The organism is Streptomyces sp. YIM 130001, assembly GCF_003574445.1.
In the GTDB taxonomy this organism is placed as follows: domain Bacteria; phylum Actinomycetota; class Actinomycetes; order Streptomycetales; family Streptomycetaceae; genus Streptomyces.
Map to the genome: position 1 here is coordinate 132,262 of NZ_KZ984551.1, position 56,745 is coordinate 189,006.

At 71.0% G+C, this 56,745-nt stretch carries 49 protein-coding genes, 7 tRNA genes and 1 pseudogene; 21 read left to right on the plus strand and 36 right to left on the minus strand.

Translation table 11 applies throughout. From position 1 onward, the window contains the following. The first annotated feature begins 197 nt into the window (after positions 1-197). The 4 genes from DSC45_RS08350 to DSC45_RS08365 are packed head-to-tail and all read left to right on the plus strand — an operon-like array spanning position 198 to position 3,800. A complete protein-coding gene (locus tag DSC45_RS08350) occupies positions 198-1,127 on the plus strand; it encodes an ABC transporter ATP-binding protein (protein ID WP_119289199.1) in 930 nt (309 codons plus the stop codon). Then, positions 1,124-1,966 (plus strand): ABC transporter permease, encoded by an 843-nt coding sequence (locus tag DSC45_RS08355; RefSeq protein WP_119288673.1) that lies wholly within the window; start codon positions 1,124-1,126, stop codon positions 1,964-1,966. Before DSC45_RS08350 ends, DSC45_RS08355 begins: the two co-directional genes overlap by 4 nt. Then, positions 1,963-3,183 carry a sensor histidine kinase gene (locus DSC45_RS08360; RefSeq protein ID WP_119288675.1) on the plus strand — a complete coding sequence of 407 codons (1,221 nt, stop codon included), beginning with the start codon at positions 1,963-1,965 and terminating at the stop codon, positions 3,181-3,183. Before DSC45_RS08355 ends, DSC45_RS08360 begins: the two co-directional genes overlap by 4 nt. Beyond that, a complete protein-coding gene (locus DSC45_RS08365; RefSeq protein ID WP_119288677.1) occupies positions 3,180-3,800 on the plus strand; it encodes a response regulator in 621 nt (206 codons plus the stop codon). Before DSC45_RS08360 ends, DSC45_RS08365 begins: the two co-directional genes overlap by 4 nt. Before the next feature lie 55 nt (positions 3,801-3,855). On the opposite strand, the gene hisS is transcribed toward DSC45_RS08365, so the two are convergent. Both hisS and DSC45_RS08375 read right to left on the minus strand, forming a co-directional pair. Further along, the gene (gene hisS, locus DSC45_RS08370; RefSeq protein ID WP_119288678.1) at positions 3,856-5,118 is read right to left on the minus strand and encodes a histidine--tRNA ligase; all 1,263 of its coding nucleotides are present in this window, start codon (positions 5,116-5,118) and stop codon (positions 3,856-3,858) included. Positions 5,119-5,131: 13 nt separating this feature from the next. After that, complete coding sequence (locus DSC45_RS08375) at positions 5,132-5,839, minus strand: MBL fold metallo-hydrolase (protein ID WP_119288680.1); 708 nt, start codon at positions 5,837-5,839, stop codon at positions 5,132-5,134. Positions 5,840-6,002: 163 nt separating this feature from the next. On the opposite strand from DSC45_RS08375, the gene DSC45_RS08380 reads away from it, so the two are divergent. Continuing rightward, complete coding sequence (locus DSC45_RS08380) at positions 6,003-6,767, plus strand: peptidylprolyl isomerase (protein WP_119288682.1); 765 nt, start codon at positions 6,003-6,005, stop codon at positions 6,765-6,767. Between the two features lie 148 nt (positions 6,768-6,915). Continuing rightward, the gene (locus DSC45_RS08385; RefSeq protein ID WP_119288683.1) at positions 6,916-8,145 is read left to right on the plus strand and encodes a DUF349 domain-containing protein; all 1,230 of its coding nucleotides are present in this window, start codon (positions 6,916-6,918) and stop codon (positions 8,143-8,145) included. Positions 8,146-8,225: 80 nt separating this feature from the next. On the opposite strand, the gene DSC45_RS08390 is transcribed toward DSC45_RS08385, so the two are convergent. The 15 genes from DSC45_RS08390 to pgsA form a co-directional block, all read right to left on the minus strand. Further along, a complete protein-coding gene (locus tag DSC45_RS08390) occupies positions 8,226-10,724 on the minus strand; it encodes a RelA/SpoT family protein (protein ID WP_119288685.1) in 2,499 nt (832 codons plus the stop codon). Between the two features lie 200 nt (positions 10,725-10,924). Then, the gene (locus DSC45_RS08395; RefSeq protein ID WP_119288686.1) at positions 10,925-11,464 is read right to left on the minus strand and encodes an adenine phosphoribosyltransferase; all 540 of its coding nucleotides are present in this window, start codon (positions 11,462-11,464) and stop codon (positions 10,925-10,927) included. Next, positions 11,461-12,606 carry a protein translocase subunit SecF gene (secF, locus tag DSC45_RS08400; RefSeq protein ID WP_119288688.1) on the minus strand — a complete coding sequence of 382 codons (1,146 nt, stop codon included), beginning with the start codon at positions 12,604-12,606 and terminating at the stop codon, positions 11,461-11,463. Before secF ends, DSC45_RS08395 begins: the two co-directional genes overlap by 4 nt. A 1-nt stretch (position 12,607) precedes the next feature. Beyond that, complete coding sequence (gene secD, locus DSC45_RS08405) at positions 12,608-14,359, minus strand: protein translocase subunit SecD (RefSeq protein WP_119288690.1); 1,752 nt, start codon at positions 14,357-14,359, stop codon at positions 12,608-12,610. 187 nt (positions 14,360-14,546) lie between these two features. Then, a complete protein-coding gene (gene yajC / locus DSC45_RS08410) occupies positions 14,547-15,008 on the minus strand; it encodes a preprotein translocase subunit YajC (protein WP_119288691.1) in 462 nt (153 codons plus the stop codon). 167 nt (positions 15,009-15,175) lie between these two features. Further along, positions 15,176-16,261, minus strand: a complete 1,086-nt coding sequence (gene ruvB, locus DSC45_RS08415) for a Holliday junction branch migration DNA helicase RuvB (protein ID WP_119288693.1) — start codon at positions 16,259-16,261, stop codon at positions 15,176-15,178. Between the two features lie 61 nt (positions 16,262-16,322). Beyond that, complete coding sequence (gene ruvA / locus DSC45_RS08420) at positions 16,323-16,934, minus strand: Holliday junction branch migration protein RuvA (protein WP_119288695.1); 612 nt, start codon at positions 16,932-16,934, stop codon at positions 16,323-16,325. Then, positions 16,931-17,485 carry a crossover junction endodeoxyribonuclease RuvC gene (ruvC, locus tag DSC45_RS08425; RefSeq protein ID WP_119288697.1) on the minus strand — a complete coding sequence of 185 codons (555 nt, stop codon included), beginning with the start codon at positions 17,483-17,485 and terminating at the stop codon, positions 16,931-16,933. Before ruvC ends, ruvA begins: the two co-directional genes overlap by 4 nt. Positions 17,486-17,652: 167 nt before the next feature. Then, positions 17,653-18,405 (minus strand): YebC/PmpR family DNA-binding transcriptional regulator, encoded by a 753-nt coding sequence (locus DSC45_RS08430; RefSeq protein ID WP_119288698.1) that lies wholly within the window; start codon positions 18,403-18,405, stop codon positions 17,653-17,655. A 76-nt stretch (positions 18,406-18,481) separates the two neighbouring features. Next, positions 18,482-19,114 carry a pyridoxal 5'-phosphate synthase glutaminase subunit PdxT gene (gene pdxT, locus DSC45_RS08435; RefSeq protein ID WP_119289201.1) on the minus strand — a complete coding sequence of 211 codons (633 nt, stop codon included), beginning with the start codon at positions 19,112-19,114 and terminating at the stop codon, positions 18,482-18,484. Next, positions 19,114-20,040 (minus strand): pyridoxal 5'-phosphate synthase lyase subunit PdxS, encoded by a 927-nt coding sequence (gene pdxS, locus DSC45_RS08440; protein ID WP_119288700.1) that lies wholly within the window; start codon positions 20,038-20,040, stop codon positions 19,114-19,116. The genes pdxT and pdxS overlap by 1 nt, the downstream gene beginning before the upstream one ends. A 130-nt stretch (positions 20,041-20,170) precedes the next feature. Further along, on the minus strand, positions 20,171-20,734 hold the full coding sequence (locus tag DSC45_RS08445) for a LemA family protein (protein ID WP_119288702.1): 564 nt from the start codon (positions 20,732-20,734) through the stop codon (positions 20,171-20,173). 78 nt (positions 20,735-20,812) lie between these two features. Continuing rightward, positions 20,813-22,024, minus strand: coding sequence for a glycosyltransferase family 4 protein (locus tag DSC45_RS08450; protein ID WP_119288704.1), 1,212 nt, complete (start codon positions 22,022-22,024; stop codon positions 20,813-20,815). Further along, entirely contained in the window at positions 22,021-23,043 is a 1,023-nt protein-coding gene (locus DSC45_RS08455; protein ID WP_119288706.1) for a phosphatidylinositol mannoside acyltransferase, read from the minus strand. The genes DSC45_RS08450 and DSC45_RS08455 overlap by 4 nt, the downstream gene beginning before the upstream one ends. Next, positions 23,040-23,696, minus strand: coding sequence for a phosphatidylinositol phosphate synthase (pgsA, locus tag DSC45_RS08460; RefSeq protein WP_119288708.1), 657 nt, complete (start codon positions 23,694-23,696; stop codon positions 23,040-23,042). Before pgsA ends, DSC45_RS08455 begins: the two co-directional genes overlap by 4 nt. A 312-nt stretch (positions 23,697-24,008) precedes the next feature. Between pgsA and DSC45_RS08465 the strand changes: the two genes are divergently transcribed. Together DSC45_RS08465 and DSC45_RS08470 are read left to right on the plus strand one after the other, a co-directional pair. Further along, positions 24,009-26,207: an elongation factor G-like protein EF-G2 gene (locus DSC45_RS08465; RefSeq protein ID WP_119288710.1), complete on the plus strand. Its 2,199-nt coding sequence runs from the start codon at positions 24,009-24,011 to the stop codon at positions 26,205-26,207. A 217-nt stretch (positions 26,208-26,424) separates the two neighbouring features. After that, positions 26,425-28,089 (plus strand): hypothetical protein, encoded by a 1,665-nt coding sequence (locus DSC45_RS08470; RefSeq protein ID WP_119288712.1) that lies wholly within the window; start codon positions 26,425-26,427, stop codon positions 28,087-28,089. Between the two features lie 30 nt (positions 28,090-28,119). Here DSC45_RS08470 and DSC45_RS08475 read toward each other — a convergent pair whose 3' ends face one another. Together DSC45_RS08475 and thrS are read right to left on the minus strand one after the other, a co-directional pair. Then, on the minus strand, positions 28,120-28,680 hold the full coding sequence (locus DSC45_RS08475) for an HIT family protein (RefSeq protein WP_119288713.1): 561 nt from the start codon (positions 28,678-28,680) through the stop codon (positions 28,120-28,122). Between the two features lie 101 nt (positions 28,681-28,781). Further along, positions 28,782-30,758, minus strand: a complete 1,977-nt coding sequence (gene thrS / locus DSC45_RS08485; protein WP_119288715.1) for a threonine--tRNA ligase — start codon at positions 30,756-30,758, stop codon at positions 28,782-28,784. Positions 30,759-31,233: 475 nt separating this feature from the next. Here thrS and DSC45_RS08490 point away from each other — a divergent pair, with 475 nt between their 5' ends. Next, positions 31,234-31,959, plus strand: coding sequence for an exonuclease domain-containing protein (locus tag DSC45_RS08490; RefSeq protein WP_119288717.1), 726 nt, complete (start codon positions 31,234-31,236; stop codon positions 31,957-31,959). 97 nt (positions 31,960-32,056) lie between these two features. On the opposite strand, the gene DSC45_RS08495 is transcribed toward DSC45_RS08490, so the two are convergent. After that, positions 32,057-32,128 (minus strand) — tRNA-Val (locus DSC45_RS08495). 96 nt (positions 32,129-32,224) lie between these two features. Beyond that, the gene (locus DSC45_RS08500; protein ID WP_119288718.1) at positions 32,225-32,671 is read right to left on the minus strand and encodes an SRPBCC family protein; all 447 of its coding nucleotides are present in this window, start codon (positions 32,669-32,671) and stop codon (positions 32,225-32,227) included. Between the two features lie 131 nt (positions 32,672-32,802). Between DSC45_RS08500 and DSC45_RS08505 the strand changes: the two genes are divergently transcribed. Then, entirely contained in the window at positions 32,803-35,328 is a 2,526-nt protein-coding gene (locus DSC45_RS08505) for an SCO7613 C-terminal domain-containing membrane protein (protein WP_119288720.1), read from the plus strand. Between the two features lie 85 nt (positions 35,329-35,413). On the opposite strand, the gene DSC45_RS08510 is transcribed toward DSC45_RS08505, so the two are convergent. Both DSC45_RS08510 and DSC45_RS08515 read right to left on the minus strand, forming a co-directional pair. Then, positions 35,414-35,485: transfer RNA gene (locus tag DSC45_RS08510), tRNA-Val, on the minus strand. A 67-nt stretch (positions 35,486-35,552) separates the two neighbouring features. Beyond that, positions 35,553-35,996, minus strand: coding sequence for a TIGR02611 family protein (locus DSC45_RS08515; RefSeq protein WP_119288722.1), 444 nt, complete (start codon positions 35,994-35,996; stop codon positions 35,553-35,555). A 191-nt stretch (positions 35,997-36,187) separates the two neighbouring features. Between DSC45_RS08515 and DSC45_RS08520 the strand changes: the two genes are divergently transcribed. After that, the gene (locus DSC45_RS08520; protein WP_003959770.1) at positions 36,188-36,601 is read left to right on the plus strand and encodes an SsgA family sporulation/cell division regulator; all 414 of its coding nucleotides are present in this window, start codon (positions 36,188-36,190) and stop codon (positions 36,599-36,601) included. A gap of 202 nt (positions 36,602-36,803) precedes the next feature. Further along, complete coding sequence (locus DSC45_RS08525) at positions 36,804-37,361, plus strand: CGNR zinc finger domain-containing protein (RefSeq protein WP_119288724.1); 558 nt, start codon at positions 36,804-36,806, stop codon at positions 37,359-37,361. A 15-nt stretch (positions 37,362-37,376) separates the two neighbouring features. Here the strand turns inward: DSC45_RS08525 and DSC45_RS35670 are convergent, their stop codons facing one another. Further along, the gene (locus tag DSC45_RS35670; protein WP_162929170.1) at positions 37,377-37,529 is read right to left on the minus strand and encodes a hypothetical protein; all 153 of its coding nucleotides are present in this window, start codon (positions 37,527-37,529) and stop codon (positions 37,377-37,379) included. Positions 37,530-37,731: 202 nt separating this feature from the next. After that, positions 37,732-38,184 (minus strand): hypothetical protein, encoded by a 453-nt coding sequence (locus DSC45_RS08530; RefSeq protein WP_119288726.1) that lies wholly within the window; start codon positions 38,182-38,184, stop codon positions 37,732-37,734. A gap of 188 nt (positions 38,185-38,372) precedes the next feature. On the opposite strand from DSC45_RS08530, the gene DSC45_RS08535 reads away from it, so the two are divergent. Further along, the gene (locus DSC45_RS08535) at positions 38,373-38,894 is read left to right on the plus strand and encodes a DsbA family protein (protein ID WP_119288728.1); all 522 of its coding nucleotides are present in this window, start codon (positions 38,373-38,375) and stop codon (positions 38,892-38,894) included. A gap of 81 nt (positions 38,895-38,975) precedes the next feature. Here DSC45_RS08535 and DSC45_RS08540 read toward each other — a convergent pair whose 3' ends face one another. Genes DSC45_RS08540 through DSC45_RS08550 form a run of 3 tightly spaced genes read right to left on the minus strand, consistent with a single transcriptional unit; the run spans position 38,976 to position 41,718 of the window. Further along, on the minus strand, positions 38,976-39,806 hold the full coding sequence (locus DSC45_RS08540; RefSeq protein WP_119288730.1) for a GNAT family N-acetyltransferase: 831 nt from the start codon (positions 39,804-39,806) through the stop codon (positions 38,976-38,978). Positions 39,807-39,847: 41 nt separating this feature from the next. Further along, complete coding sequence (locus tag DSC45_RS08545; RefSeq protein WP_119288731.1) at positions 39,848-40,669, minus strand: aminotransferase class IV; 822 nt, start codon at positions 40,667-40,669, stop codon at positions 39,848-39,850. Then, positions 40,666-41,718, minus strand: coding sequence for a chorismate-binding protein (locus DSC45_RS08550; protein WP_119288733.1), 1,053 nt, complete (start codon positions 41,716-41,718; stop codon positions 40,666-40,668). The genes DSC45_RS08545 and DSC45_RS08550 overlap by 4 nt, the downstream gene beginning before the upstream one ends. 433 nt (positions 41,719-42,151) lie before the next feature. Here DSC45_RS08550 and DSC45_RS08555 point away from each other — a divergent pair, with 433 nt between their 5' ends. The 7 genes from DSC45_RS08555 to DSC45_RS08590 all read left to right on the plus strand — a co-directional run bounded on the left by DSC45_RS08555 (position 42,152) and on the right by DSC45_RS08590 (position 44,478). Then, a complete protein-coding gene (locus DSC45_RS08555) occupies positions 42,152-42,724 on the plus strand; it encodes a hypothetical protein (protein ID WP_162929171.1) in 573 nt (190 codons plus the stop codon). A 206-nt stretch (positions 42,725-42,930) separates the two neighbouring features. Beyond that, on the plus strand, positions 42,931-43,269 hold the full coding sequence (locus DSC45_RS08560) for a hypothetical protein (RefSeq protein WP_119288737.1): 339 nt from the start codon (positions 42,931-42,933) through the stop codon (positions 43,267-43,269). A 753-nt stretch (positions 43,270-44,022) separates the two neighbouring features. Next, a tRNA-Gly gene (locus DSC45_RS08570) sits at positions 44,023-44,095 on the plus strand. A 35-nt stretch (positions 44,096-44,130) separates the two neighbouring features. Then, positions 44,131-44,204: transfer RNA gene (locus DSC45_RS08575), tRNA-Cys, on the plus strand. Between the two features lies 1 nt (position 44,205). Further along, positions 44,206-44,280: transfer RNA gene (locus tag DSC45_RS08580), tRNA-Val, on the plus strand. Positions 44,281-44,301: 21 nt separating this feature from the next. Further along, a tRNA-Val gene (locus DSC45_RS08585) sits at positions 44,302-44,373 on the plus strand. Positions 44,374-44,406: 33 nt separating this feature from the next. Then, positions 44,407-44,478, plus strand: a tRNA-Val gene (locus DSC45_RS08590). Positions 44,479-44,528: 50 nt separating this feature from the next. On the opposite strand, the gene DSC45_RS08595 is transcribed toward DSC45_RS08590, so the two are convergent. The 4 genes from DSC45_RS08595 to DSC45_RS08610 form a co-directional block, all read right to left on the minus strand. Further along, positions 44,529-44,837 carry a TFIIB-type zinc ribbon-containing protein gene (locus DSC45_RS08595; RefSeq protein WP_119288741.1) on the minus strand — a complete coding sequence of 103 codons (309 nt, stop codon included), beginning with the start codon at positions 44,835-44,837 and terminating at the stop codon, positions 44,529-44,531. A 69-nt stretch (positions 44,838-44,906) separates the two neighbouring features. After that, the gene (locus DSC45_RS08600; RefSeq protein ID WP_240434562.1) at positions 44,907-45,815 is read right to left on the minus strand and encodes a phosphotransferase family protein; all 909 of its coding nucleotides are present in this window, start codon (positions 45,813-45,815) and stop codon (positions 44,907-44,909) included. Between the two features lie 265 nt (positions 45,816-46,080). Next, positions 46,081-46,287 carry a hypothetical protein gene (locus DSC45_RS08605; protein WP_119288745.1) on the minus strand — a complete coding sequence of 69 codons (207 nt, stop codon included), beginning with the start codon at positions 46,285-46,287 and terminating at the stop codon, positions 46,081-46,083. A 186-nt stretch (positions 46,288-46,473) separates the two neighbouring features. After that, positions 46,474-46,743: a hypothetical protein gene (locus DSC45_RS08610; RefSeq protein WP_119288747.1), complete on the minus strand. Its 270-nt coding sequence runs from the start codon at positions 46,741-46,743 to the stop codon at positions 46,474-46,476. A 232-nt stretch (positions 46,744-46,975) separates the two neighbouring features. Between DSC45_RS08610 and DSC45_RS08615 the strand changes: the two genes are divergently transcribed. After that, a complete protein-coding gene (locus tag DSC45_RS08615; protein ID WP_119288748.1) occupies positions 46,976-48,286 on the plus strand; it encodes a serine/threonine-protein kinase in 1,311 nt (436 codons plus the stop codon). Here DSC45_RS08615 and DSC45_RS08620 read toward each other — a convergent pair. The 4 genes and pseudogenes from DSC45_RS08620 to cobT all read right to left on the minus strand — a co-directional run. Further along, positions 48,235-49,032: pseudogene (locus DSC45_RS08620) on the minus strand (MOSC N-terminal beta barrel domain-containing protein); the annotation flags it as partial. The gene DSC45_RS08615 and the pseudogene DSC45_RS08620 sit on opposite strands and share 52 nt — an antisense overlap. 70 nt (positions 49,033-49,102) lie before the next feature. After that, positions 49,103-49,966, minus strand: coding sequence for a TrmH family RNA methyltransferase (locus DSC45_RS08625; protein ID WP_119288750.1), 864 nt, complete (start codon positions 49,964-49,966; stop codon positions 49,103-49,105). Positions 49,967-50,031: 65 nt separating this feature from the next. Next, positions 50,032-51,276: a uroporphyrinogen-III C-methyltransferase gene (cobA, locus tag DSC45_RS08630; protein WP_119288752.1), complete on the minus strand. Its 1,245-nt coding sequence runs from the start codon at positions 51,274-51,276 to the stop codon at positions 50,032-50,034. 238 nt (positions 51,277-51,514) lie between these two features. Beyond that, a complete protein-coding gene (cobT, locus tag DSC45_RS08635) occupies positions 51,515-55,390 on the minus strand; it encodes a nicotinate-nucleotide--dimethylbenzimidazole phosphoribosyltransferase (RefSeq protein ID WP_240434563.1) in 3,876 nt (1,291 codons plus the stop codon). Between the last annotated feature and the right edge of the window lie 1,355 nt (positions 55,391-56,745).

Below are 56,745 nucleotides of genomic sequence, written 5' to 3' on the forward strand. Positions count from 1 at the left end.
GTACCAGCGCTGGAGTGCGAGCCGTTCTTCGCCGTCGTGTTGCCCATCACGCCATTCCGTCGGTCGGTCGTGGCCCTTCAGGGGCCCTGCGGAAAGGCTCATTGTGCCGCACGAGCCTGTGTGTCCACCGGTCGGTGGACGTCACCGTGTACGGCCGGTGGGCCCGGTACCGGCGGACCGGGGCCAGGCTCTCGGGCATGACAGCTCTGGCACGGGACACAGCGGCGGCTGCCGTCGAGGTGCGCGGTCTGCGCAAGCGGTACGGGGACGTCACGGCCGTCGACGGGATCGACCTGCGGGTGCGCCGCGGCGAGGTCTTCGGGCTGCTCGGACCGAACGGCGCGGGCAAGAGCACCACCGTCGAGATCCTGCAGGGCCACCGCACCGCCGACGAGGGCGAGGTGCGGGTTCTCGGGCGTGATCCCGCCTCCGGGGGCCGGGCTCTGCGGTCGCGGGTCGGCATCGTATGGCAGGACGAATCGGCTCCGGCGGAGCTGACCGTACGGGAGACCGTCCGGCACTTCGCGGGGTACTACCCGCGGCCCCGCGATCCCCAGCAGGTGATCGACCGGGTGGGGCTGACCGCGAAAGCCGATGCCCGGGTCAAGGGGCTGTCCGGAGGTCAGCGGCGTCGGCTCGACGTGGCGCTCGGCATCGTCGGCGGACCCGAGCTCCTGCTCCTCGACGAGCCGACGACCGGCTTCGACCCGGCGGCGCGGCGGCAGTTCTGGGATCTGATCCGTTCGCTCGCGGACGACGGCACCACGATCGTGCTCACGACGCACTATCTGGAAGAGGCCGAGCAGCTCGCCCATCGCCTCGCGGTGGTCTGCGACGGGCGGGTTGCCGCCGAGGGCACTCCCGCCGAACTCAGGCGCAGCCACGGGGAGTTCGCCACCGTCGAGTGGACCGATACCGACGGCCGCACCCGCCGCGAGCGGACGGTCACTCCCACCCGGACGGTCACCGAACTCACCCGGCGCTTCGCCGGCGAGATCCCGGGGCTCAAAATCAGCCGCCCCAGCCTCGAGGACGTGTACCTGCTTCTGACGGGACAGCTCGGGGACCGAACGACGGATCAATCGGCAGGACGCGACGGCGCAGCAGTACAGGAGGGCAGGCGATGACCACCACCGGCAGCGAGCGGTCGACGCCGCGCGACGCCGCGGCTCGACCCGGCGCCTGGACGCTCGGCCTGTCCCGGGGCGCGATCGAGCTGAAGCAGTTCTTCCGCCAGCGCGACCAGGTCGTCTTCACCTTCTCGTTCCCTGTCGTACTGCTCCTGCTGTTCGCGTCCATTTTCCGTAACGACGTGGCGGGCGCGGGCATCACTGCGTCGCAGCTCTACGTACCGGCCATGATCGCCGCGGGCATCATGTCCACCAGCTTCCAGTCGCTCGGCATCTCGATCGCCATCGAACGGGACGAGAAGGTCCTGCGCCGGCTGCGCGGGACCCCGATGCCGCCGGCCTCGTACTTCCTCGGCAAGGTCTGGCTGGTCCTGGTGACGGGACTGCTCGAGACGGTGATCCTGCTCGTGGTCGGAGTGGCGGTGTACGACGTCGAACTGCCCACCGGCGGCGGCTGGTTCACTCTCGCGTGGATCTTCGTGCTCGGGCTCACCGGCTGCGCGATGCTCGGTATCGCGATCAGCAGTCTGCCGTCGTCCGGACGCAGTGCGTCCTCGGTGGTGATCCTGCCGTTCCTGGTCCTGCAGTTCATCTCGGGCGTCTACATCGCCATCGACACCATCCCGGACTGGATGCTGAACATCGGCGCGCTCTTCCCGCTGAAGTGGATGTGCCAGGGGCTGCGTGGAGTGTTCCTGCCGGAGTCGGCGAAGGTGCTCGAGCAGGCCGGCGACTGGGAGTTCGGCAGGGTCGCCCTGGTGCTCGCCGCCTGGTGCGCCGGAGGATTGGTGCTGTGCATGCTGACCTTCCGGTGGAAGAACCGGCGCGACGGATGACCCCTGCCACAGGTGCCCGCTCCCCTGACGTGTGGGAAGGCACCTTCCGGCTGTGGGACGGGTACTTCGCGGTGGTGTGGGCGGCGACCCTGGTGTTCGTGCTCGGCACCGGCGATCCCGGCCAGGGCGTACGCCTTACCACCGCGGGACTGCTCGGGCTGCTGCTGCCGCTCTATCTCCTCCTCGGGCGTCGGGTGCTCATCGAGGACGGGGCGGACGTAGGGCGGGCGCGGACATACATGACGCTCGCGATCCTGCTCTTCCTGCCGGCCGGGACGCTGATGGGCGAGACCCGCCTGATGGCGTTCGCGCTGGTGCCGCAGTGCTACATGGCGCTGCGGCGGGCGGCGGCGCAGATCTCCGTGACGGTGGTGAACATCGTCCCGGTGGCGGGCTGGGCGCTGCTGTGGCCGGTCTCCGGACAGGACGTCTTCTACAACCTGGTCTTCGCGCTCGTGACCCTGGTGTTCTCGGTGGCCATGGGGCACTGGATCATCGGCATCATCGAGCAGAGCGAGGAACGGGCCGTCCTGATCCGGGAGTTGGAGGCCAGCCGCGGCGAGGTTTCCCGGCTCTCCGCCGCGCACGGCGCTCTCGCGGAACGGGAGCGGATGTCCCGCGAGATCCACGACACCCTCGCTCAGGGCTTCACCAGCGTTCTGATGCTGGCGCAGGTGCTCGACGGCGAGCTCGAGAGTGACGTACCAGCAGCGCGACGCCATCTCGCGATGCTCACCCGGACCGCCCGGCAGAATCTCGACGAGGCCCGGAACCTGGTGGCGGACGGCGGCCCCGCGGATCTGCGCGGCGCCTCCCTGCCGGACGCGCTGCGCCGGCTCGCCGCCCGGCACAGCTCCCCCGCGACGGTGGACGTGCGCGGCCAGGCCGCTCCGCTGCCACCCGGGATCGAGGTGGTCGCACTGCGCGCCTGCCAGGAGGCGCTGGCCAATACCCGTAAGCACGCGGGCGAAGGAGTCTCGGTGGCCATCCGTCTGTCGTACGTGGAGCGGGAGTTGCGCGTCGACGTCACCGACGACGGGTACGGATTCGCCCCGGTCGCGCCGCGCGACGGCTACGGTCTGTCGGGGCTGCGGGCCCGGGCCGCCGAGGTGGGCGGGGTCGCGGAAATCGACAGCGCTCCTGGTTCCGGCACGCGGCTCAGCGTCCGGCTTCCCCTGCCCAGCACCCAGCCCGTCCCGCCGAGGAGCATCCGGTGATCCGCGTCATCCTGGCCGACGACCATCCCGTCGTACGTGAGGGTCTGAGCGCCATGCTCGGCGCGGAGGCGGACATACAGGTGGTCGCCGAGGCCTCCAACGGGCCGCAGGCCGAGGCCCTGGCCGCCGAACTCCGGCCGGACATCGTCCTGATGGACCTGCGGATGCCGCGCGGAAACGGTGTCGACTCGATCGAGCGGATGGTGGCCGCGGGGCTGTCCTGCCGCGTCATCGTGCTGACCACGTACGAGAGCGACGGCGACATCCTGCGGGCGGTGGAGGCGGGGGCGGCCGGCTATCTGCTCAAGGATCTGGCCCGCGGCGAACTGGCCGACGCGGTACGCGCGGCTGCCCGCGGCGAGACGGTGCTCGCGCCGTCGGTGGCGTCGCGCCTGGTGGACCAATTGCGCACCCGGCCCGAGCGGCCCCGGCTCTCGGACCGCGAGACGGCGGTGCTGCAGCTGGTCGCCGAGGGCTGCACCAATGCCGAGATCGGCCGGCGCCTGTACATCGGTGAGTCCACGGTGAAGACGTATCTGCTGCGAGTCTTCGGGAAGCTCGGCGTGGACGACCGCACGGCCGCGGTGACCACCGCGATGCGACACGGATTGCTGTGAGACGCGCAGGGGGCCCACCGGTAGTCGGTGGGCCCCCTGGCTGAACGCGGGTGAATCAGCCGAGCCGCGCCCGCAGTTCGTCGGCCACGGACGCCAGCGGGACGGCGTTCTGCTCGCCGGACTCCATGTCCTTGACCTGGACGACGCCCTCGGCCAGGTCACGCTCACCGGCCACGAGCGTGTACCGGGCACCCGAGCGGTTGGCGCTCTTCATCGCCGACTTCAGGCCGCGGCCGCCGAACGCGAAGTCCGCCGCGATTCCGGCCTTGCGCAGTCCGGTGACCACGGAGAACAGCGTCCGCCGGGCCTCCTCGCCGAGCGGGACGGCGAACACGCTGGTGGTGGCGGGCAGATCGAGCGTCACGCCCTCCGCCTCGAGGGCGAGCACCGTACGGTCCACGCCGAGTGCCCAGCCGACCGAAGGCAGTGCGGGACCGCCGATCATCTCGGACAGGCCGTCGTAGCGACCGCCGCCGCCGACCGCGGACTGCGAACCGAGGCCGTCGTGCACGAACTCGAAGGTGGTGCGGGTGTAGTAGTCGAGCCCGCGGACCAGCTTCGGGTCGTCCTCGTAGACCACACCGGCGACCGTGAGCAGCTCACGGACCTCCTCGTGGTACGCCTTGCAGGCGTCGCACAGGTAGTCGCGCAGCGCCGGGGCGCCGACGAGCTGCTTCTGTACGTCCGGGCGCTTGTCGTCGAGCACGCGCAGCGGGTTGATCTCGATCCGGCGGCGGGTCTCGTCGTCCAGGTCGAGGGCACGCAGGAAGGTCTGCAGCGCGTCCCGGTAGACGGGCCTGCACTCCTTGTCGCCCAGGGAGTTGAGCAGGATGCGGAAGTTCCTGAGGCCCAGGCTGCGGTACGCCTGGTCCGCCAGGATGATCAACTCGGCGTCGAGCACCGGGTCCTCGGCACCGATCGCCTCGGCGCCGACCTGCGAGAAGTGGCGGTAACGGCCCTTCTGCGGGCGCTCGTAGCGGTAGTACGAGCCCGAGTACCAGAGCTTGACCGGCAGGTTCCCGGCCTTGTGCAGGTTGGCCTCGAGCGCGGCGCGCAGTACCGAGGCGGTGCCCTCGGGGCGCAGCGCCAGCTTGTCGCCGCCCTTGGTCTCGAAGGCGTACATCTCCTTGGAGACGATGTCGGTGGACTCGCCGACACCGCGGGCGAACAGCTCGACGTTCTCGAATCCGGGCGTCTCGACGTAGCCGTAGCCGGAGTTCTTGAGCGGTTCGGAGATCGCGTCACGGACCGCCAGGTAGGTGGCGCTGTCCGGCGGGATCAGGTCGTAGGTGCCCTTGGGGGCCTGGAAAGTACTCACGGGGAAACTCTCGTCACATTCCTCGTCGAGGAGCCTGGCCGGCTCCCTGGCCGGCGGCCACCTGCCGCAGATACGGGTTGGTGGCGCGCTCCTGGCCGATGGTGGTCTGGGGACCGTGTCCGGACAGGACGACGGTCGAATCGTCGAGCGGCAGGCACACGCGGCCGAGCGACTCGAGGATGTCCTCGTGCGAGCCGCCGGGCAGGTCGGTGCGTCCGATGGAGCCGGCGAACAGCAGGTCGCCCGAGAAGAAGACTGGAGGTACGTCCGTGGTCTCGGGCATCCGGAAGGTCACCGACCCCTTCGTATGGCCGGGGGCGTGTGCGACGTTGAAGTCGAGGCCGGCCAGGCTCAGCTGCGAGCCGTCGGCCAGTTCCCGTACGTCGTCCGGCTCGCCGACGGTCAGCTCGCCCATCAGCGGCATCCCGATCGCGCGACCGATCCCCTTCTCCGGGTCGCTCATCATGTAGCGGTCGTCGGGGTGGATCCAGGCCGGCACGTCGTGCGCGCCGCAGACCGGCACCACGGAGGCGACGTGATCGATGTGTCCGTGCGTGAGGACGACCGCGACAGGCTTGAGCCGATGCTTCTGGAGTGCTTCCGCGACGCCTTCGGTGGCCTGGTGGCCAGGGTCGATGATCACGCACTCCTCACCGGCGGCGGGGGCGACCAGATAACAATTGGTCCCCCAGGCCCCGGCGGGGAACCCGGCAATGAGCACGATCGTCCTTCATTCGGTCCGGCGGGAGATTGCAGCAGATCAGAGCCTACCGGCGAGGCTCGGCTCACAGCCAACGCCTATACGGTACGGGCAGACCGGCCGAGAGCGCCGGATACATGGAATACAGGGTCGGCGGGCCCGAGAGACCTACAAGGAGCACCGGGTGGTCAGCACCGAGCAGCGGCGGCGGCAGCTCGCCAAGGAGAAGTTGATGCGCCAGCAGCAGCGGCGGGAGGCCGCCCGGCGCAAGTCGCAGCGCAGGATCGCGGTGATCTCCAGCGCGGTGGCCGTCGTACTGCTCGCCGGAGCGGCGGCCGCGGCCACGGGCGCGTTCAGCAGCGACGACGCGAAGGACGACGCTGCCTCCACTCCCACCCCGGAGCAGTCGACGGAGCCGAAACTGACCGTCGACAAGAAGGCCACGTACACGATGCGCCTCGAGACGAACCGCGGTGACGTCTCGATCGCGATGGACGCGGCCAAGACCCCGCGCACGACGAACTCCTTCAAGCACCTCGCCGACAAGAAGTTCTTCGACGGTACGAAGTGCCACCGGCTCACCACCGAGGGCATCCGCGTACTGCAGTGCGGCGACCCGAAGGGCACCGGCGAGGGCGGCCCGGGCTACAACATCCCGGACGAGAACCTGAAATCGCTCGGCAAGGCAGGCAAGGACGGCAGCGTCACGTACCCGGCCGGCACCGTCGCCATGGCCAACACCGGCCAGCCGGACAGCGGCGGCAGCCAGTTCTTCCTGGTGTACGCGGATTCGCCGCTGCCGCCCTCGTACACCCCGTTCGGGACGATGGACAAGGCCGGTCTGAAGGCCGTCGAAGAGGTGGCGAAGGGCGGGGTCTCCGGAGGCGGGGGTGACGGTGCGCCGAAGAAGGCCGTCACCATCGAAAAGGCGACAGTCAAGAAGGATTGATTGCCTCGTGCTGGATGCGGACAGCTCCCCCGCTCGTCGCCTATGTTGGCGTATGGCAGGGCGCGCCGTGGGCCGGCGGCCCTGAAGAAACTGTGGACGATGCCGCGGGGGCCGAGGCTCTACGCAGGCATCATGTGGAGGAGGCGCTGTGAGCAGCGACCCGTGGGGCCGCGTCGACGAGACGGGCACCGTGTACGTGCGTACCGCCGACGGAGAGCGAGTCGTCGGCTCGTGGCAGGCAGGCTCGCCCGATGAGGCCCTTGCCTACTTCAAGCGCAAGTACGAGGGCCTGGTCGTCGAGATCGGCCTCCTCGAGCGCCGGGTACAGACGACGGACCTGTCGGCGAAGGACGCCACGACCGCGATCGACCACCTGCGTCAGCAGGTCGACGACGCGCACGCGGTCGGCGATCTGGACGCCCTGTCCAAGCGGCTCGACAAGCTGGTGGAGAAGGTCGACGCCCGCCGCGAGGAGCGCAAGGCCGAGAAGGCCAAGCAGACCGACGAGGCGAAGCACGCCAAGGAGGCTCTGGTCGCCGAGGCCGAGGAGCTGGCCCAGAGCGAGCAGTGGCGGGTCGCGGGCGAGCGGCTTCGCGCCCTGGTGGACACCTGGAAGGGTCTGCCGCGCCTGGACCGCAAGTCGGACGACGAGCTGTGGCACCGCTTCTCGCACGCCCGCTCGGCGTTCTCCAAGCGGCGCAAGGCGCACTTCGCCTCGCTCGACGCGCAGCGCGAGGAGGCCAGGCAGGCCAAGGAGAAGCTGGTCTCCGAGGCCGAGTCACTGTCGAACTCGACGGACTGGGGCCCCACCGCAGCCCGTTACCGCGACCTGATGTCGCAGTGGAAGGCGGCGGGCCGCGCCCAGCGCGAGCACGAGGACGACCTGTGGAACCGCTTCCGCGGCGCCCAGGACATCTTCTTCACCGCGCGCAGCGCCGTCTTCGCCGAGCGCGACGCCGAGCAGGCGGAGAACCTGAAGCTGAAGGAGGAGCTGGCCGGGGAGGCCGAGAAGCTCCTGCCGATCACCGACCTCAAGGCGGCCCGCGCCGCCTTCCGCTCGATCAACGAGCGCTGGGAGGCCATCGGTCACGTACCGCGCGACGCACGGCCCAAGGTCGAGGGGCGGATGCAGACGGTGGAGCGCGCCCTGCAGGACACCGAGGAGACCGAGTGGCGGCGTACGAACCCGGAGGCGCGGGCCCGTGCCGCCGGGCTCACGGGCCAGCTGCAGGACGCGGTCGACAAGCTGCGCGGCCAGGTCGACGCCGCGCGCTCGGCCGGTAACGACGCGAAGGCCGACAAGCTGCAGCGTGAGCTGGACGGTCGGCAGGCGCTCCTCGACCAGGCGCTCAAGGGCCTGGAGGAATTCGGGGGCTGAGCCCCGGAAGCGTAGGCGCGAGGCGGCCCCCGGCGATCATGCCGGGGGCCGCCTCATGTCTGCTGCTGCGGCCGTCCGCGTCAGGGACGGCGTGCGGAGGTCACCCGGTACACGTCGTAGACGCCTTCCACGCCGCGGACCGCCTTGAGGACGTGGCCGAGGTGCTTCGGGTCGCCCATCTCGAAGGTGAAGCGCGAGGTGGCGACCCGGTCGCGGGATGTCTGGACCGCTGCCGACAGGATGTTCACGTGCTGGTCGGACAGGACACGGGTGACGTCCGAGAGCAGCCGGGAGCGGTCGAGCGCTTCCACCTGGATGGCGACCAGGAAGACGGACGACTGGGTGGGTGCCCACTCGACCTCGAGCATCCGCTCGGGTTCCTTGGACAACGAGTCGACGTTGACGCAGTCGGCGCGGTGCACCGAGACGCCGCTGCCGCGGGTCACGAACCCGATGATGGGGTCGCCGGGCACCGGGGTGCAGCAGCGGGCCAGCTTGACCCAGACGTCCTCGACGCCCTTGACCACCACGCCCGGGTCCGCGTTCGCCCGGCGTTTGCTGCGGCGGGGCGGTGAGGTCTCCGCGATGTCCTCGTTGGCCGCGTCCTCGCCGCCCATGCCCTGGACGAGCTTCTGCACCACGTTCTGCGCGGCCACGTGGCCCTCGCCGATCGCCGCGTAGAGCGAGGAGATGTCGGGGTAGCGCATCTCGTGGGCCTGGGTGACCAGGGCGTCGCCGGTGAGGATGCGCTGGATCGGCAGATTCTGCTTGCGCATGGCGCGGACGATGGCGTCCTTGCCCTGCTCGATCGCCTCGTCCCGGCGCTCCTTGGAGAACCAGCCACGGATCTTGTTGCGCGCCCGGGGCGACTTGACGAAGCCGAGCCAGTCCCTGGACGGGCCCGCGCCGGACGCCTTGGACGTGAAGACCTCCACCAAGTCGCCGTTGTCCAGGGTGGATTCGAGGGGAACGAGGCGGCCGTTGACGCGTGCGCCGATGGTGCGGTGGCCGACTTCGGTGTGCACGGCGTAGGCGAAGTCGACGGGTGTGGCGCCCGCGGGCAGCGCTATCACGTCGCCCTTGGGCGTGAAGACGAAGACCTCATTGCGCGAGAGGTCGAAGCGCAGGGACTCCAGGAACTCGCCGGGGTCCTCGGTCTCCTTCTGCCAGTCGAGGAGCTGGCGCAGCCACGCCATGTCGTTGACGGCGGCTGCGTCCTTGCCGACCTTGCCGGCCGGTCCCTTGGGCACATCTGTGCGCACCTTGGAGGCACCGGCGACCGCCTCCTGCTTGTACTTCCAGTGCGCGGCGATGCCGTACTCGGCACGGCGGTGCATGTCGAAGGTGCGGATCTGCAGTTCGACGGGCTTGCCGTTGGGTCCGATCACCGTGGTGTGCAGTGACTGGTACATGTTGAACTTCGGCATCGCGATGTAGTCCTTGAACCGGCCGGGAACCGGATTCCATCGCGCGTGCACGGTGCCGAGTGCGGCGTAGCAGTCCCGGACGGTGTCGACCAGGACGCGGATACCCACCAGGTCGTAGATCTCCGCGAAGTCCCGGCCGCGGACGATCATCTTCTGGTAGACGCTGTAATAGTGCTTCGGGCGGCCGGTGACGGTGGCCTTGATGCGGGCGGCCCGCAGGTCCGCCTGGACCTCGTCGGTCACTATGGCCAGGTACTCGTCACGCTTGGGGGCGCGCTCGGCGACGAGGCGGACGATCTCGTCGTACATCTTCGGGTAGAGGATCGCGAAGGCGAGGTCCTCGAGCTCCCACTTGATGGTGTTCATGCCCAGGCGGTGGGCGAGCGGAGCATAGATCTCGAGGGTCTCGCGGGCCTTCTTCTCCTGCTTCTCCCGCTTGAGATAGCGCATGGTGCGCATGTTGTGCAGGCGGTCGGCGAGCTTGATCACCAGGACACGGGGGTCCTTGGCCATCGCGACGACCATCTTGCGTACGGTCTCGGCCTGCGCGGCCTCGCCGAACTTGACCTTGTCCAGCTTGGTGACGCCGTCGACGAGCAGGGCGACCTGGTCGCCGAAGTCGCGCCGCAGGGCGTCGAGGCCGTACTCGGTGTCCTCCACGGTGTCGTGCAGCAGGCCGGCCATCAGCGTCGCCGGGTCCATGCCGAGCTCGGCGAGGATCGTGGTGACGGCGAGCGGATGCGTGATGTACGGGTCGCCGCTCTTGCGCTTCTGGCCGCGGTGCCAGCGCTCGGCGACCTGGTAGGCGCGCTCGATCTGCCGCAGCGTGGCGGTCTCGATCTTCGGGTCGTTGCTGCGCACTATCCGCAGGAGCGGCTCGAGTACCGGGTTGTACGGATTGGAGCGCTGGACGCCGAGGCGGGCGAGCCGGGCGCGCACGCGGTTCGACGAGCCGGAGCGCGGCTGGCCGGTGCTGCCTGAGCGCGTGGCGGGCGTGGCCGGTGGTGTCCGATCGACGGGCGGCGTGGCCCGGGGCTTCGCCGCCGGGTCGCTCTTCTCGGGCGTGGCAGCGGGCGCCGCAGGCTTGGCCTCGGCCGGTTTGTCGGCCTCCGGCTTCGCAGCGGCGGTGGGCTGTCGGGCCTCGTCTGGCAAGAGCGCTCCTCATGCAGGGTCCGGCCCCCCGTTTCAGGTCCGGACTGCCATGGTAGCGAGGGACGACGCTTCGCTCGCGTCCGCTCCGCACTCCCCGGCCCCGAGGCGGCCGCGGGGCCGTGCGAAGAAGGGCTCGGGCGGGGACGAAGAAGCGGGCGACCCGGGATCCCGGATCGCCCGCTCCGGCCGCTGAGAACGGCCTACAAGGTGAGGATCGCCTCCAGCGGTGCCCCGTCAAGGCTGGGCTCGACCCGCTGCCGGCCACCGAGGAAGGAGAGCTCCATCAGTACCCCGACTCCCGCGACCTGGGCCCCCGCACGCCGGATCAGCTGCACGGAGGCCTCCGCGGTACCGCCGGTGGCCAGGACGTCGTCGATGACCATCACACGGTCGTCGGGCGCCAGGTCCTCGGCGTGCACCTCGATCTCGGCCCGCCCGTACTCCAGCTCGTACGCCTGCGCCAGGGTGGCTCCGGGCAGCTTGCCCGCCTTGCGTACGGGGATGAAGCCGACGCCGGAGCGGACGGCCACCGGGGCCGCGAGGATGAAGCCGCGGGCCTCGAGACCCACGATCTTCGTCGCCCGGTAGGCCGTGCACAGCTCGGCCAGCGACTCGGTGAGTGCCGTGAAGGCCGTCGGGTCCGCCAGGAGCGGGGTGATGTCCTTGAACATCACGCCCGGCTCCGGGTAGTCGGGCACGTCCCTGATGCGGCTCCGCAGAAGCTCGGCGACCTCGGTCATCGGCGCTTCCCCGAGGGACGGCCGCGGCCGCGGTTACGGGACGTCGGCTGGCTGCGACGCTGGCCCGCCACGGCCCCGGCGGGGGTTGCGTCGTCCTGCGGCTCCTCGTCCTCCTCGTACTCGGAGCCCGCGGTGTCCGCCGGGTCGTCGCCCTCGCGGGAGTCGTCCTTGGCGGCGGCCGCGGCCCGCTTGGCGAGCACGCGCTTCTTGAGGGCCTTCATCGACGGCTCGGTCTCCTTGAGATCGGCGACCAGCGGCGTGGCGATGAAGATCGAGGAGTACGCACCGGCTGCGAGGCCGACGAAGAGCGACAGCGAGATGTCGTTCAGCATGCCGGCACCGAGGACACCGCCGCCGATGAACAGCAGGCCGGCGACCGGAAGCAGGGCGACGACCGTGGTGTTGATCGACCGCACCAGGGTGCTGTTGATCGAGCGGTTGGCGATCTCGCTGTACGTCCAGCGGGTCTGCTTCGTGGCTCCCTTCGACTGCTCCTTGAGGGAGTCGAAGACGACGACCGTGTCGTAGAGCGAGTAACCGAGGATCGTGAGGAGACCCATGACCGTACCGACGGTGACCTCGAAGCCCACCAGGGCGTAGATGCCGACCGTGATGGTGATGTCGTGGATCAGTGCGACCAGGGCCGCCACCGCCATGCGCCACTCGAAGGCGATGGCCAGGTAGACCACCACCAGGGCCATGAAGACGCCGAGCCCGAGCCACGCCTTGTTGGCGATCTGCTTGCCCCAACTGGGGCCGACCAGTTCGGCGTTGACGTCCGCCGCGCGGACGTCGAGGTCATCGGCGAGGTCGGCCTTGATGGCGTCCGACTTCGCGGTGTCCACGCCGCTGACCTGGATGCGCATCCCGCCGTTGCCCAGTTCCTGGACGACGGCCTCGTGGCCGGAGGCCTTCTCCGCGGACTCCTGGACGTGCGCGACGGACGCGCTGGTCTTCGGCGTCGTGAAGACGGCGCCGCCCTTGAACTCGATGCCCATCTGCAGGCCCTGCACCGCCAGGGCCACGGCGGCCGTGATGGTGATCAGGATGGAGACGCCGTACCAGAGCTTCCGCTTGCCGATGAAGTCGTAGCCGATATCGCCGCGGTAGAGCCGGGCGCCGAGGTTGCCGAGTTTCGACATCTCACGCCTCCTTCGGGTCGACGGGGGCGGCGGCACGGCGTCCGCGGCGTAGCGGGGGCTTGGCACCGAGTCGTTTCGGATCGAGACCGGACCAGGGGTGGCCCTGGGCGAAGAACTTGCGCCGGGCCATCATCGTCAGCAGCGGCTTGGTGAAGAGGAAGACCACCACGACATCGAGCAGCGTGGTCAGTCCGAGAGTGAACGCGAAGCCCTGCACCTTGCCGACCGTGACCGCGAACAGCACGGCTGCGGCGAGGAACGACACGAAGTCGGCGACCAGGATGGTGCGCCGTGCGCGCGGCCAGGCACGCTCGACCGCGGGCTGGAGCGAGCGGCCCTCGCGGACCTCGTCTCTCACGCGTTCGAAGTACACGATGAACGAGTCGGCGGTGATACCGATGGCGACGATGGCACCGCAGACGGCCGGCAGGTTCAGTGCGAAACCGATCGCCGGGCCGAGCAGCGCCATCAATGTGAACGTCAGGATGGCGGAGGCCAGCAGGCTGAGCAGTGCGATGAACGCGAGCCCGCGGTAGTAGACCACCAGGTAGATGATGACGAGGGCGAGGCCGATGGCGCCCGCGATCAGGCCGGCCTCCAGCTGGTCGCCGCCGAGCGCCGCGGTCACCGTGGTGACGCTCTGCTCCTGGAAGGAGAGAGGCAGGGCGCCGTACGACAGGATGTTGGCGAGCTCCTGGGAGGACTCCTGGGTGAAGCTGCCGGAGATCTGTGCGTTGCTGCTCAGGGTCGTCTGCACGCTCGGAGCGGAGACGACCTCGCCGTCGAGCACGATGCCGAACTGGTTCATCGGCGGCTGCTGGCTCTTCAGCTTGCTGGTGATCTTCGAGAAGGCGTCAGCGCCCTTGTCGCTGAACTCCATCGTGACGATCCACTGACCGGAGCGCTCGTCGATCACGGCCTTGGCGTCGTCGACCTCTTTGCCGTCGACCTCCGACGGACCGAGGATGTACTTCTCCCACTGGCCCTGGCTGTTCTTGCCGCAGCCGACCATCGCATCGGTCGGCTTGACGCCCTCGGCGGCCTTCACCCGCTGGTTCTGCTTGGTGCAGTCGAGCGCCTGGAACTTCGCCTGCAGCTTCTGCGTCGCCGGGTCCGGGGGCGGAGTGGTCTCGGGGGCGCCGGAAGGCTGCTTGGAGCCGGACGGATTCGGCTTCGGGGTGGGGTCGTCCTTCAGGCCGTCGGTGAGGGCACGGCCCTGCGGCGAGGCGCCGTCGGAGGGGGCTGTCGCCTTCTCGTCGTCCTTGGCGCCGCCCTTGTCCTTGCCGTCGCCGGCCTCGGGAGCGCCGGGCTTCTGACCACCGCTCGCCTCGGGGTCGGGTGTCGGGGCACCCGGGGCGACGGTGAGCACGGGGCGGAAGTAGAGCTGAGCGGTCGTACCGACCTGCTCGCGAGCCTGCTTCTCGTCGGTGCCCCGGGGGATGTTGACGATGATGTTGCGGTCGCCCTGGGTCTGGACCTCGGCCTCGGAGACACCGAGGCCGTTGACACGGCGCTCGATGATGCCGACGGCCGTGTTCATGTTCGTCGGGTTGATCGCGTTTTCAGCGCCCGGCTGGTTCTTCGCCTCGAGCGTGATGCTCGTGCCGCCCGCGAGGTCGATGCCCAGGCGCGGCGTGGTGTGCCCGGAGATGAACATTCCTCCGGTGAGCGCCACCATGGCGATCAAGATCAGAGCCAGCGGGCGCCACGGCTTGCTTTGGCTCTGCCCCCGGCCCTTCTTCGGTGCTGCCACCTTGTCGTTTCTCCCTGTCCAACCGCCCGGAACCCCGTTGCGATGTGGGCGGCCATGAAGTGGTCTCGGGAACCCGCCGAGCCCGCGCGTCCCGGTACCTCGCGGTACCCGTGGGACTCGCGGAACCCGGGGAAGCTCTCACGGCAGAGGGACCGCGGGCAGGTGACGCCGCGGCCCTCGGTCGTGGTTACTTCGCGTCGGACTCGCCGTCGGTCTTCTTCGGCTGGGCATCGCCCGCGGCGTCGGCGTCATCGTCGGCCCCGTCCTTCTTGACCATGTCGATGCGCTCGTCGTCGACGTCGCCCTCGCCCGCCTCGGTCAGGGAGGAGGCGTCGTCGGGCACGGCCGGAGTGTCCTCGTCGGCCTCGACACCGTGCACGATGCGGTTGTACTCCGCGTCGTCCAGGACCGCGCCGACCGAGTTCTTCGCGTAGACCGCGTGGACGCCCGGGGCCACCTCCAGAAGGACCGTGTCCTGGCTGACCTCCTTGACGGTGGCGTACATGCCCCCGATCGTGCGGACGCCGGTGCCGGGCTGCATGTCGTCGCGCATCCGCGCGGCCGCCTGCTGCTTCTTCTTGGCAGAGCGGGTCATCAGGAACATGGCCCCGATGAGCACGATGAAGGGGAGGAGAGTCACGATATTCACGGGACGGAGTTTCCTTCGCACGACCGCGCAAGAGGTGAGCGGCCAGTTGGATGGGGGTGGACAAGCCACCCGCAAGGGCGGCATCGGCGGAGTCTAGGCGAGTCCGCGCCTATGGAACAACGCTCAGCATGGCACCGGGGTTCCTCCCCCGGCCAGGTTCCTCGCCGTCACGCCCCGAACAGGTCCCCTTGTCCTGTTGTGCCGGTTCCGCGTGCCTGCGGCGGTACGAGCCCGAGGTGCGCCCATGCAGCGGGAGTCGCGACCCGTCCCCGCGGTGTCCGGGCGAGCAGCCCCTCGCGTACGAGGAAGGGCTCGGCCACCTCCTCGACCGTCTCCCGCTCCTCGCCGACCGCGACCGACAGCGTCGACAGGCCGACCGGCCCGCCACCGAACAGCTTGAGCAGGGCTTCGAGGACCGACCTGTCGAGCCGGTCGAGGCCGCGCTCGTCCACCTCGTAGACCGCGAGGGCCTTGGCCGCGATCTCCCGGGTGACGATGCCGTCCGCCTTGACCTGGGCGTAGTCGCGGACGCGGCGCAGCAGACGGTTGGCGATACGGGGCGTGCCGCGGGAGCGTCCGGAGATCTCGGACGCGCCGTCGGCACCGATCGTCACGTCGAGCAGGTGGGCGGAGCGGTCGATCACCAGTTGCAGCTCGGCCGGTTCGTAGAACTCCATGTGTGCGGTGAAGCCGAAACGGTCGCGCAGCGGGGGCGGCAGCAGTCCGGCCCGGGTGGTCGCGCCGACCAGGGTGAACGGCGGCAGCTCGAGCGGGATCGCGGTGGCCCCGGGCCCCTTGCCGACGATGACGTCGACGCGGAAGTCCTCCATGGCCATGTAGAGCATCTCCTCGGCCGGCCTGGACATCCGGTGAATCTCGTCGAGGAAGAGCACCTCGCCCTCCTGGAGCGAGGAAAGGATGGCCGCCAGATCTCCCGCGTGCTGGATGGCGGGGCCGCTGGTGATGCGGATCGGGGCGCCCATCTCGGCCGCGATGATCATCGACAGAGTGGTCTTGCCGAGGCCGGGGGCGCCGGAGAGCAGGACGTGGTCGGCGGTGGCGCCACGCGCACGTGCCGCGCGGAGCATCAGGTCCAACTGCTCCCTGACCTTCTCCTGCCCGATGAACTCCTGCAGGTCCTTGGGCCTGAGGGCCGCCTCGACGGCCTGGTCGTCGCCCGCGGCGGACGCGCCGACGAGTCGCTCGCCCGCTTCGGCGGCGGGCGTCTCGTCGGTCGTGTCGTCCCAGTTCATGAGGTGTGCCTCGCGTCTGTCTCGGGTGGGGCGGTCGTGCTGCGGCGGCCGGACCTACCGGTCAGCGGGCCTTGTTCAGGGTCTGCAGTGCGGACTTGAGGAGCCGGCCCACCTCGGGGGTACCGCCCTCGGCCTCGGCCTGCGGGGTCACGGCCGCGACCGCCTCGTCCGCCTCGCGGGTCGCGTAGCCGAGTCCGATCAGGGCGGCGTGCAGCTGGTCGCGCCAGGACGCGGTGACGGGAGATCCGACGGCGGGGGCGGCGCTGCCGACCGGTGCGCCGAGGCGGTCCTTGAACTCGAGGAGCAGCTTCTGCGCGCCCTTCTTGCCGATGCCGGGAACGGCGGTCAGCGCCTTCTCGTCCCCGGTGGCGACCGCTCTGCGCAGGGCGTCCGGGGAGTGCACGGCGAGCATCGCCTGGGCGAGTCGGGGGCCTACACCGCTCGCGGTCTGCAGCAGTTCGAAGATCTGCCGCTCGTCGTCGTCCGCGAATCCGTAGAGGGTGAGCGAGTCCTCCCGTACGACGAGGGAGGTGGCCAGTTTGGCGGCCTGGCCCATACGCAGGGTCGAGAGGGTGTCGGGGGTGCACTGGACGGCCATGCCGATCCCGCCGACCTCGATGACGGCCGAGTCCGGGGCGAGGGCCGCGACCGGGCCGCTGACGAACGCGATCATCGCGTGACCTTCCGTACGGGTGCGGTGGGCTGGCTCTGGCGGCGGGCCGCGGCGTGCGCCTGCTGCAGGCGGTTGACCGCGGGGGCACGCCAGATGTGGCAGATGGCGAGGGCGAGGGCGTCCGCCGCGTCGGCCGGCTTGGGCGGGGCGGCGAGCCGGAGCACCCGGGTCACCATGGCTCCCACCTGCGCCTTGTCGGCCCGGCCGCTGCCGGTGACGGCGGCTTTGACCTCGCTCGGGGTGTGCAGGGCGACGGGCAGGCCGCGGCGGGCAGCGCAGAGCATCGCGACGGCGCTGGCCTGGGCGGTGCCCATCACCGTGCGGACGTTGTGCTGGCTGAAGACGCGCTCCACCGCGACGTATCCCGGACGGTGGGTGTCCAGCCACTCCTCGATGCCCTGCTCGATCGCGACCAAGCGCTGTGCCGTGTCGAGGTCGGCCGAAGTGCGTACGACGCCGACGTCGATCATCGTCAGGGGGCGCCCCGCGGTGCCCTCGACGACGCCCACACCGCACCTGGTCAGGCCGGGGTCCACGCCGAGCACCCGCATCCCGCACCGCCCCCTTCGCCTTCGTTCATGTGTTTGTGCAGGCTATCGGCTCGCACTGACAACCACGGGGAAAGCGGAGGGCCGACGGGGTGTGTCCCCGTCGGCCCTCGTGCTCGCCGTCGGCCTGCCCCACAGGGCGCCGGACCCTCGGTCGGCGCTCGCCCGTGTCAGGCGTCGACCTTCTCCATGACCTCGTCGGAGACGTCGAAGTTGGCGAAGACGTTCTGCACGTCGTCGCTGTCCTCCAGGACGTCGATGAGCTTGAAGATCTTGCGGGCGCCGTCCTCGTCCAGCTCGACCTGCATGGTCGGCACGAAGTTCGCCTCGGCCGAGTCATAGTCGATACCGGCCTCCTGCAGGGCGGTGCGGACCGCGACCAGGTCGGTGGCCTCGCTGAGCACCTCGAAGGACTCACCGAGGTCGTTGACCTCCTCGGCGCCCGCGTCCAGGACCGCGCCGAGCACGTCGTCCTCGGACAGCTCCGCCTTGGGGACGATCACCACGCCCTTGCGGTTGAACAGGTACGAGACCGAGCCCGGGTCGGCCATCGATCCGCCGTTGCGCGTCATCGCGACGCGGACGTCGGAGGCGGCACGGTTGCGGTTGTCGGTCAGGCACTCGATGAGCACCGCGACGCCGTTCGGTCCGTAGCCCTCGTACATGATCGTCTCGTACTCGGCGCCGCCGGCCTCGAGGCCTGCGCCCCGCTTGACCGCGGAGTCGATGTTCTTGTTCGGGACGGACTGCTTCTTCGCCTTCTGGATGGCGTCGTACAGCGTGGGGTTGCCTTCGATGTCGGCACCGCCCATACGCGCCGCGACCTCGATGTTCTTGATCAGCTTCGCGAAGAGTTTGCCGCGTTTGGCATCAATCACGGCCTTCTTGTGCTTCGTCGTGGCCCATTTAGAGTGGCCGGACATCTGCCTGTCTCCTTCGCGTAACCAATCTCCGTACGAACGCCAGAGATCCTACCGGGATCCGGTGACTGCCCGAGCCTCAGACCGCCCGGGCCTGCTCAGGCGAACGTCCCTCGGCCATCCACTCGCGGACCATTCGGACAAAGTACGCATGGACCCGGTGGTCGCCGGTCAGCTCGGGATGGAACGAGGTCGCGAGCGCGGCACCCTGGCGGACGGCGACGATGTGGCCGTCGTACTCGGCGAGTACTTCGGTGTCCGGGCCGGCCGACTCGACCCAGGGGGCGCGGATGAAGACGCCGTCGACCGGGCCGCCGTCGATACCGGTGAATTCGACGGCCGCCTCGAAGGACTCGTTCTGCCGGCCGAAGGCATTGCGCCGCACGATCATGTCGATGCCGCCGAAGGTCTCCTGTCCGGAGCGGGGATCGAGGATCTTCTCGGCGAGCATGATCAGGCCCGCGCACGTCCCGTAGACCGGCATTCCGACCTGCACGCGCGCGCGGAGGGGCTCCAGAAGGCCGAAGAGGGCGGCCAGTTTGGAGATCGTGGTGGATTCACCGCCGGGTACGACGAGGGCGTCCACTGCCGCCAGTTCGCCGGGCCGGCGCACGGTGGTGGTCCGTGCGCCGGCCGCGGTGAGAGCCGCCAGATGTTCGCGTACGTCGCCCTGCAGGGCGAGGACGCCGATCAGCGGGGAGCCTACGGTCATCACCATCCCCGGTTCGCGTAGCGCTCGTTGTCGGGGAGGGTGTCGCAGTTGATGCCCACCATGGCCTCGCCGAGGTCGCGGGAGGCATCGGCGATCACGGCCGGGTCGTCGTAGAACGTGGTGGCGCGGACGATGGCCGCGGCGCGCTTGGCGGGGTCGCCGGACTTGAAGATGCCGGAGCCGACGAAGACGCCCTCGGCGCCCAGCTGCCGCATCAGGGCGGCGTCGGCGGGGGTGGCCACACCGCCTGCGGAGAACAGCACGACGGGCAGCTTGCCGAGCTCAGCGGCCTCCTTGACCAGCTCGTAGGGGGCGCGCAGATCCTTGGCGGCGGCGTACAGCTCGTGGTTGTCGTAGCCGCGCAGGCGGGCGATCTCGTTCTTGATCTGGCGCAGGTGACGGACCGCCTCGACGACGTTGCCGGTGCCGGCCTCGCCCTTGGAGCGGATCATGGCGGCGCCCTCGGCGATGCGGCGCAGCGCCTCGCCCAGGTTGGTGGCGCCGCAGACGAACGGCGTGGTGAAGGCGAACTTGTCGCTGTGGTTGACCTCGTCGGCCGGGGTCAGCACCTCGGACTCGTCGATGTAGTCGACGCCGAGGGACTGCAGGACCTGCGCCTCGACGAAGTGTCCGATCCGGGACTTGGCCATCACCGGGATGGAGACCGCGCCGATGATGCCCTCGATCATGTCCGGGTCGGACATCCGGGCGACACCGCCGTCCTTGCGGATGTCGGCCGGGACCCGCTCGAGGGCCATCACGGCGACCGCGCCGGCGTCCTCGGCGATCTTGGCCTGCTCGGGCGTGACGACGTCCATGATCACGCCGCCCTTGAGCTGCTCGGCCATCCCGCGCTTCACGCGCGCGGTGCCGGTGGTGGCGGATTCGGCGGCCGAAGGAGAGCTGGACGATGGCGTGCTGGACACGGGAGACCTCGCTGGGGAGAAGTGAATCGCTACACCCCGGAGCCAACCCGCAGAGACCAGTCCACAACAAGGGCCAATGGTGAGGCCGTGGCTCATTCTCGGAACCCGGCGGCGAGCGAAGGCGCAGTCCCTACGCGCGCGTGGCGCCCGGTCCGCCGGCCCGGTCGGCGAGCACGGTGGGCGGCTCGTCGTCCATCTCGACGGCGAGCGGGAACGGCGCATGACCGGCGAGGCGGAACCAGCGCACGGTGCGATGCCGGCGCAGGGCCCGTGCGGCCCGTACCGCGTCGTTGTGGAAACGCCGGGCCATCGGCACCCGGCGTACCGCCTGGGCCAGTTCGCCGGCCGCCTCGTCCCCGCCTGCCGCCTCGCGGACCAGGTCGAGCACCTCCTGCTCGGCGAACACCGCGCGCAGGGCCTGGCTGAGCTCGCTCTCGGCGACCTCCCGATGCTCCTCCGCGGCCTGCCGCGCAGCGTGCGCGGCCTCGTAGAGCACGATCGACGCGGCGGGATCGAGGATTCCCGAGGTGGCCAACTCCTGGGCCACGGAGGCCCGGCGCAGAAGTTGCGCGTCGAGCGCGGCCCGTGCGGCGTCGATCCGGGCGTGCAGACGGTCGAGCCGGCCGGCCGTCCAGCTGAGGTACAGGCCGATCGCGAACAGGACGACGGCGATCCAGATCAGAGTGGAGGTCACGGGCGGCAAGGCTACCGTCGCGGCGACCGGTCACCGCACGCCGGGAAATCATCCTCCTGCGCATGCAAGGACGCTCCGTCAGCTCTTGGCGAGCCCCAACCGGGCCCGCAGACCGATCCGTTCGTCGGCGGCCACCGACGCGGCGCCGTCGGTGACCGTCTCGTAGACCGAGAGGATGTCCGCGCCGACCGTCGACCAGTCGAAGCGCCGTACGTGGGCGCTCCCCCGCTCGTGGAGTCCGGTCCTGCGCTCCGGGTCGCCGAGCAGCCTGAGCGCGGCGTCCGCGAGCGCGTCCGCGTCCTCGTTGGCGAAGAGGTCGCCGGCGGCGCCCTGGTCGAGGACCTGCGCGAAGGCGTCCAGGTCCGAGGCGAGCACGGGTGCTCCCGCGGACATCGCCTCCACGAGGATGATGCCGAAGCTCTCGCCACCGGTGTTGGGCGCGACGTACACGTCGACGCTGCGCAGCAGCCGGGCCTTGTCCTCGTCGCTGACCATGCCGAGGAACTCCACGCGCTCACGCATCTCGGCGGGCAGGCTCTCGACAGCCTCGTCCTCGTCGCCCCGGCCGGCCACCAGGAGCCGCGTGCCGGGGCGTTCGGCCAGGATCTTCGGAAGGGCCTGCATCAGGACGGGCAGGCCCTTGCGCGGCTCGTCGATACGGCCGATGAAACCGATCGTGCCGGTATTGCCCTCACGGTCGCCGACAGCGGCGTCCTCGCCGCGCGCCGGGGCGGACTGCCATTCGGCCTTCGGCTCGGCGCGGGCGAAGAAGTCCACGTCCACGCCGTTGGGGATGACGACCGCGTCGCCGCCGAGGTGTTCCACCAGGGTGCGCCGCGCGTACTCGCTGACCGCGATCCGGGCGCTGATCTTCTCCAGGGCGGGCTGCAGGATGGGGTACGCGGCGATCATCGCGCGCGAGCGCGGGTTGGACGTGTGGAACGTGGCGACGATCGGCCCCTGCGCGGCCCAGCAGGTGAGCAGGCCGAGCGAGGGAGAGGCCGGCTCGTGGATGTGGATCACGTCGAACGTGCCGTCGTGCAGCCAGCGGCGTACCCGACTCGCCGACAGAAAGCCGAAGTTGAGCCGCGCCACCGAGCCGTTGTACGGCACGGGAACGGCTCGGCCGGCCGACACGACGTACGGCGGCAGCGGGGTCTCGTCGTCGGCGGGAGCAAGTACGGAGACCTCGTGGCCGAGGCGGATCAGATGCTCCGCCAGGTCACGGATGTGGAACTGGACGCCGCCGGGCACGTCCCAGGAGTAGGGGCAGACGATGCCGATCTTCATGCCGTCGTCCCTTCGCCCGGCCCGGCCGTCCGCGTGTCTTCGCCCGCGCGCGCGTCGTCCGCGTCGTCGCCCACGCGCGCGTGGTGCCCCCGCGAGGGACCCGCGTCGCCGCCCGCGTGCGCGGGGGCCTTCGCCGGATCCAGGTCGGCGAGCCACAGCCGCTGCAGCATGTGCCAGTCCTCCGGATGCTCCCCGATACCCGAGGCGAAGGCATCGGCCAGCGCCTGTGTCATGACAGACGTCTTCTCGGCCCGGGTACCTGACTCGGGGACATCGACCGGCGGATGGATCCGGCCCTTCATCACCGGCGAATCGTCGTAGAAGAGCGTCACGGGCAGCAGGACCGCCCCGGTCTGCTGGGCCAGCAGCGCCGGTCCGGCCGGCATCCGTGCCGTATCGCCGAAGAACGAGACCTCGACGCCGGACGCGGACAGGTCGCGGTCGGCCACCAGGCAGACCAGGCCGCCGGCCCGCAGGCGCCGCGCGAGAGTGCCGAACGCGGCACCACCGGTGTGCGGCAGCACCTCCATGCCGAGGCTGCCGCGATAGGCGACGAAACGGTCGTACAGGGACTCCGGTTTCAGCCGCTCCTGCACGGTGGTGAACGGAGTGTCGAGCTTGGCGGTGACCCAGGCACCGGCCAGGTCCCAGTTGCCCAGGTGCGGCAGCGCAGCGATCACACCGCGGCCGGAGGCCAGCGCCTCCGTCAGATGGTTCACACCGGTGGGCTCGAAGCCGTCCCGCATGCGCTGCTTGCTCCACGCGGGCAGCCGGAAGGACTCCATCCAGTACCGCATGTACGACCGCATGCCGGCCCTGGACAGGTCGCGCAGCTGCTCGGGAGACGCATCGGGCACCACGCGCGCGTAGTTGGCCTCCAGGCGTCGCACCCCGGTGCCGCGGCGGCGCCAGGCCAGGTCGGCGACGGTGCGCCCGAGGCGTACCGCGACGGGTTCGGGGAGCTTCTTGACCGAGCTCCAGGCGAGCCCGTACAGACCGTCGGTGAGCTTCTCCTTCACGCGGCGCCGCCCTCGGCCGCGGCGGCATCGGCCTCGGCGGCCTCACGGCGCACCGTCACGACCCGCTGGCCGAGCGTGATCACGCTGCCGCCGGCCACGATCCACAGCGCGATCGGCAGCAGCACGTCGATGCCGGGAACGCCGAAACCGTGCAGACCCGCGAGACCCGCGGCGACCAGCGAGATGACGAGGCGCTCCGCCCGCTCGATGAGCCCGTTGACGGCGACCGGCAGGCCGATCGACTCGCCGCGGGCCTTCGTGTACGAGACGACCTGACCGCTCGCCAGACAGAAGATCGCCACCGCGCAGAGCAGGTTGTTGTCACCGCTGCCCGCGTACCAGAGCGCGAAGCCGCCGAAGATCGCACTGTCGGCGACCCGGTCGAGGGTGGAGTCCAGGAACGCTCCCCACCGGCTGGAGACCCCGGCCTGCCGGGCCATGTTCCCGTCGACCAGGTCCGAGAAGACGAACAGCGTGATGACGATCGTGCCCCAGAAGAACTCCCCCCGGGGGAAGAACACCAGCGCTCCGGCCATCACCCCGGCCGTGCCGATGAGCGTGACCGCGTCCGGGCTCACCCCCCGACGAAGCAGAAATGCGGCGAACGGCGTGAGGACACGCGTGAAGAATGCACGCGCGTACTTGTTCAGCATGGCCTTCCCGGGGGGTCGGTGGCCGGCGAGCCCCTACGGCGACCGGCGCTGGCCCATCGTAGTCACGCGCGCGTGGACCCCACCTCCGCAGCCCCCGCCCGGGTACGGCGCGGCGCTTGCGCACCGGCGTGGACCGGCCGTGTACCGGCTGCCGGCGATCCCGTGAGACGTATGGACGCGCCCGGACCCGAGTGGAAAGCTCGAAGGACCGCGGGCGTCGCCGGAGCCGCCCCCGCACGCGGTTCCCGCGTGTCCGCGCCCTCTCCCCCACCGTGCAACGCAATCGGGAGTCATCCCATCGGGAGGCACAGCATGGGCGACAAGGCGAGCACACACCCCGGGGCCGCCGGCAGGGCAGCGACGGCCGACCGTCCCGCGTCGATACGGAACGTGGTGCTGGTCGGCCACAATGGTTCGGGAAAGACGACCCTGGTGGAGGCCCTGGCCCTGACCGCGGGAGCCGTGAACCGCCCGGGGCGCGTGGAGGACGGCACAACCGTCTCGGACCACGACGAGATCGAGCACCGTCAGCAACGCTCGGTCCAGCTGTCCCTGGTCCCCCTGCACTGGGACGGCATCAAGATCAACCTCATCGACACCCCGGGCTACGCGGATTTCGTCGGGGAACTCAGGGCCGGTCTGCGCGCCGCGGACGCGGCCCTTTTCGTCGTCTCGGCGGCGGACGGTGTGGACGGCGCGACCCGCATGGTCTGGGAGGAGTGCGCGGCGGTCGGCATGCCCCGCGCCATCGTCGTCACACACCTGGAGGCGGCCAGGGCCGACTTCACCGAGATGACCCGGATCTGCGCGGAGGCCTTCGGGGCCGAGGACCCGGACGCCGTACTGCCGCTGTACCTGCCGTTGCACGGGACGCAGGGCGCGGACGGGCACGCTCCGGTAACCGGTCTCGTCGGCCTGCTCTCGCAGCGGGTCCTCGACTACGCGTCGGGCGAGCGCAAGGAGTCCGAGCCGGATCCCGGCCGGCTGCCGTCGATCGAGGACGCACGTAACCGCTTGATCGAGGGGATCATCGCCGAGAGCGAGGACGAGTCCTTGATGGACCGCTACCTCGGCGGCGAGGAGATCGACCACAAGACCCTGGTCGACGATCTGGAGCGGGCCGTCGCACGCGGCTCCTTCCACCCTGTTCTCGCCGCCGCCCCCGCCGCGGAAGGCGCCCGGCAAGGCATCGGTACGGTCGAACTGCTCGAGCTGATCACCGGCGGCTTCCCGACACCTCTGGAACGCGAGGCTCCGCCCGTCACCACTCCGCAGGGCGCCGCGCGTCGTGCGCCCACCTGCGTTCCCGAGGGGCCGCTCGTCGCCGAGGTGGTGAAGACCTCCTCCGATCCGTACGTGGGCCGGGTGTCCCTGGTGCGGGTCTTCTCCGGCACGCTGCGGCCGGACGTGACCGTGCACGTTTCGGGGCACGGTCTGGCGGACCGCGGGCACGAGGACCACGACCTGGACGAGCGCATCGGCGCTCTCTCCGCGCCGTTCGGCAAGCAGCAGCGCGTGCTCTCCTCCTGCATCGCGGGCGATCTGGCCTGTGTGGCGCGGCTGACCCGCGCGGAGACCGGCGACACGCTGTCGAGCAAGGACGACCCGCTTCTGATGCAGCCGTGGTCCATGCCGGACCCGCTCCTTCCGCTCGCCATCCAGGCCCACAGCAAGCCGGACGAGGACAAGCTCTCGCAAGGTCTTTCGCGGCTGGTCGCCGAGGACCCGACCATGCGCCTCGAACACAATCAGGACACCCACCAGGTGGTCCTGTGGTGCCTGGGCGAAGCTCACGCGGACGTCGCCCTCGAGCGGCTGCGCAGCCGCTACGGCGTACAGGTCGACGTCGTGGCGCACCGGGTTCCGCTGCGCGAGACCTTCGCGGGCAAGGCGGCGGGGCGCGGACGGCACGTCAAGCAGTCCGGCGGCCACGGCCAGTACGCCGTCTGCGAGATCGAGGTGGAGCCGCTGCCGGGCGGCGCGGGCATCGAGTTCGTCGACAAGGTGGTGGGTGGTGCGGTGCCGCGGCAGTTCATTCCCTCGGTGGAGAAGGGCATACGCGCCCAGGCCCAGCGGGGCATCGCCTCCGGACACCCGATCGTGGACGTCAAGGTCACCCTTCTCGACGGAAAGGCGCACTCGGTGGACTCCTCCGACGCCGCCTTCCAGACGGCCGGCGCCCTGGCCCTGCGGGAGGCGGCCGCGGACGCCGCGATCCATCTGCTCGAACCGGTCGCCGAGGTACGGGTCCTGGTGCCCGACGCATTCGTGGGCGCGGTGATGAGCGATCTGGCGGGCCGGCGAGGCCGAGTGGTCGGCACCGAGCAGTCGCCCGGCGGGCGGACCCTGGTGCGCGCCGAGGTTCCCGACGTCGAGATCGGCCGGTACGCGGTGGACCTGCGCTCCCTCTCGCACGGCACCGGCCGTTTCGGGCGCAGCTACGTCCGGCACGAGCCGGTGCCCGCGCCGCTCGCGGCCAAACTCCGGGAGGAGACGGAAGAGGCGGGCTGAGGCACCTCAGGCCGACCGCCGGCGCTGCCCCGTGGCTGAATGACGCCTGTTCAACTCTGTTGCGGCCGACCGTCATTGTGACGTCCCCTGACGTATGTCAGTGCCCCCCGATACATTGATGATCTGCGGGGCGGGCACGGTGACCTCGGGACCGGAATCCTCAACAGGTCGCCGGGGCAGGCAAGTCGGCAAGGGCCGCGGCAGCGGCAGTGCGGTGATGGGGGCAGTAGTGGCGGATCTCTTCGACTTCAGGCCCGGTGCGCAGGTGCCGCTGTCGGGCGCGGCAGGCGAGACCGCGGCCACGCACGCCCTGGCCTCGGCCGCGTACCGCGACGTGCCGCTCGACGAGATCCTCAAGGCGAACAGCGAATGGCACAAGTCCACGGTGAAGAAGGGCAAGTTGTCGCTCTTCGCACCGAATCTGGGCGAGGCGTTCTCGCACGCCGTGCAGACCAGGATGCTCGGCGGCGCGCGGAAGCCGCTGATCCAGTCGTTCGGCATGGAGCCGCAGTCGGTCGTCGAGCACTGCCTCGCGGCGAACGGCATCCGCAAGGCGCGTGACACCCGTCTGACCGGCGTCACCTTCCTGTTCGGGGTGCTGTTCCTGCCGGGCCTGCTCATCTGGCTGCTCATCTTCCAGATCCGCAAGACGCTGGGCGGCCTCAAGGACCGCCGCATGGCCGCACTGGGCACGGCACTCCTGGTGGGCGCCTGCGGTCTCGGGGTCCTGTACCTGGTCAAGCTGCCGTTCACCGGCCTGCTCGGGCTCTACATACGGGCCATGGTCATCGTGCCGGTGCTCGGCTGGCTGCTCGCCAAGCAGATCTGCGAGCGCACGGCCCGTGACCTGAGGGGGCGCTGGGAGAGCCTGCTCGCGGGCGGTGGCATCGGCCCCAAGATCCCGGAGGCGGTTCCGAGCACCCCCAACCAGACGGCGGCCGAGCGCCTGCGCCAGAGTCTGGCCCGGCTGACCGCGGAGCAGCATTCGAACTCGGTCTTCTACGCCGGCCCCAAGGGCATCCTCGGCATGGGAACCCGCTGGGGCAGCTGGCAGCTCGCCGAAGAGCTGATACCCGTGGACGAGAAGTCGGAGATCAACCCGTTCCGCAGCTGGGACGTCGTCCGCGCGGTTCACGACCAGCTGCTGCTCCTGGAGCGCGGCCCGCTGCACACCGGGGGCTTCCCGAAGCCGTCGATACGCCACTGGGTGGTCTCCCCGGTGGGGGAGAACGCGAGCGAGGTGGCCCGCCCCGGCGGGACCGACGTGGAGGCCTTCCAGATCAAGGGCCACGAGATACAGCGCATCTGCAACGAGCAGCAGTTCGGCAGCGGTGACCGGCACTACCTCGGCGTCCAGTTCGTGCTCTGGGACGGCCAGTTGGTGATCACCATGCTGATCACGGTGACCGTGCTGCACGAGACGCTGCGCATCGAGGTGACCGGGCACGCGCTCGGGCCGGTGCATCCGCTCTTCACGACCAAGCCGAAGGCCAAGGTCAAGGAGGTCTCGCGGGCGGTCAAGTTCTGGGAGACCAAGGAGGTCAAGCAGCCGCTCGTCGAGACAGCGGAGGTGGTGCGTCTCGCCGCCCGCGCGCCCTTCACCTGGTTTCCGCCGCTCCTGAACTACCTGGGCGGCAAGCTGACCCTGCCGGAGCCCTTCGGCCTGCGCCACGCCTGGGCCGACAAGCCCTGGCGGCACCGTTTCATGGCCGACGACGCACTGCGCGCGGCCACCCCCGTACTGCGTGTGGTGCACGCATCGGCCCTCAGGGTCCTCAAGGAGAACGGCGTGAACACCGAGCGCTTCGGCAACCGTTCGCTGTTCCTGAGCAACGTGGTGCAGGAGGCCGCACCCCGCAAGGCGGACGTCTACGACGCGTAGGAGCGCCCGCAGAGTGCGGTCCGCGTGCGGTCAGTCCACCGGCCAGGCGTCGGCGAGCATCTTCCGGGTGTCCGCAAGCAGTTGCGGAAGCACCTTGGTGTGCCCGACCACCGGCATGAAGTTGGTGTCGCCGCCCCATCGCGGCACCACGTGCTGGTGCAGGTGCGCGGCGATGCCGGCGCCCGCCACCGTGCCCTGGTTCATCCCGATGTTGAATCCGTGCGCGCCGGACGCGGCCCGCAGCGCCGTCATGGCGCGCTTGGTCTGCTCGGCCAGTTCGGCGGTCTCCGCCGCGTTCAACTCGGTGTAGTCGGCGGTGTGCCGGTACGGCACCACCATCAGGTGTCCGCCGTTGTACGGGTACAGGTTGAGCACCGTGTACACGTGCTCGCCGCGGGTGATGATGAGCCCGTCCTCGTCGGACTTGGCCGGGATCGCACAGAACGGACAGCCGTCGCCGGCATCGGGCCCACTGGGCTTGTTCTCGCCCTGGATGTAGGCCATCCGGTGGGGCGTCCACAGGCGCTGGAACGCGTCCTGGGTACCCACTCCGATCTGCTGCTCCGGCTCACTCGTCATGGTGTGCAGCATATGACTTCACGGAGGCGGACCGTATCGCCGGGGCCGGACCGGCGCAGCCCCCGGAAAGCTGCTGCCTTCCGGGGGCCGCGGTCGCCTGGCCGAGTCCGGGCTCAGACCTGCACGCGGCGCTCGACCACGTCGGCCAGCTTGGCCAGTGCGTCCTCGCGCGCGATGCCGTTCTCCTGGGAGCCGTCCCGGTACCGGAACGACACCGTGCCCGCGTTCATGTCGTCGTCGCCGACGATGACCATGAACGGCACCTTCTGCTTCTGCTGATTGCGGATCTTCTTCTGCATCCGGTCCGACGACGCGTCCACCTCGACCCGCAGTCCCTTCTTCCGCGCGTCGGCGGCGAACTCCTGCAGGTAGTCGACGTGCGCGTCCCCGACCGGGATACCGACGGCCTGCACGGGAGCCAGCCACGCCGGGAACGCACCGGCATAGTGCTCGAGGAGCACGGCGAAGAACCGCTCGATCGAGCCGAACAGGGCCCGGTGGATCATGACGGGCCGCTGCTTGGCGCCGTCGGGCCCGGTGTACTCGAGGTCGAACCGCTCCGGCAGGTTGAAGTCCAGCTGCACGGTGGACATCTGCCAGGTACGACCGATGGCGTCCTTCGCCTGGACGGAGATCTTCGGGCCGTAGAAGGCGGCGCCGCCCGGGTCCGGTACCAGCGGCAGGCCCTGCTTCTCGGCGACCTGCGCGAGGACCTCGGTGGCTTCCTCCCAGGCCTGGTCGGAGCCGACGTACTTCTCCGGGTCCTTGGTGGACAGTTCCAGATAGAAGTCGTTGAGGCCGTAGTCACGCAGCAGGCCCAGGACGAAGGTGAGCGTCTTGTCGAGCTCGTCGGCCATCTGCTCGCGGGTGCAGTAGATGTGCGCGTCGTCCTGGGTGAAGCCGCGGGCCCGGGTCAGACCGTGCACGACGCCGGACTTCTCGTACCGGTACACCGTGCCGAACTCGAAGAGCCGCAGCGGCAGTTCACGGTACGAGCGACCGCGCGCGTCGAAGATCAGGTTGTGCATCGGGCAGTTCATGGGCTTGAGGTAGTAGTCCACGCCCTCGTCGAGCTGCATGGGCGGGTACATGCCGTCGGCGTACCAGTCCAGGTGGCCCGAGGTCTCGAAGAGCTTCCCCTTGGTGGCGTGCGGGGTGTAGACGAACTCGTAGCCCTCCTCCTCGTGCCGGCGGCGCGAGTAGTCCTCCATGACCCGGCGGACGATGCCCCCCTTGGGGTGGAAGACGGCGAGGCCGGAGCCGATCTGCTCGGGGATGGAGAACAGGTCCAGCTCGTTACCCAGGCGGCGGTGGTCGCGCTTCTCCGCCTCGGCGAGGAACTCCAGGTGCGCCTTGAGCTCGTCCTTGGTGGGCCAGGCGGTGCCGTAGATGCGCTGCAGCATCGGGTTCTTCTCGCTGCCCCGCCAGTACGCGGCGGCGTTCCGCATCAGCTTGAACGCCGGGATGTTGCGGGTGGTGGGCAGGTGCGGACCGCGGCAGAGGTCCTTCCAGCACAGGTCGCCGGACTTCGGGTCGAGGTTGTCGTAGATCGTCAGCTCACCCGCGCCGACCTCGACGTCCGCGCCGTCGTCGCTGGAGGCGGATCCCTTGAGCCCGATCAGCTCCAGCTTGTACGGCTCGTCGGCCAGCTCCTCGCGGGCGGCCTCGTCGGTCACGACGCGGCGCGAGAAGCGCTGGCCGCGCTTCTGGATCTCCTGCATCTTCTTCTCGACGGCCTTGAGGTCCTCGGGGGTGAACGGCTTCTCGACGTCGAAGTCGTAGTAGAAGCCGTCCTTGACCGGCGGGCCGATCCCGAGCTTGGCCTCGGGGAACAGCTCCTGCACGGCCTGGGCCATCACGTGCGCGGTGGAGTGGCGCAGGATGTTCAGACCGTCGTCGGAGGAGATCTCGACCGGCTCGACCTCCTCGCCGTCCTTGATCTCGTGGGCGAGGTCCTTCAGTTCTCCCGCGACACGGGCGGCGATGACGGTGCGCTCGCCGGCGAAGAGCTCGGCGGCCGTAGTGCCCGTCGTCACCACGCGCTCTTCCCGCTCGGAATCGCGATGGATGATCACACGGACGTCTGACACCGGTCTCTCCTGCCTGATGGGGGCGCCACAGTGGACACTGCGCGTCTGAATCGTACCGAGCGGACAGGGCCCACCGCGAAACGGTCGCGCGGGGCCGCCGACGGCAGGCGACAGGCCCGGGTGCCACCCGTCTACCGCAGGGGCTCTCAGGAGCGAGCCGCCGCCCCGCCCACGACCGCCGCCAGGGTCTGCCCCGCGCGCACGCACGCCGCCCTCGTCATGCGGCCCCGCCCCGCGGCATCAACCTCGGCCGACGTTGCACGGGGCGGCATCCGTGTGCCCCCGAAAGCCGCGGCCACCTCGATCCTCCGCGCCGCCCGTCAGCTGCGGTGCCCCCGGTCGGCGTACGGCGCGAACAGGGCGGGTATCACCAGCTCGGGCGATGCGGGCAACATGCGGCCCCGCCAAGGGCGTTGACGGGCGGATGGACACCCTTCGCGCCATCCGCCGTGCAGGGACAGGGAGTTGCTTGGCGATGACATCTTGGTACGAGGGTCCCCTGGCCGCGTTCGACATCGAGACCACCGGCGTGGACGTCGAGACCGACCGGATCGTGTCGGCCGCCGTAGTGGTGCAGGATTCCGCGGGAGCGCGACCGCGGGTCTCGCGCTGGCTGGTCACCCCGGGCATACCGGTGCCGCGCGCGGCGACCGCACTGCACGGGCTCACCGAGGACCGGCTCTGCCGCGAGGGCCGCTGGCCGGCCCCGGTGATGGAGGAGATCGGCCGCGAACTCGCCGAACTCAGCGCTGCGGGCAAGCCGTTGGTGGTGATGAACGCCCCGTTCGATCTCACGCTGCTCGACCGCGAGTTACGCCGCCATCGGGCTTCCTCACTGGCCCGCTACCTGGAGAACCGTCCGCTGTGCGTGCTCGACCCCCGGGTCATCGACAGGCATCTCGACCGTCACCGCAAGGGCCGACGCACCCTGACCGACCTGTGCGCGGAGTACGGCGTACGCCGGGACGAGGCGCACGACGCGACCGCCGACGCCCATGCGGCGATGGAGGTGGCACGGGCCGTCGGCCGCCGGTTCGCCGAGCGATTGGAGCCCATGTCGCCGGCCGAACTCCACGCGCGGCAGGCGGTGTGGCACGCGGCCCAGGCGCGCGGCCTCGAGGAGTGGTTCGCACGCAGCGGCTCGACGGAGTCGGTCGATCCGGCATGGCCGATGCGCCCGGAACTGCGCGCGGCGGCCTGATCCGCTCCGCTCCGAAACCGTCCGGCACGGACTACGGCACGACGACGTCCGGACAAAGAAGAAGCCGGTCCGTCTACGACGGACCGGCTGTTTCCGGTGGGCGATACTGGGTTCGAACCAGTGACCTCTTCGGTGTGAACGAAGCGCTCTCCCACTGAGCTAATCGCCCGGGAACGCACTGAACCATACAGGTCGTCGCGCCGTTCCTTCAAACCAGTAGCGCCACCACACGACCGCGGCGAAGCACAGGCGACGCCTCCCACGCCTACTCGGCCGCAAGCCACTCCGTGAGCCCGCGCCGCCCTCCCCGCATCATCGCCGCATGGTTGAGCAGGAACACCGGCCGGCCTGGCACCGCGAAACGCCGCATGAGCGGCCGCCGCACCTCGACCTCCTGCTCGAACAGGGCGCGGGTCACCGTCCCCCGGCCCGTCACCGTCCACCGCGCCCAGCCGACGAGGTCCCCGCTCATCGCGATCCCGAGTTGCCCGGCCGCCGGGTCCCGGAGCTGCTCCCGCCCGGTGACCAGCAGGTCGTACGGCAGCAGCGAGCGGAAGCGGGCGGTGCCCGTCACCCGGTCGAGCGGCCGCACTTCACGCACTTGCGGCCACCAGTAGGGGTACTCCTCGGCGCGTTCGAGCACCGCGAAGACCTGCTCCGGCGCCGCCGGCAGCACCCAGACACTGCGGAAGCGGTAGTGACACCAGTCCATGGGGTCAGTGTGCCCCGCACTCCGGCCCGCCGACGGTCACGAACGGCTCGGCGTTCCGCCGCACCTACTCAGTCCGACCTGAGTAGCCGTGCGCATCCGGCGGGCGCACTGCCGGGCGCAGACTGCCGAGCATGCATCCTGTCCCGCCACCGGCCGAGGAACTGCGGATCCTCGATCACGAACTGGGCCGACTCGAGTCCCGTCGCGGCCAGTTGCTGGCCCGCCGGGCCGTCCTGGTGTCGGCACTCGCCCAGGAGCCGCCCCGTCCGTCCGTGCCTCCCGCCGCCCCTTGGGGGTCCGCGTGGGGATCGGCACGGCCGACGGCCGAGACGAATCCGCCGGGCGTCCGGAACGTCCTGCTCGCCCTCGGCGGCGTCCTGCTCGCGGTGGCCGCGGTGGCGTTCACCCTGTTCAGTTGGGGGCACCTGGGGATCGGCGGACGTGCCGCCGTGCTCGGCGCGGCGACGGCCGCCGCCCTCGCCGCTCCTGTGCTGCTGCTGCGCCGCGGGCTCGGCGCCACGGCTGAGACCGTGGCCGCCACCGCCCTGGTCCTGACCCTGCTCGATGCCTACGCGGTACACCGAGTGGCCCTCGCGGACGTCGCGCCGCTGCGGTACGCGACGGTGGCCTCGGGCGTCCTGGCTCTGCTGTGGGCCGCGTACGGTGCCGCCGCCCGGGACCTTCGCTCTCCCCTGCCCGTAGCCCTGATGCTGGGTCAATTTCCCTTGCTGCTCGGGTGCTTGGCCGCGGATGTCACGCCGCTCACCTTCGCGGTCGCGCTGCTCGCCACGGCCGCCGCGGACTGCGCGCCGGCATGGCGACCGGTGTCTCGCGCCGTACGCGTCACCGCGTCAGCGGCCGCCTGCGTCATGGGAACGGCCGCCGTCGCCATGGCCGTGGCCCTGTCGGCAGCGGCCCGCACGCCGTCCGCCGCCGCCGGCCCCGGGATGCTGCTGCTCGCCGCCGCCGCGCTCGCACTCCTCGCGGCGTCCCGGCTCACCTCCTCCCGCCCGGCGATCGCGCTGTCCGTGGTGGCCGGCGGCGCCCTCGTACTCGCACCGGCCTCGGTGGCGAGTACATCGCTGCCGGGCACATGGACGGTCCCGCTCCATCTGCTGTGCTCCGTAGGCGTGTTGACGCTGTGGCTCACTCGCCTGCCGCTCGCGCTGCGGCACGGACTTGCCCTCGCCTGCGGCGCGGTGCAGGCCTGGGCTCTGCTGTGGTCCCTGCCGTCACTGTCCGGGGCTCTGTCCGCCCCCGCAGCGCAGCTGAACGCGGTGTGGTCGGGAGCCGCGAACGATGTCGCATACGGGACGGGCGTGGGTCCGGCCGCCCCGGCCTGCCTCGCCGTACTCGCCGCCGTACTCCTCCTCGCTCGACGCCAGATGGGACCGGCTCCCACCCAACTCGCGGCCACCGCGCACCAGTCAGCCGAAGGCTCCACCACGACAATTAACTCCCTTACGAACCCGGCTAGTTCGGCCATCCTGCGGCAGACCGCCGCGATCTGCGGCGCCCTGTTCCTCGCCTGGTCCGCGGTCACCGCAGCCACGGCGGCGTTCGATCTGCCGCACCCGGCCGCGCTCGCCGTCCACATCGCCCTGGCCCTGGCCCTCCTCATGGTCGCGGCCCTGCTGCCCCGCGCCCGCGCGTCGTCCGGCACCGAGAAGGACACGCAGCGAACCCCGCTCACGGCTCTCACCACGACCGCGACCGTCCTCGCCGGCGCCTCGGCGGTCAGCGCATTCCTCCTCGGCCTCGCCACCCGCCCGGCGACGGTCACGACACTCGGCATCCTGCTCGCCGGCTGCCTGGCCGCCTCGGTCGTGCACCCGGAGGGGCGCGGACGGTGGGCGCCCGCTTGCGGCGCGGTCGCCTGCGCCACGGCCCTCGCGGTCGCCGTGCCCGCGAGCCTCGGTCTGCCCCGGCACGCGATCGCTCCGGTACTGCTGCTCATCCCGGCCGCGACTGCGGCTGTCGGCCACCGGCTGCGCGGTCTCGGCGTCGCCGCACCCGTCGAGTCTGCGGGCGCGGGCGCCGGTCTCCTGGCCCTCGCTGCCGCAGCGGACCGCGCGCCGCATCTCGCCCTGACGCTGGCCCTGGGCGGCCTGATCGCCGCGGCGACGGCCCTGCGCCCGGAGCGGCGACGTGTCGCCGCTCCCCTGGCGGCAACGCTCTTCGTCCTGGCCGGCTGGGTCCGGCTGGCCGCCTGGGACGTCGGGACTCCGGAGGCGTACACCCTGCCGGTCACGATCCCGGCCCTGGTCCTCGGTCTCCTGCACCGCCGCCGCTCCCCGGAGCTGCCGTCCTGGACGGCGTACGGACCGGGGCTCGCGACGACGCTGGTGCCCAGCCTGATCGCGGTGTGGGGCGAGGCCACCTGGCAGCGTCCACTGCTGCTCGGGACCGCCGCCCTCGCGGTCACCCTGCTCGGCGCCCGTCACGGCCTCCAGGCGCCCCTGGCGCTGGGCTCCGCGACCGCCGGCCTCGTCGGCCTGCACGAGCTGGCCCCGCACCTCGCCCAGCTGGTCGGCACGCTGCCGCGCTGGCTCCCGCCGGCGCTCGCGGGCCTGCTGCTGCTCGCCCTCGGCGCGACGTACGAACACCGGCTGCGGGACGCGCGACGGCTGCGCGAACTCCTGGGCCGCATGCACTGACCGGCGATCCCCAGAGGCTTACGCCGAGGCGCCGGAAACGACGAAGGTCCGTGAGACTCGACGTCTCACGGACCAACACCACGGGTGGGCGATACTGGGTTCGAACCAGTGACCTCTTCGGTGTGAACGAAGCGCTCTCCCACTGAGCTAATCGCCCGGGCGCACGGAGAACATTACCGCATGTCAGGACCGTGCCCGACCACGTTCTCCGCACGGAAACGGCGTCACTCCTCGATGTTCCAGGGCAGCTCGAGGCCGAATTTCCACAGGTAGATCCCGACCAGCACGGCCACGATCACCAGACCGGTGGCGGTCAGGATCATGTTCCGTCGGCGCACCTTCGGATCGAGAGCACGCTGCGCGGCCTCGGTGACCTTGCGCTTGGTCCAGCGCAGCACCAGCTGAGCCCAGACGAACTCCGTCGCCCAGATCGCCATGCCGCCGAAGATCACCAGCCAGCCGGGACCGGGCAGGACCAGCATCGCCACACCGGCTCCGACCACGGCCAGACCGACGACGAAAACGCCGACCTGCCAGCTCATGTGGAGCGCCCTGCGGGACCGCACGAAGTCCGGCGCCCTCGATCCCAGCTCCCGCTCGGACTGCTCGTTCTCCGGAGATTCGGTGGCCGCTGCAGCCTCTCCGTCTCCGTTACTCCCCGTGTTCATGCCGCCGAATATTACCGGACGGAAACGCTTCACCAGTTTGGCGGTACCTCGCAAACACGTCGACCGCTGTACGAGCGACCGAAAGCCACCCAAAACACTCAGAGGGGTTTACAACACCACCGTAGGTGGCATGTCGATTTCGCCGACGTGCGAATCCCCGAGCGCACACTGAGCGAAAGGCCCTGGCGCTTATGAACACCACGGTCAGCTGCGAGCTGCACCTGCGCCTCGTTGTGTCGAGCGAGTCCTCACTGCCTGTACCCGCCGGACTGCGGTATGACACGGCCGATCCCTACGCCGTGCACGCCACCTTCCACACCGGAGCCGAAGAGACCGTCGAGTGGGTCTTCGCCCGCGATCTCCTCGCTGAGGGGCTTCATCGCCCCACCGGAACCGGCGACGTCCGAGTCTGGCCGTCGCGCAGTCACGGTCAGGGAGTCGTCTGCATCGCCCTGAGTTCCCCAGAGGGCGAGGCCCTGCTCGAGGCCCCGGCGCGGGCCCTGGAATCCTTCCTCAAGCGGACTGATGCCGCCGTTCCCCCAGGCACGGAGCATCGTCACTTCGATCTCGATACGGAGCTCTCGCACATCCTGGCCGAAAGCTGAGCCAGGCAGTCCGCCGGAAAGCAGCCCGGTGCCGTCCGACTCGGGGCGACGGCTCGGGCCAAGACAATCGCATACAGGCAGTGACCGGCGCCGTCTCCACGGGTTTCCCCGCGGAGACGGCGCCGGTGTGTGAGAGGTCGACCCGCTAGCATCGGCCAGCGTCGGCGGGCAGCGGCCCGACCTCCATGCCAGGGAGCGAAACGTGCTGATCACCCACGACACCCGGTGCGCGCTGGACACCGTGGTGGATCTGGTGAACACCGCACCGGACGGCGACACCGGCGAAGGGATCCCCGATGTGGCGGCCCTCGGCGAATTCGTCCGCGGCCACGAGGTCAGCGATGTGGGCAGACTCGCGGAGCACGACCTGGCGGCCGTCCACCGGCTACGCGGCCGCTTCGCCGAGATCTTCGCGTCGACGGAGCCGCGTCACGCGGCCCTGCTGATCAACGAACTGGTGGCCGCCGCCGGCACCACGCCGCGGCTCACCGATCACGACAGCTACGACTGGCACATGCACTACTTCGCGCCGGGCGCCTCGGTGGCGGACCATCTCGCCGCGGACTGCGGGATGGCCCTGGCGTTCTTCGTCGTAGCGGGAGAACAGGACCGGCTGCGGCGCTGCGAGGCCCCGGACTGCCGTCGCGCCTTCGTGGATCTGTCCCGGAATCGCTCACGCCGCTACTGCGACAGCCGTACCTGCGGGAACCGGCTGCACGTGGCCGCCTACCGGGCACGACGCAAGGAAGCCGCGGGCTGATCGGTGCGGCGGCGCTCACAGTAGGAGCAGGTCATGAGCCGCCCCGAACAACAGCAGACAGCCGATCACCGCGAGGAAGATCATCAAGGGCGGCTGGGAGAGCGCGAAAAGACAGCCTCGCTGCTCGGACGGGGGTGCGGGGGCCTGGCCCCGGGAAGTGTCGTGCATCTCGGGGCGAATGATGGCTCAGCGAAGGCTCGCGTATCCGCCAACACGCCAATGAGGTGCGGGAGTTCGCGGGAATCCGGGGCCGGTTCCCGTATGCCGGACACTCCCTCCGGCCGACGGGTCCGGCGCGAGGGTCCGGAGGCCCTCGGGCACGGTGTACGGCCCCAGCTCGGTTCGGTGTTCAGGCCGAGGCCGGGAGGTCTCAGATGCCGTGCTTCTTGAGGATCGCCTCGATGTCGGAGAAGTCCTCCTGCGGCTCGGCCGCCGGCTTGGACTTCGCCTTCGCCTGCGGGGCCGCCGCCTGCTGCCCGGCTCCCAGGGACGGCGCCGAGGCGTCGGGAGCGACGGCCGCGCCCTGCTCCGCCCGGGCCGCCGCCTTGCGGTCCTTGCGGGTGCCGCCGCGGCGGCGCTCGACGGCGCGGCTGCTCGCGAACAGGACCCAGGACAGGCCGAGCACACCGAAGCCGACCCAGGTACTGGGCTTGAAGACCAGGTCGGAGACCCAGTCCACGACCCCGGTCATCACCAGACCGACCGGGATCAGCGAGTACGCCGCGATGCGCGTCGCCGTCAGGAAGCGCTTGCGGTACGCAGTGATCGCGGCGATACCCAGGCCGGCCGCGGACACCGCTGAACAGATGGTCTCGGCAAGCATCCGGTCCTCCAGCTGGGAGCCTTTTACGGTTACGTCCCCTCCATCCTGCACCGTCGGGGTGCCGTGGGGCCACGATCGGGCGCGACCTCAGGGACAAGTCAGGGGCGGATCTCCTCCCCAGTCAGGGTTCGTACTCCTCCCCCGGGTCCGGATTGGGCTGGTCCGCGGCGGGCTGGAAGACTGACGGCATGACCGACTCCTCCCCCACGCACCCCGTCACCCTCGACGTCTGGTGCGAATTGCAGTGCCCGGACTGCCGGGATGCCCTCGACGACATCCGCGCGCTGCGCACGGCCTACGGCGACCGCCTCGACCTGCGCCTGCGCCACTTCCCGCTCGAGAAGCACCGGCACGCCTTCGCCGCCGCCCAGGCCGCCGAGGAGGCCGTCGAGCAGGGCCGGGGCTGGGACTACATCGAGGCCGTCCTGGCCAGGGTCGGCGAGCTCGACGGCAAGGGCGAGGCCCTGCTGGTCGAGGTCGCGGCCGAACTGGGTCTGGACGCCGAGGAGTTCGACACCGCACTGGTGGACGGCCGGCACATTCTGATCGTCGACGCGGATCAGGCGGAGGGCAAGGCCATCGGCGTCACGGGCACACCGACGTACGTCATCGGCGGTGAGCGTCTCGACGGCGGCAAGAGCCAGGAAGGGCTGCGCGAGCGGATCTCCGCGATCGCGGACCGGCTTCTCGCCGACGACGGCCCGGCCTGAGGCGCTGGGGCCTGAGGGCCTGAGGGCCTGAGGGCCTGAGGGCCTGAGGGCCTGAGGGCCTGCCGGAGAGCCGTACGCGGCCTAGACCAGGTCCTTGTAGAAGTAGTGGGTCAGCGCCTGGTAGCCGAGGGATTCGTACAGGCACAGGGCCGGGACGTTCCCGGCGAAGACGTTGAGGCCTAGGACGTCGCGGCCCGCCGCCAGCACCTCGGACTCGGCGAGGAGCATGAGCGAACGGCCGTGGCCGCGCCCGCGGTACCGCTCGTCGACCTTCACGTCGTAGACGAACGCCATCGCGTCGTCGAGCGACACCCACAGGGTGCCGACCGCCTGGCCGGCCGAGTCCTCCAGGACCCGCAGGACGATCCCCGGGGTGTGCAGCCCCTCGGGCATCAGCCGGGCATGGTCGTGCTCGGCCTTGGCCCGCGCCTCGGCCTCCGGGACACCGCGGTCGATCCAGCTCCGCGCATACGAGTTCCGGCCGGCCTCGCGCCAGTGCACGTACTCCGCCTCGGTCATCGGTCGGCCGCGGCTGCCGTCCGGCAGCGCGACGGGCTCGTCGGCCGTGAGTGGTTTGGACATCTGCTGGTTGCGCTCGGTATAGCCGAGTGCCTGGGCGAGCGACAGGGCGGCCGCCGCGTCCGCCGGCACCGTCGTCTCCACCCTGCGGCAGCCCCAGCCTCTGAGCACCTCTTCCGCGGCGAGCGCGGCCACCGTGCCACGGCCCCGCCCGCGGTCGGCGTCGTCGATCCGCAGCGCAAGGATCCGGCCCACCTCCGGCCCGAACACCTCGTGCGTGGCGAGCTCCGTCTCGCCGACCGCGCGGCTGTTCACACACACCTCGTAGCGGCGGGAGCGGACTCGTTCGTCGGACTGCTGGATCGGCCCGGTCGGCCGCAGGGTCGTGGTCATCGTTCGTTTTCTACCCACTGCGGCGGCGGCAGTCATCCGGTTTACGGGTCGAGGTCGTTCCCCGCGCGCTCGTCGAAGATCCGCATGGCCTTCGCGGTGACCGGCCCGGCGACGCCGGGCAGTTCGCGACCGTCAACCCGGTGCACGGCCTGGACGTCACGCAGCGAGGAGGTCAGAAAGACCTCGTCGGCGCGCTCGAGCACGTCCAGCGGCAGGTCGGTCTCGCGGGCGCCCGTCCACTCCACGGCCAGGGCGCGGGTGATGCCGGCCAGCGGGCCCGCCGACAGGGGCGGGGTGTGCAGCACGCCGTCGAGTACGACGAACACATTGGACCCCGTGCCCTCGCAGAGACTGCCGGCGGTGTTCGCGAACAGCGCCTCGCTCGCGTCCTGTTCACGCGCGCGGGCCAGGGCGACCACGTTCTCGGCGTACGACGTGGTCTTGAGACCCGCGAGCGCGCTGCGTTCGTTGCGGGTCCACGGGACGGTGACGACGGCCGTGCTGTCCGGCCGCCGGGTGGCCTCGCCGAGGGCCACGACCAGCGTGGTGCCGGTGTTTCCGCGGTCCGAGCCGAGCGGCGACAGACCGCCGGTGTAGGTGATCCGGAGCCGGCCGAGCGGCATGGGGTTGGCCTCGAGTACGGCGGTGCAGGCCGTGCGTACCTCGTCGAGGTCGGGTGCCGGCAGACCGAGTCCGGCGGCCGAGCGGGCGAGGCGGTCGAGGTGCCGGGACAGGGCGAAGGCGCGGCCGTCGATCGCCTTGGCCGTCTCGAAGATGCCGTCGCCGACGGTGAGTCCGTGATCGAAGACGGAGACGAGGGCCGCGTCCTCGTCCCGCAGTCCATCGTTGAGCCAGATCTTCACGTTCGGATCCCTCCGCCTTGCTGGTACGAGCTGTACTGGGCCGATGCTACGGCGAGCAGACGCGACGCCTTGAGTTCGGTCTCGCGCCACTCGCGTTCCGGATCGGAACCCCAGGTGATCCCCGCACCGGTGCCGAACCGCAGCAGCCCCTGCTCCCGGTCCGCCCAGAACGTCCGGATACCGACGGCGAGTTCGCCGCGTGCCCGATCGGCGTCGACCCAGCCGATGCCGCCGCAATAGGGCCCGCGCGGGGCGGTCTCCAGGGACTCGATGATCCGCAGCGCGGACGACTTGGGGGCGCCGGTGACGGAACCCGGCGGGAAGGTGGCCGCAAGGAGCTCGGCCCAGCCGGTGCCTTCGGCGAGTTCGCCGCGTACGCAGGACACGAGGTGGACGAGACCGGGGTGCTTCTCGACGGCGCACAGGTCCGGGACGGTGACCGATCCGGTGGCGCAGACCCGCCCCATGTCGTTGCGGACCAGATCGACGATCATGACGTTCTCGGCGTGGTCCTTGTCGAGGAGGTCCTCCTCGGTGCGGCCGGTCCCCTTGATCGGGCCGGACTCGACGACTCTGCCGGAGCGGCGCAGGAAGAGTTCCGGCGAGGCGGTGGCGATCTCGACGCCGTACGCCGGGAGCCTGATCGTGCCCGCGTACGGCGCCGGATTGCCGTGCGCGAGCAGCGCGGTGAGGTCGTCGATGTCGGCGGCGGGTGCCAGTTGCGCGCACAGCACCCGGCAGAGGTTGGCCTGGTAGACCTCGCCCGCCGCGATGTGCCCGCGGATGCGTCGCACTCCGCTCACATACGCCTCGCGATCGAGCGACGACGTCCAGTCACCGACCGCCGGGCCCTGCCAGCGACCGGGGACGATCTGCGGAGCCGGTTCGGCGGTGACCTTCCCGAAACGTGCGCAGACCAGGCGCCCTTCGAAATCTGCGGACACGGCCCAGAACCCGTCGGAGTCCAGGGCAGCGGGGTCGTTGGTGACATCGCGCAGATCGGTCGCGACGAAACCGGCGAAGCGCGCGAGGGAGGGTTGGTCGAGCACGCATGCGAGTGTAGAACCGTGCCTTGAGTCCATCCCGGGCCGCTGTCGGCACAGCACGCTGCGTCAACGCGTTCCGAGCGACTCGACCCGCTCGCCCACCAACCCAGCGTGCGGGGCGATCGTGGGGGGGGCGCGTCCGTGGCTGCGCCTGGCAGGGGGATGCCGGGCGTGAGGTGCCCCCTCAAGGTTCGTGATCTTTGGCACCTACGGTGCTGTGATGCCGTCTGGTGCACGGTACGTGCCAGACGGCATGGGTGCGCCCGCCCTCCCAGACGGGGCACTCGCTAGTCGCTCGCGATCCACTGTCGCCGCAGCCTTGGGATCTCCACTCCCTCCCGACCACGTTCGTGGCGAACAACGTCGCGGCGTAGGAGGCCGGGTCCACCGGTGGGTGCGTGGCAGCGCACGCCCACGCCAGGACACAAAATGCCGCATGTCAGCACACATGACACGGTTGATCCACGGAATCGAGCAACGGGTGGACAGAGGTGACGTCGTGGCCCTCGTCAGGCGCGGGAAGCAGAACGCATCCAGAGCAGCCATCCCCGCGTGGGGTGCGGACGCCGCACCTCAGGTCCTGCACGAAGGGCCTGGCCGCCCTCTCACTCCGGAAGAGCGTGAAAACGCCTTTGACCACTGCATCGGCAATCTGATCGCCCAGGGGTGGACCGTGCTTCACCGCAAGCCCGGTGCGGCACTCATAGGCCGGGACACGCCCGTGACCGGCGGAGGCCAGCTGGCCGGGGCCGCCACCGCCGGCGTGGGAGTAATGAGCATGATCGGCGGCTTCCTACTCATGGCCATGGGCGGTCTGCTGACACTGACAATCATCGGAGCGATCATCGGAATCCCCATGATCATGGCTGGCGTAGCCGCCGTGGGCGGTGGCGCGGCTGCGGGCGCCGCTGGGGCCGCGGGCGGCATCGCCGCCAGAGCCGGCACGATGACGTACCGCCGCCAAGTGTGGATCGATGAGACCGGCCGCATTTACGTCAAGTGGACTTGAGGCCGTAGGCGAGGACACCAAGGCCATGAGCGGCGTGCCCGACAGCAGTCATCGGCGGGCTCGCATTGGTCAACCGCATCTCGGACGAGGTGGGCACCTACGTGACACGCTTCGCGCACGCCGGACGGCCGTCCGCTCGGCATCCTCACCGCCTACTCCTACAAGATCGGCGACGGGTGCTTCACTGCCAAGGGCATCGAGGTCAAATGCGGTTGATCGAAATCCACGCCGAGTACGTGGCCGAGTACGTGACCGTCAAGGACAGCATTGAGCAGTACCTGACGGAAACCGACCGCGGAACGCTGCGCCTCTTCGACGTTGTCGAAGAGGACGAAGCAGTACGGCTCGACATCGCTATCGATCTGCACGGCGATACGGCCCGTCGCATGGGTTCCGGGACGTACAAGACGTCCGTGGTGATCGTGAGCCGCGATGACGGTGGCGGCGAACTGGGCGCGTCGATGGAGTCGGGCCTGCTCCACACGTCCGTCGTCGAGGATCTGGAAACGGCCGGTCGGCCCGGCTACCCCGGCGGCTCCCGGTGAGCGACACCCGATCCACCGACCGGTCCATCCGCTCTGGCGAGCGGGTGTACCCGTAGCTACGGGGGGTTGAGGTAGCACACGTCCAACGAGCGTGACGGCATGGTGCTGTTGGAGGTTGCCCCGCGGCCGAGGGCTTCGCGACCGCTGGATACGCCTTTGAAGCGTCGCGAGCGGGTGCATGAGGCGATGACGGCCGTGCCCGGGCGCTGTACGGAAACTGAAGCGCTGCCGCCACGGCGGACCGCCGGGCCGTGGGACCGAGCCGGTGTTCATGAGCGTTTCGTTGTCCAGGCGGTGAAGTAGCGCCCGAGTTGTCGACCGCCTGCCCTACGACGTACAGGACGGTGAAGAGCAACGTCCCAGGGTGAGCCCCACAGGGCTCGGATCAGGAACCAGCGCCAGGAGGGTGCGGCCTCAGCCGGCATCCCACATCACCATCCGTGACGCCTGAGGACTCTGCGCGATCGCGCGCAGGTGAGCGGAGGTCAGCACCGAGGCGCGATGTAGCGGTGACCGAGCGGCTGCGCGGTGAGATCCGGTGGACGATGCGGGAGATGCACTGCCTGGCGCAGCTGTTCGGCGTGAGCCACGAGGCCCTGTGTCATGGACTCGCCTGGCTCGACGACATGGACGTCGAGCGGGTACGCGAGCGGGTCCACCCTGCGCTTTCACACTCAACGCGTTTTTGTGCTGGCTCCGTAATCCGCTAGAGTTCAACTCGTCGCCGGGACGCGAAGCGCCTCGGTCGGACAGGCGGACGTAGCTCAGTTGGTAGAGCGCAACCTTGCCAAGGTTGAGGTCGCGAGTTCGAACCTCGTCGTCCGCTCGAAGTGGGGGATCTTCCCGAACCCCTACGCTCCTGGTGGAGTGGCCGAGAGGCGAGGCAACGGCCTGCAAAGCCGTCTACACGGGTTCAAATCCCGTCTCCACCTCCAAGGACGATTAGCTCAGCGGGAGAGCGCTTCCCTGACACGGAAGAGGTCACTGGTTCAATCCCAGTATCGTCCACCACCCGGTACGCTTACGGGCCCCGCGCGATTAGCTCAGCGGGAGAGCGCTTCCCTGACACGGAAGAGGTCACTGGTTCAATCCCAGTATCGCGCACGCAGTTGCCACGATCCCGGTCGTGGTTCCCGAGGACGATTAGCTCAGCGGGAGAGCGCTTCCCTGACACGGAAGAGGTCACTGGTTCAATCCCAGTATCGTCCACCGCACGAAGAAGCCCCCGGCGCTCGCCGGGGGCTTCTTCGTGCTCGGGCTCAGGAGGAGAAGAGCATCCGGCCGAAACCCTTGTTGCGGTAGTGACCGTGCTGCCCGTGATGCATGCCGTGGTGGCCGCCGTACGGGGCTCCCCAGGCAGGCGGGGGCGGTGCGGCCTGGTAACCGGGAGCGGGGGCCGCCGGTGGTGCGGGCGGCGGAGCCTGCTGGGCCCACTGCGATTCGAGCCGGGTCAGTGCCTCCAGTTCGCCGTAGTCGAGGAATATCCCCCGGCAGCCGCCGCACTGCTCGATCTGGACGCCGTTGCGGTTGTACGTCTGCATCGGCGCTCGGCACTTGGGACACTGCATGTCGGGCTCAACTCCTCGCCATGGGCAACAGGTTCACCGGTACGGGTTCCGGCTTCCGTCCCCGGAACCTTAACCGGGAGATCCGGTCTCCAACTCCGCGCGGAGAGCGGCCATTCGGGAACACGAGTCGACCAACGCCTCCTCCACCTCGTCCAGCTCACGGCTCCCCGCGGCCGCCTTGGCGACGGCGGTCGCCGCGGTCTGGACCGTGAGTGCGCGGGCGGGTACGTCGAGGGCCGGCCAGGGGTCGTCGGCCGGCGGCACGGCCGGGCCGTCGGCGGCTCGATAGGCGTCGAGGAAGCGGGCGAAGTCCTCCGCGGGCAGCAGGCCGGACGCGTACCAGGCGGCGGGACGCGCCAGGTCCCAGGCGGGTACGCCGAGGCCCAGGTCGTCGACGTCGATGAGCAGCCAGGAGGCGGTCTCGTCGGTGGTGCGTACGAGCTGGCCGAGGTGCCAGTCGCCGTGGCAGAGCGCGGGTGGTCCCGGCATGGGGGCATCGGCGCGGGCCCAGGCGGGGAGGGCCGACCAGGCCTGCTCGACCGCCTTCGCTGCCGGACCGTCGCCGGTCAGGCGCATCCGGTTCAGGGCGGCGGCCGCCTTCCGGGGCCCACGCATGGAAGGAAGCGGGCCCGGGAGCCGGGAGACGTCCGTGCGGTGCAGGCGGGCGAGGAGTGTGCCGGCGACGCTCCAGGGGGCGTTCTCGGGCGCGGTGGGGTCGACGGGGGCGCCGTACGGCCAGCAGGACACCGGGCGGCCCTCGAGCGCGGTGACGGGAGCGGGCAGCGGGTGCAGCGTCACGCCGGCGAGCGCGGGACGGGCGGCGACGGCGATGCGGGCGGTCAGCCGGAGCGGGTCCGCGGTGGGGGCGTGGGCCTTCGCCACCACCGGTCCGTGGCGGACGACGGTGCCGTCCGGGCGGTCGGCGAGCACCGCCCGGCGCACGGTGCAGGTGCACTTCTCGCGGTCCGGGTGCGCCAGCGCGCGAGCGGCGGCCGCCAGGTCCCGCTGGAGGGTACTCGTCACGGCTCCCCCGCCGTAGATCGGACTTCGCGGTGAGCCTACGGGGGCGGGGCGTCGACGTGTACCTCGCGAGCTGCCGCGAGGAGGAGCCGCAGGGCACAAAAATGCTCGCGCAGCTCCCCAGCTGCGCGAGCATTTGTGCCGTCCGCCGCACCCCCGTCCCCACGGGGCCAACTGGCCGGATGTCCCCGCCCGGACCGCTCTTCCGGGCCTGGGGCGCCGCTCAGCGCCCCAGCATCACGCCCACGGACGACGCTTGTGTGACCACTGCTTCCCAGCCGCCGAAGACGACTACGAGCAGGGCCGCCAGGGGAAGCACCATGGCTGTCGCCACGAGCGGGTGACGCGTACCGGACTGGCGGCCACCGAATGCCGCCTGTGCCTTGCGTCCCCGTGTGCGGATCATGGTCCGCGTCGCTGTGTCGGCCATGGTTCCTCTCCTGTCGTCTGGCAGCGGCGGGTGTCTGACCTCGGGGGACGAGTGCTGCACCCGCCGCTTGACAACAAATCTAGGCGGACCGGGCCCTTCGGGCGTCATGCCCTCGTACCGATTGCCGGGCCTCCTGCGGGATGACCCCTGACGTGGTCGTGTACTCCCCTGGGTGGAGAAGTGGACCTAGGACTCGGGGTCTTCCCCGAGGGGTCGGCGCGCCGCCGTCTCCGCGGGGTCCTCCCTCGGGACCGGCTGTTCGACCAGGGCGAGGACTCTGTTCGCCATGAAGCGGGCCGTGCGGACGACCGATCCACTGCGGGTGACTTCGCTCACTTCCACCACGCCGCGGCGTACCGCGGTCTCCACCCGGCGGCCGGCCCGCCCGGCCACCACCTCGTACGTCCGTGTCGTGTCGCCCGCGTCCACGACTATCTCCACGCGGTCACCTTTCATGGCGTCAAACCCCCTTCTGCGGCGGAGCGTTGGAGCTCCGGCCGCGGCCCGTCACCGACGTGCCCGCCGGCTTCCCTGACCCTGGGTCAATTCTCCTACGGGGCACTGACAATCGATCGGTCGGCGAAGGCGCGGCCTCTGCACGCTCCCGGCCGGGGAAACGTAAGCTGTGGCTCGTCAAGCGGTCAGGGAAACAAGGGCAACCGGGCACCAAGGGCGACAGGGATTCAGCATGGCGATGATGCGGCTCCGGCGCGAGGATCCGCGTGTCGTCGGCTCGTTCAGGCTGCACCGCAGGCTCGGTGCGGGCGGTATGGGTGTCGTGTATCTGGGCTCCGACCGCCGCGGGCAGCGGGTGGCGCTGAAGGTGATCCGGCCCGATCTGGCGGAGGATCAGGAGTTCCGTTCGCGGTTCGCCCGCGAGGTGTCCGCGGCCCGACGGATCAGGGGTGGCTGTACGGCGCGCCTGGTCGCCGCCGATCTCGAGGCCGAACGCCCCTGGTTCGCCACCCAGTACGTGCCCGGCCCCTCACTGCACGACAAGGTCGCCGAGGAAGGGCCGCTGTCGGCGGCCGAGGTCGCGGCGGTGGGTTCGGCCCTGTCGGAGGGCCTGGTCGCCGTGCACGAGGCCGGAGTCGTCCACCGCGACCTGAAGCCGTCCAACATCCTGCTGTCCCCGAAGGGGCCGCGGATCATCGACTTCGGTATCGCCTGGGCCACGGGGGCCTCGACGCTGACGCACGTGGGTACCGCGGTGGGCTCTCCCGGGTTCCTCGCGCCGGAGCAGGTGCGCGGCGCTGCGGTCACTCCGGCCACCGATGTGTTCTCGCTCGGGGCGACGCTCGCGTACGCGGCGATGGGTGACTCCCCGTTCGGGCACGGGAGTTCGGAAGTCATGTTGTACCGCGTGGTGCACGAGGCCGCGCAGCTGCGGGGAGTTCCGGACGCGCTCGCGCCGCTGCTGAGCGCGTGTCTGGCCAAGGATCCCGAGGAACGGCCCAGCACGCTGCAGTTGTCCCTGCGGCTGAAGGAGATCGCGGCGCGGGAGGCCCACGGGTTGACCGACACCCGGGCCCCTGCACCGCGGCGCGAGGGTGACCGGCCGTCCTCCGGCCGGCTCACCGAGGAGCACACCGAACCGCAGATCCAGCGGCGGCCGTCGGCCACCGGTACCCAACGAGCCGCCGGCGCACGCACCGGGCAGCGCCCGCCGGCGCAGCGGAACACGACGCGTTCGGGTCGCCGTCCTGCCCCGCGCAGCGGAGCCGGGCGGCCCGCTCCCCGGACCACCGGCACGGGGCGCAGAGTGCCGGCGAATCCGCGGCTGCTGCGGCAGCGTCTGGTGGTGTTCGTCGTGGTGACCCTGCTGGTGGCGCTGGGGATCGCGGCGGCGCAGGGTTGTCAGGGGCCGGCCGAGGGGCTCGGCCGTTCGGACACCTCCGGGAACCGGGGTGTCGTCGTGGGGGGTTCGGCGGCCAACTCCCCTGCGGTGACGACTGGTTCGTCCCCGACCGATATCCGACCCGGCCTCAGCACCGAGTAGTTGGCGCTGAAGATGACCCCTCCGGAGGGCGCGCGCCGGTAGGCGGCGAGGGTGCGCAGGGGTTCCGGCCCCGCTTTGGCTCCGGATTCCTGGTCGACGAGGGTGACGGCGCAGCGTACGACGTGTTTGGCGAAGGCCAGCGTTGACCCGCCCAGATCGATCCGGCGGACGCTGTCCTCGCGGTGCGCTTCCCAGCCGTCCACGACGATGTTGGGCCGGAATCGGCTCATCGGCAGCGGTGTGCGGCCCCCGCGGACGATGCGGGTGTTGAGGGCGTCGAGGGCGGCGCGGGAGATGAGGTTGACCGCTCCGCTGTCGGCCCAGCCGCAGGTGCCCGGAGTGAGTCCGTCGGTCTGCCGGTCGTGCTCGGGCGGTACGCGCACGAGGCGGCTCTCGGCGCGGAGCGTCTCGGAGAGCCAGTCGGCCGCGTCCTTGCCCTGGTCGATCCCTCGGTACCAGTTGTCGAACAACTCCACGTCGCAGCGCGGTGATTCGATGTCCACGCCGATGGTGAGGGGCTCGATGCCCGGAGCGTTCAAGGTCAGGCGGGTGCCGTCGGGGCTCGGCTCGGGGCGTATCAACGCAAGCCGTGGGTCGCGCCGCTGGCTGCGGTAGACGCCGCCCGGGCCGACGACCATGAAGCTGCGGTCGTGCGCGAGGCCCGCGGGGGTGAGGTGGGTGCGCTCCGACGAGAAGCCCGCGCATCCCTTGACGGGGTAGGTGATCAGCTCTGTGACGGCGGCCATGCGATCACGGTAAGCCCGGGCACTGACATCGCGGGGGTGGCCCCGCCTCGCCGCCGACGGCGGACTGGGCTCAGGTCCCGTGTTCGGGCTTGAAGCGGGTCGCGTAGAAGGCGACCGCGGAGGCGGCGGCCACGTTCAGGGAGTCGACGCCCGAGTGCATCGGGATCCGGACGTGTTCGTCGGCGGCCATCAGGGCGTCCTGGGTGAGGCCGTCGCCCTCGGTACCGAAGATCAGCGCGAGCTTCCGCGGGTTCCGTTCGGCCAGTTCGTCCAGGCTGATGGCCTGTTCGCTCAGGCAGAGCGCCGCGGAGGTGAAGCCGGCGCGCCGCAGCAGTTCCGCGTCCTTCGGCCAGAACTCGAGCCTGGTCCAAGGGACTTGGAAGACGGCACCCATCGACACCTTCACCGCGCGCCGGTACAGCGGGTCGGCGCAGCGTGGGGTGAGGAGCACGGCGTCGACACCGAGGGCCGCCGCGTTCCGGAAGGCGGCGCCGAGGTTGGCGTGGTCGACGATGTCCTCGAAGACGGCGACCCGGCGCACGGTGGGCCGGGGCGCGGCCGGGGCGCCGGTGTCCTCGCCGGGCACTCCGAGAAGTTCGGCGGGGCCGGGCAGCGGCCTGCGCTGCATCGAGGCGAGGGCGCCGCGGTGCACGTGGTAGCCGGTGACGCGTTCGGCGAGCTCGGGGCTCACCGCGTAGACGGGGGCCGGGAGTTCGTCGATGACGTCGCGCATCACATCGATCCACTTGGCGGAGAGCAGCATCGAGCGCATCTCGTAGCCGGCGTCCTTCGCGCGCCGGATCACCTTCTCGCCCTCGGCGATGAACAGGCCCTCGGCCGGCTCGCGCCTGCGGCGGAGCTCGACGTCGGTCAGGTTGGTGTAGTCGCCGAGCCGGGGGTCGTCGGGGTCTTCGACAGTGATGAGGTCGGACACAGGGGTGATACTGCCTTGTCGTGCGATGGGTGCCAACGGGGCGTACGAGATTTGGTTACCTGCGGTTACCGATCTCCTCCGTGGCTCGCCCCGACCTCGACGACGTCGCCGATGACGATGACGGCAGGCGGCCTGACCTCTTCGCGTACGACCGCCTCGGCGACGGTCGCGAGGGTGGCGTCCACGCGTCGCTGGGCGGCCGTGGTGCCCTCCTGGACGAGGGCCACCGGTGTGCCCGGGGTGCGGCCGCCGGCGATGAGGGCGGCCGCGATGGCGCCGATCTTGTCGACGCCCATCAGGACGACGAGCGTGCCGCGCAGTCGAGCGAGGGCGGGCCAGTCGACCAGCGAACGCTCGTCGTCCGGCGCCACGTGCCCGCTGACCACCGTGAACTCGTGGGCGACCCCGCGGTGGGTGACGGGGATACCGACCGCGCTCGGCACGCTGATCGAGCTCGAGATGCCGGGCACCACGGTGCAGGGGATGCCGGCCTCGGCGAGTGCCTGGGCCTCCTCCATGCCGCGTCCGAAGACGAACGGGTCGCCGCCCTTGAGGCGTACGACGGTTCGGCCGGCCTTCGCGTGCTCGATGAGGGCGTTGTTGATGGCCTCCTGGGCCATGAAGCGGCCGTACGGGATCTTCGCCGCGTCGATCACCTCGACGTGCGGCGGGAGTTCGGCGAGCAGGTCGCGCGGACCGAGGCGGTCGGCGATCACCACGTCGGCCTCGGCGAGCAGCCGTCGGCCGCGGACGGTGATCAGGTCGGGGTCGCCGGGTCCGCCGCCGACGAGCGCGACTCTGGGGCCTTCGGGCGCGGTGCGGTGGTGCGGCGCCACCAGGGTGCCGTCGCGCAGTCCCTCCACCACGGCGTCCCGTACGGCTGCCGTGTGGCGCGGGTCGCGGTCGGCGAGCTCGGTGGTCAGGACGGCCACGGTCACGCCTGCGGTGCTTCCGGTGGCGGGTGTCAGAGCGGTGGCGACGTCCGCGTTGTCACTGCGTACGCACCACACTCGCTGTGCCTCGGCCTCCGCGGACGCCGCGGCGTTCGCCTCGGGGTCGCCGGTGGCGATCAGGGCGTACCAGGCGTCGGTCAGGTCTCCCGCGGCGTAGCGCCTGCGGTGCCAGGTCAGCTCGCCGGTGTCCGCCATGGCCTCCACGGACGGGGTCGCGGAGGGCGATACGAGCACCACGTCGGCGCCCGCCGCGAGCAGGGCGGGCAGACGGCGCTGAGCCACCTGCCCGCCTCCGACGACCACGACGCGGCGGCCGGCGAGACGGAGTCCTACGGGATAGGCGGGGTGTGCTGCCATGGCGGTCGAGGCTCCCGGGTGCGGCTGGGCTGCGGCCGCTGCGACGGTGGAGCGGCTCTTGACGTGCGGATACGGAGTGCGGGTCCACGATACGGCGCGTGGTCGACGAGGTCCTGCCCGGTTCGGGTCGCGCGCAGCGGCTGTCGTGCTCCACGCGCGCGTGGAGCACGACAGGGGGCGGTTCCTGGCCCTCCACGCGCGCGTGGAGGGCGTTTGCGGTGCCGTCAGGCCGGCTCTGCTACTTCTCGGTGACGCCTGCCGAATCGAAGGTGGCGACCTCGTGCATGGCGCGCGCCGCGCTCTGCACGATCGGCAGCGCGAGGAGTGCGCCGGTGCCCTCGCCGAGCCTCAGGTCCAGGTCGACCAGGGGACGCAGGCCCAGCTTGGTCAGCGCGGCGACATGGCCGGGTTCGGCGCTGCGGTGTCCGGCGATGCACGCGGCGAGGACCTCGGGCGCGATGCCGCGGGCCACGAGTGCCGCAGCTCCCGCGCTCACCCCGTCCAGGATCACCGGCGTACGCAGCGAGGCGCCGCCGAGCAGCAGGCCCACCATCGCCGCGTGCTCCAGGCCGCCCACCGCGGCGAGCACGCCGATGGGGTCGGCCGGGTCCGGCTTGTGCAGGTCGAGGGCACGGCGTACGACGTCGACCTTGCGCGCGTGCATCTCGTCGTTGATGCCGGTACCGCGACCGGTGACCTCGCCCGGGTCGACGTCGCTGTACACCGAGATCAGGGCGGCCGACGCGGTGGTGTTGGCAATGCCCATCTCGCCGGTGAGCAGGGCCTTGTTGCCTGCGGCGACCAGATCGCGGGCGGTGTCGATGCCGACCTCGATCGCGGCCTTGACCTCCTCGCGGGTCAGCGCCGGACCGGTGGTCATGTCGTTCGTGCCGGGCCTGATCTTGCGCGGCAACAGGCCCGGTGTAGCCGGGAGTTCCTCGGCCACACCGACGTCGATGACGCAGACCTCGGCGCCGACCTGGTGCGCGAAGGCGTTGCAGACGGCGCCGCCGCCGAGGAAGTTGGCCACCATCTGGCCCGTCACCTCCTGCGGCCAGGCGGTCACGCCCTGGGCGTGCACGCCGTGGTCGCCCGCGAAGATCGCGACCGCGGCGGGCTCGGGCACCGGCGGCGGGCACATCCGTGAAAGGCCGCTGAGCTGGGCGGAGATGATCTCCAGCATGCCGAGTGCGCCGGCCGGCTTGGTCATCCGCTTCTGGCGCTCCCAGGCCTCACCGAGCGCCTTGGCGTCCAGCGGGCGGATGTTGCCGACGGTCTCGGCGAGCAGGTCGTGCGGCTCCTCACCGGGCAGCGCGCGCCTGCCGTACGTCTCCTCGTGCACCACCCAGGACAGCGGACGGCGCTTGGACCAGCCGGCGGAGAGGAGTTCGGGTTCCTCGGGGAACTCCTCGACGTATCCGACGCAGAGGTACGCGACCACGTCGAGGTGCTCGGGCAGGCCGAGGGTGCGCACCATCTCGCGCTCGTCGAAGAAGCTGACCCAGCCGACGCCCAGACCTTCGGCACGGGCGGCGAGCCAGAGGTTCTCCACGGCGAGGGCCGAGGAGTAGGGCGCCATCTGCGGCTGCGTGTGGCGGCCGAGGGTGTGCCGGCCGCCACGCGTGGGGTCGGCGGTCACGACGATGTTGACGGGGGTGTCGAGGATGGCCTCGATCTTGATTTCCTTGAACTGCTTGGCGCGGCCCTTGGGCAGGGACTTGGCGTAGGCGTCCCGCTGGCGCATGGCGAGTTCGTGCATGGTGCGCCGGGTCTCGGCGGACCGGATCACGACGAAGTCCCAGGGCTGCGAGTGCCCGACCGAGGGCGCGGTGTGCGCTGCTTCGAGCACCCGCAGGAGCACCTCGTGCGGGATGGGGTCGCTGCGGAAACCGTTGCGGATGTCGCGGCGCTCCCGCATGACGCGCTGTACGGCGGCGCGTTCGGCTTCGTCGTATCCGGGTGCGGGGGCGCCTTGTGGGACGGGGGCTGCCGGGGCGGCGTCCGTCGGGCGTGCGGGGTGTCCGCCCGCGTGGAGGGCGGCTTCGGGGGCACCGGCGGACTGCTGGGGGGCGGGCGCCTGGGGGGTGTTCACGTTCTTCGGGGCCTTCGGGTTCTGGGGGGTCGACCCGTCGGTCCGGGGGCCGTCGGCCGGGTCGTGCGCCGTCTTCGCTCGGGGACCGGCCGTCGCGTCCTCGTCGCCCTCGCGCGGGGCGGGCACGGCGGCCTCGGGTTCCTCGCGCAGTTCGATGGGCGGAACGACGAAGGGCACCGACTGCGCGGAGATCTCGTCGCCGAATGTGGCGGGGCGCTCCGGCGTCTGGGGCGCGGTCGCGGGTGCTTCCTCGGTCGCTGGAGTGGGAGTACGGGTCGGCTGCGCTTCGGCGGGGAGTTCAGCGCTTCGGGCTGCGAGCGGGTTTCCGGTGTGTGCTGCCTCGGGGGCCGTCGGTGCCTCGGCCGGTGTCTCGGCGGGGGCCTCGGTGGCGAGTTGAAGGGCCTGGGGCGGCGTGGGCACGAGGTGGGACTCGGCCGGTACCTGGCCCTCGGCCGGCACGAACTCCCCTACGGGCGGAGGACTTTGGGGGCCTTGCGCCGGGACCTGGGCCGGGGTGACGGAGGAGGGCACGTCGGTCGGTGCCTCGTCAGCAGCAGCGGCCTCGCTCGAGGGAGCCGCCGGGGATGTGGCGTCGTCGCCGACGGGGACGTCTGTCGCTGAGGCGTCCGCGACGGGCGTCTGGTCGGCCTGCGGCCGGGACGGCTGCGGCTGGTCGGCGGAGGTCGGCTGAGGGCCGGTGGGCGGCAGTTCAGCGGACTGGAATGCGGCGGCCTCGGGTTCGGCCGCTCGCTGTTCGGCAGCCTCAGGCGCCGCTTCAAGCGCGGTCTCCGGCGCCGGTGCCGTCTCAGGCGCCGGTTCCAGCGCGGTCTCCGGCGCCGATTCCAGGAAGGCGTTGGTGCGGGGAACTCGGGTCGCGGGGCCGGCGTGGATGTTCGCCGCGGCCCCGCGCGGGTCAGCCCCGTCGGACGCCGGGCCGTTCGGCTGCGCGGCGGCGGGCTGCTCGGAGTCCTGCGGCTGCGCGATCCGGCGGCGTCGGCCCGTACCTGCTTCGGGTACGGGAAGAGATGCCGGCGCCTCCTGGGCGGCCTGCGAAGCGTCGGCCGTCAGCTGCTCCTGACCGGCGTCCAGCGGCCGGCCGGAGTTCGCCTGCGCGTCGGGCAGTTGGGGCGCTACGCATCCGGGACCGACGGCCTCACCCGTCTCGGGCCGACCGGTGGAATCCGGCTGCTGCCCCTCGGAAGCCGGTCCGGGCTCCTGCACAGCGTCTGCCGTCCGCCCGGTCGAGGTACGACCGTGCTCCTCGCCGACCGCCTGGACCTGCGCCGGAACCTGGGGAGTCGAGACAGGTCCATCAGCGTTGGGCAGCACCCCTGCGCCCGCGTCCGGACTGCTCGGCGCCTCCGGCTCGACGACCGCCGGCTGCTCGTCGGAAGTCACCCGCACGTCAGCCACCTGCTCGGCCGGCAACGCCTGGGCCTGAGCACCCGGGCGACCGACGCCCGGGGCGTCCGGCTCCGCGTGGTGGTCGGCGGCCGGTGGCGCGATGCCTTCGACCGGCGCCCCGCCACCGGCCGCCACGCCCCCCGAATTCGCCTGCTGCACGCCGGATTCGGCCTGCTCCGGCCGAACGGCGCCGACGTCATCGGCCGACTCCGCCTCGGCCGGCTGCGCCCCGACTCGCTGCCGCTCCAGGTCCGTTGCACCCGGCCGAGCGTCGGCCGGGGCCTGTCGATCGGCCGGGTCGGCAGCGTGCACCTGCCCGGCCGGAGCCGCCGCCGTGTCGCGGCCGTCCTCCTGCGCACCGTCGTCCATGAGTACGGCGGGACCCGTGCCCGGGGCCGCGGGGGCAGCCCCGGAACGGCTCCCCGTCCGCTCGTCCGACGGGTGGTCGTCCTGGACGCCCGGGAAGTCGCTCTGCGCCGCCGGCCCGAGGGCGGGCTCAGACGCCTCCGCCTGCTCTCCCGCGGCGCTCGGGATGCCCTCCGCTCCTCCGACAACCTGAGCGGCGTCCGCGGCGCCGGACGCGCCGTTCGCAGCCTGAGCCCCAGCAGCTCCCGCCATCCCCGAAGCGTCCCGTTCGGACGGATCGCCCTGCACACCGTCGGACGGACCGCCGCCCTCGCCGCTGGAGGCCCCAGCACCCGACGCGACGGGAACCGTCCCGCCGAGCGCGTCCGCCTCAGCGCCGTCCGCGGACGACAGCGCTGTCGCGGTGGCCACCCGCTGTACCGCCGAAACCGCGGCGTCCGCTGCGGTCGCCGCATCCTGCACCGTGGCGCCCTCGGCGCCCCCCGGCTCCGTACCGGTACCTACGTCGGCGACCTGACCGGAGGGCACAGCCTCCGCCGCCGGAGCGCGGAGGAGGGAGACACCCCGGGCGGGCGCTGCCGCCGCTCCCCCGGTCGCACCATGCACATCGGGCGGCGCCACAGCACCGTCACCGGCCGCGCCTCGGACATCGACAACGTGCGCACCGGGCGCAGCAGCTGCCGTCGCGGGCGCCACCGCGCGAGGCACGCTCGCTCCGTCAGCGCCGCCCCGAGCGCTCTGCTCACGAACGACCGTTTCTGCGGGGCCCATGACCGGGTAGTCCTGCACCGGCGCCCACGGAGCGGCCGCAAGCGGCGGAATCGTCCCCAACTGCGGCCCGGGCAGCGGCGCACCGCGCAACGGTACGTCCAGGTACTCCGGTCCGCCGACGGTCGCCTCAGCACCGGCGTCACCCGCACCACCGCGCGCCTGCACGGCCGCGCCGCCGACGGCACCGGCACCCGCGGCGCCGGCCACGGCCGAACCCTCCGGCACCTGACCACCGCCCGGCCGTGCCCCGACCTGCGCGGCGGACGGCCCTGTCGCGGGCCCTCGATCGGCGAGCGAACGCACCGGGCTGCCCGTACCCGCGTTCCCGGGAACGGGCGGGCCCATGTGCAAAGGCCTCCGCACCGGCGCACCCTGACTCTGCCGCTGCGCATCCTGCGGGACTGCTGACGGCGCTGCCGACGACCGCGATGCAGCCCCCGGGCCGTTCCCGGCCGCCTGACCGATACCGCCGGCCCCCGCAGCCACGTCGTACTGCCCGGACGCCGCTCCGGGATGTCCCAGCGCTCCCGCGTCGCCCCCGGCGGCACGCACCGAACCGAGGTCCAGAGACCCGCTGTCCCGCCCCGACTCCTCGTGCGCACCGGCAACCGCCGCCGGGGCATAGACCTCGCCCGGCCAGTCTCCCGCCGGCGAAGGGTTCACACCCGCTGCGGCAGCCGCGTTCCCGACGCCGGCCGCGTTCAGACCCTCGTCGCCCGCGGCCGGTACCGGCTGCTGAGGCACCACCGACTGCGTCTCGGCCCAGGCGCCCTGTGCACCCGGCATCAGAAACAGATCGTCGTCGCCGCGCGCCGGAGCACTGCCCGGCACCGGAA

Excerpts from the sequence above, each read along its gene's own strand:
- DSC45_RS08490 (WP_119288717.1), top strand. The coding sequence starts at position 31,234 with ATGACATCTTGGTACGAGGGTCCCCTGGCCGCGTTCGACATCGAGACC.
- DSC45_RS08595 (WP_119288741.1), bottom strand. The coding sequence starts at position 44,837 with ATGCAGTGTCCCAAGTGCCGAGCGCCGATGCAGACGTACAACCGCAAC.
- DSC45_RS08475 (WP_119288713.1), bottom strand. The coding sequence starts at position 28,680 with ATGCTGCACACCATGACGAGTGAGCCGGAGCAGCAGATCGGAGTGGGT.
- DSC45_RS08505 (WP_119288720.1), top strand. The coding sequence starts at position 32,803 with ATGCATCCTGTCCCGCCACCGGCCGAGGAACTGCGGATCCTCGATCAC.
- DSC45_RS08610 (WP_119288747.1), bottom strand. The coding sequence starts at position 46,743 with ATGAAAGGTGACCGCGTGGAGATAGTCGTGGACGCGGGCGACACGACA.
- DSC45_RS08555 (WP_162929171.1), top strand. The coding sequence starts at position 42,152 with ATGTCAGCACACATGACACGGTTGATCCACGGAATCGAGCAACGGGTG.
- cobA (WP_119288752.1), bottom strand. The coding sequence starts at position 51,276 with ATGGCAGCACACCCCGCCTATCCCGTAGGACTCCGTCTCGCCGGCCGC.
- DSC45_RS08560 (WP_119288737.1), top strand. The coding sequence starts at position 42,931 with ATGCGGTTGATCGAAATCCACGCCGAGTACGTGGCCGAGTACGTGACC.
- DSC45_RS08470 (WP_119288712.1), top strand. The coding sequence starts at position 26,425 with ATGGGGGCAGTAGTGGCGGATCTCTTCGACTTCAGGCCCGGTGCGCAG.
- DSC45_RS08395 (WP_119288686.1), bottom strand. The coding sequence starts at position 11,464 with ATGACCGAGGTCGCCGAGCTTCTGCGGAGCCGCATCAGGGACGTGCCC.
- DSC45_RS08520 (WP_003959770.1), top strand. The coding sequence starts at position 36,188 with ATGAACACCACGGTCAGCTGCGAGCTGCACCTGCGCCTCGTTGTGTCG.
- DSC45_RS08605 (WP_119288745.1), bottom strand. The coding sequence starts at position 46,287 with ATGGCCGACACAGCGACGCGGACCATGATCCGCACACGGGGACGCAAG.
- cobT (WP_240434563.1), bottom strand. The coding sequence starts at position 55,390 with ATGGCGGGAGCTGCTGGGGCTCAGGCTGCGAACGGCGCGTCCGGCGCC.
- DSC45_RS08540 (WP_119288730.1), bottom strand. The coding sequence starts at position 39,806 with ATGACCACGACCCTGCGGCCGACCGGGCCGATCCAGCAGTCCGACGAA.
- DSC45_RS08535 (WP_119288728.1), top strand. The coding sequence starts at position 38,373 with ATGACCGACTCCTCCCCCACGCACCCCGTCACCCTCGACGTCTGGTGC.
- DSC45_RS08450 (WP_119288704.1), bottom strand. The coding sequence starts at position 22,024 with ATGAAGATCGGCATCGTCTGCCCCTACTCCTGGGACGTGCCCGGCGGC.
- secF (WP_119288688.1), bottom strand. The coding sequence starts at position 12,606 with ATGTCGAAACTCGGCAACCTCGGCGCCCGGCTCTACCGCGGCGATATC.
- ruvB (WP_119288693.1), bottom strand. The coding sequence starts at position 16,261 with ATGAACTGGGACGACACGACCGACGAGACGCCCGCCGCCGAAGCGGGC.
- DSC45_RS08615 (WP_119288748.1), top strand. The coding sequence starts at position 46,976 with ATGGCGATGATGCGGCTCCGGCGCGAGGATCCGCGTGTCGTCGGCTCG.
- pgsA (WP_119288708.1), bottom strand. The coding sequence starts at position 23,696 with ATGCTGAACAAGTACGCGCGTGCATTCTTCACGCGTGTCCTCACGCCG.
- DSC45_RS08360 (WP_119288675.1), top strand. The coding sequence starts at position 1,963 with ATGACCCCTGCCACAGGTGCCCGCTCCCCTGACGTGTGGGAAGGCACC.
- DSC45_RS08350 (WP_119289199.1), top strand. The coding sequence starts at position 198 with ATGACAGCTCTGGCACGGGACACAGCGGCGGCTGCCGTCGAGGTGCGC.
- ruvA (WP_119288695.1), bottom strand. The coding sequence starts at position 16,934 with ATGATCGCGTTCGTCAGCGGCCCGGTCGCGGCCCTCGCCCCGGACTCG.
- ruvC (WP_119288697.1), bottom strand. The coding sequence starts at position 17,485 with ATGCGGGTGCTCGGCGTGGACCCCGGCCTGACCAGGTGCGGTGTGGGC.
- DSC45_RS08430 (WP_119288698.1), bottom strand. The coding sequence starts at position 18,405 with ATGTCCGGCCACTCTAAATGGGCCACGACGAAGCACAAGAAGGCCGTG.
- DSC45_RS08515 (WP_119288722.1), bottom strand. The coding sequence starts at position 35,996 with ATGAACACGGGGAGTAACGGAGACGGAGAGGCTGCAGCGGCCACCGAA.
- DSC45_RS35670 (WP_162929170.1), bottom strand. The coding sequence starts at position 37,529 with ATGCACGACACTTCCCGGGGCCAGGCCCCCGCACCCCCGTCCGAGCAG.
- pdxT (WP_119289201.1), bottom strand. The coding sequence starts at position 19,114 with ATGACCGTAGGCTCCCCGCTGATCGGCGTCCTCGCCCTGCAGGGCGAC.
- DSC45_RS08465 (WP_119288710.1), top strand. The coding sequence starts at position 24,009 with ATGGGCGACAAGGCGAGCACACACCCCGGGGCCGCCGGCAGGGCAGCG.
- DSC45_RS08530 (WP_119288726.1), bottom strand. The coding sequence starts at position 38,184 with ATGCTTGCCGAGACCATCTGTTCAGCGGTGTCCGCGGCCGGCCTGGGT.
- DSC45_RS08355 (WP_119288673.1), top strand. The coding sequence starts at position 1,124 with ATGACCACCACCGGCAGCGAGCGGTCGACGCCGCGCGACGCCGCGGCT.
- DSC45_RS08500 (WP_119288718.1), bottom strand. The coding sequence starts at position 32,671 with ATGGACTGGTGTCACTACCGCTTCCGCAGTGTCTGGGTGCTGCCGGCG.